50 protein-coding genes and 4 pseudogenes (2 of these 54 only partly in view) are annotated in these 56648 nt (G+C 72.4%); 14 read left to right on the forward strand and 40 right to left on the reverse strand.

The genetic code is table 11. The features are described from left to right. The 6 genes and pseudogenes from secF to ruvC form a co-directional block, all read right to left on the reverse strand. Positions 1–184 carry the start of a protein translocase subunit SecF gene (secF, locus tag ACIQMJ_RS18080; protein WP_499762108.1) on the reverse strand. It extends 1013 nt beyond the left edge of the window, so 184 of the gene's 1197 nt are visible here — the first part of the coding sequence; it begins with the start codon at positions 182–184; the stop codon falls past the left edge of the window. 1 nt (position 185) lies between these two features. Continuing rightward, positions 186–2033, reverse strand: coding sequence for a protein translocase subunit SecD (gene secD, locus ACIQMJ_RS18085; protein ID WP_499762109.1), 1848 nt, complete (start codon positions 2031–2033; stop codon positions 186–188). A gap of 140 nt (positions 2034–2173) precedes the next feature. Beyond that, positions 2174–2539: a preprotein translocase subunit YajC gene (gene yajC / locus ACIQMJ_RS18090; protein WP_499762110.1), complete on the reverse strand. Its 366-nt coding sequence runs from the start codon at positions 2537–2539 to the stop codon at positions 2174–2176. 97 nt (positions 2540–2636) lie between these two features. Next, positions 2637–3689 carry a Holliday junction branch migration DNA helicase RuvB gene (gene ruvB, locus ACIQMJ_RS18095; RefSeq protein WP_499762111.1) on the reverse strand — a complete coding sequence of 351 codons (1053 nt, stop codon included), beginning with the start codon at positions 3687–3689 and terminating at the stop codon, positions 2637–2639. Further along, positions 3686–4276: a Holliday junction branch migration protein RuvA gene (gene ruvA, locus ACIQMJ_RS18100; RefSeq protein ID WP_499762112.1), complete on the reverse strand. Its 591-nt coding sequence runs from the start codon at positions 4274–4276 to the stop codon at positions 3686–3688. Before ruvA ends, ruvB begins: the two co-directional genes overlap by 4 nt. Positions 4277–4575: 299 nt before the next feature. Further along, a pseudogene (gene ruvC, locus ACIQMJ_RS18105) lies at positions 4576–5154 on the reverse strand (crossover junction endodeoxyribonuclease RuvC); the annotation flags it as partial. A gap of 180 nt (positions 5155–5334) precedes the next feature. Here ruvC and ACIQMJ_RS18110 point away from each other — a divergent pair. Then, positions 5335–6858 carry a diguanylate cyclase domain-containing protein gene (locus tag ACIQMJ_RS18110; RefSeq protein ID WP_499762113.1) on the forward strand — a complete coding sequence of 508 codons (1524 nt, stop codon included), beginning with the start codon at positions 5335–5337 and terminating at the stop codon, positions 6856–6858. After that, positions 6855–7319 (forward strand): cupin domain-containing protein, encoded by a 465-nt coding sequence (locus ACIQMJ_RS18115; RefSeq protein WP_499762114.1) that lies wholly within the window; start codon positions 6855–6857, stop codon positions 7317–7319. The genes ACIQMJ_RS18110 and ACIQMJ_RS18115 overlap by 4 nt, the downstream gene beginning before the upstream one ends. Positions 7320–7321: 2 nt before the next feature. On the opposite strand, the gene ACIQMJ_RS18120 is transcribed toward ACIQMJ_RS18115, so the two are convergent. Further along, positions 7322–7837 carry a DinB family protein gene (locus ACIQMJ_RS18120; protein ID WP_499762115.1) on the reverse strand — a complete coding sequence of 172 codons (516 nt, stop codon included), beginning with the start codon at positions 7835–7837 and terminating at the stop codon, positions 7322–7324. 116 nt (positions 7838–7953) lie between these two features. Between ACIQMJ_RS18120 and ACIQMJ_RS18125 the strand changes: the two genes are divergently transcribed. After that, the gene (locus ACIQMJ_RS18125; RefSeq protein WP_499762116.1) at positions 7954–9006 is read left to right on the forward strand and encodes an ATP-dependent DNA ligase; all 1053 of its coding nucleotides are present in this window, start codon (positions 7954–7956) and stop codon (positions 9004–9006) included. Positions 9007–9044: 38 nt separating this feature from the next. Beyond that, positions 9045–10002: pseudogene (locus ACIQMJ_RS18130) on the forward strand (helix-turn-helix transcriptional regulator). Here ACIQMJ_RS18130 and ACIQMJ_RS18135 read toward each other — a convergent pair. From ACIQMJ_RS18135 to ACIQMJ_RS18150, 4 genes are all read right to left on the reverse strand, one after another. Next, positions 9989–10462 (reverse strand): TspO/MBR family protein, encoded by a 474-nt coding sequence (locus ACIQMJ_RS18135; RefSeq protein WP_499762117.1) that lies wholly within the window; start codon positions 10460–10462, stop codon positions 9989–9991. The pseudogene ACIQMJ_RS18130 and the gene ACIQMJ_RS18135 sit on opposite strands and share 14 nt — an antisense overlap. Before the next feature lie 41 nt (positions 10463–10503). Then, positions 10504–10716, reverse strand: coding sequence for a hypothetical protein (locus ACIQMJ_RS18140; RefSeq protein WP_499762118.1), 213 nt, complete (start codon positions 10714–10716; stop codon positions 10504–10506). 105 nt (positions 10717–10821) lie between these two features. Next, entirely contained in the window at positions 10822–11364 is a 543-nt protein-coding gene (locus tag ACIQMJ_RS18145; RefSeq protein ID WP_499762119.1) for a uracil-DNA glycosylase, read from the reverse strand. 138 nt (positions 11365–11502) lie between these two features. Further along, the gene (locus ACIQMJ_RS18150) at positions 11503–12255 is read right to left on the reverse strand and encodes a DUF427 domain-containing protein (protein WP_499762120.1); all 753 of its coding nucleotides are present in this window, start codon (positions 12253–12255) and stop codon (positions 11503–11505) included. 85 nt (positions 12256–12340) lie between these two features. Here ACIQMJ_RS18150 and ACIQMJ_RS18155 point away from each other — a divergent pair, with 85 nt between their 5' ends. Beyond that, the gene (locus ACIQMJ_RS18155; RefSeq protein ID WP_499762121.1) at positions 12341–13000 is read left to right on the forward strand and encodes an HAD family hydrolase; all 660 of its coding nucleotides are present in this window, start codon (positions 12341–12343) and stop codon (positions 12998–13000) included. A 56-nt stretch (positions 13001–13056) separates the two neighbouring features. Here ACIQMJ_RS18155 and ACIQMJ_RS18160 read toward each other — a convergent pair whose 3' ends face one another. Both ACIQMJ_RS18160 and ACIQMJ_RS18165 read right to left on the reverse strand, forming a co-directional pair. After that, a complete protein-coding gene (locus ACIQMJ_RS18160) occupies positions 13057–13590 on the reverse strand; it encodes a DUF305 domain-containing protein (protein WP_499762122.1) in 534 nt (177 codons plus the stop codon). Beyond that, positions 13587–14501 carry a DUF1996 domain-containing protein gene (locus ACIQMJ_RS18165; RefSeq protein WP_499762123.1) on the reverse strand — a complete coding sequence of 305 codons (915 nt, stop codon included), beginning with the start codon at positions 14499–14501 and terminating at the stop codon, positions 13587–13589. Before ACIQMJ_RS18165 ends, ACIQMJ_RS18160 begins: the two co-directional genes overlap by 4 nt. Before the next feature lie 189 nt (positions 14502–14690). On the opposite strand from ACIQMJ_RS18165, the gene ACIQMJ_RS18170 reads away from it, so the two are divergent. Continuing rightward, entirely contained in the window at positions 14691–16826 is a 2136-nt protein-coding gene (locus ACIQMJ_RS18170; RefSeq protein WP_499762124.1) for a discoidin domain-containing protein, read from the forward strand. 292 nt (positions 16827–17118) lie between these two features. Here ACIQMJ_RS18170 and ACIQMJ_RS18175 read toward each other — a convergent pair whose 3' ends face one another. The 6 genes from ACIQMJ_RS18175 to ACIQMJ_RS18200 are packed head-to-tail and all read right to left on the reverse strand — an operon-like array spanning position 17119 to position 24305. Continuing rightward, on the reverse strand, positions 17119–18519 hold the full coding sequence (locus ACIQMJ_RS18175; RefSeq protein ID WP_499762125.1) for a GH1 family beta-glucosidase: 1401 nt from the start codon (positions 18517–18519) through the stop codon (positions 17119–17121). A gap of 41 nt (positions 18520–18560) precedes the next feature. Beyond that, a complete protein-coding gene (locus ACIQMJ_RS18180) occupies positions 18561–19586 on the reverse strand; it encodes an ABC transporter ATP-binding protein (RefSeq protein WP_499762126.1) in 1026 nt (341 codons plus the stop codon). Next, a complete protein-coding gene (locus tag ACIQMJ_RS18185; protein WP_499762127.1) occupies positions 19583–20575 on the reverse strand; it encodes an ABC transporter permease in 993 nt (330 codons plus the stop codon). The genes ACIQMJ_RS18180 and ACIQMJ_RS18185 overlap by 4 nt, the downstream gene beginning before the upstream one ends. A 3-nt stretch (positions 20576–20578) precedes the next feature. Further along, positions 20579–21559 carry an ABC transporter permease gene (locus ACIQMJ_RS18190; protein ID WP_499762128.1) on the reverse strand — a complete coding sequence of 327 codons (981 nt, stop codon included), beginning with the start codon at positions 21557–21559 and terminating at the stop codon, positions 20579–20581. Then, positions 21556–22650 carry an ABC transporter ATP-binding protein gene (locus ACIQMJ_RS18195; protein WP_499762129.1) on the reverse strand — a complete coding sequence of 365 codons (1095 nt, stop codon included), beginning with the start codon at positions 22648–22650 and terminating at the stop codon, positions 21556–21558. Before ACIQMJ_RS18195 ends, ACIQMJ_RS18190 begins: the two co-directional genes overlap by 4 nt. Then, on the reverse strand, positions 22647–24305 hold the full coding sequence (locus ACIQMJ_RS18200) for an ABC transporter substrate-binding protein (RefSeq protein ID WP_499762130.1): 1659 nt from the start codon (positions 24303–24305) through the stop codon (positions 22647–22649). The genes ACIQMJ_RS18195 and ACIQMJ_RS18200 overlap by 4 nt, the downstream gene beginning before the upstream one ends. A gap of 187 nt (positions 24306–24492) precedes the next feature. Between ACIQMJ_RS18200 and ACIQMJ_RS18205 the strand changes: the two genes are divergently transcribed. From ACIQMJ_RS18205 to ACIQMJ_RS18220, 4 genes are all read left to right on the forward strand, one after another. Next, positions 24493–25719: an ROK family transcriptional regulator gene (locus ACIQMJ_RS18205; RefSeq protein ID WP_499762131.1), complete on the forward strand. Its 1227-nt coding sequence runs from the start codon at positions 24493–24495 to the stop codon at positions 25717–25719. A gap of 151 nt (positions 25720–25870) precedes the next feature. Beyond that, the gene (locus ACIQMJ_RS18210; protein ID WP_499762132.1) at positions 25871–28252 is read left to right on the forward strand and encodes a glycoside hydrolase family 3 C-terminal domain-containing protein; all 2382 of its coding nucleotides are present in this window, start codon (positions 25871–25873) and stop codon (positions 28250–28252) included. A 4-nt stretch (positions 28253–28256) separates the two neighbouring features. Beyond that, on the forward strand, positions 28257–29300 hold the full coding sequence (locus tag ACIQMJ_RS18215) for a LacI family DNA-binding transcriptional regulator (protein WP_499762133.1): 1044 nt from the start codon (positions 28257–28259) through the stop codon (positions 29298–29300). Positions 29301–29423: 123 nt separating this feature from the next. Next, entirely contained in the window at positions 29424–31628 is a 2205-nt protein-coding gene (locus ACIQMJ_RS18220; protein WP_499762134.1) for a pectate lyase-like domain-containing protein, read from the forward strand. A gap of 60 nt (positions 31629–31688) precedes the next feature. Here the strand turns inward: ACIQMJ_RS18220 and ACIQMJ_RS18225 are convergent, their stop codons facing one another. Further along, positions 31689–32036, reverse strand: coding sequence for a VOC family protein (locus ACIQMJ_RS18225; protein ID WP_499762135.1), 348 nt, complete (start codon positions 32034–32036; stop codon positions 31689–31691). Positions 32037–32132: 96 nt separating this feature from the next. On the opposite strand from ACIQMJ_RS18225, the gene ACIQMJ_RS18230 reads away from it, so the two are divergent. After that, a complete protein-coding gene (locus ACIQMJ_RS18230; RefSeq protein WP_499762136.1) occupies positions 32133–32912 on the forward strand; it encodes a helix-turn-helix domain-containing protein in 780 nt (259 codons plus the stop codon). Positions 32913–32947: 35 nt separating this feature from the next. Here the strand turns inward: ACIQMJ_RS18230 and ACIQMJ_RS18235 are convergent, their stop codons facing one another. From ACIQMJ_RS18235 to ACIQMJ_RS18245, 3 genes are all read right to left on the reverse strand, one after another. Then, positions 32948–33802 (reverse strand): maleylpyruvate isomerase family mycothiol-dependent enzyme, encoded by an 855-nt coding sequence (locus tag ACIQMJ_RS18235; RefSeq protein WP_499762137.1) that lies wholly within the window; start codon positions 33800–33802, stop codon positions 32948–32950. 54 nt (positions 33803–33856) lie between these two features. Next, positions 33857–34987 (reverse strand): DUF418 domain-containing protein, encoded by a 1131-nt coding sequence (locus ACIQMJ_RS18240; protein WP_499762138.1) that lies wholly within the window; start codon positions 34985–34987, stop codon positions 33857–33859. Positions 34988–35206: 219 nt separating this feature from the next. After that, positions 35207–35431 carry a hypothetical protein gene (locus ACIQMJ_RS18245; RefSeq protein ID WP_499762139.1) on the reverse strand — a complete coding sequence of 75 codons (225 nt, stop codon included), beginning with the start codon at positions 35429–35431 and terminating at the stop codon, positions 35207–35209. A 137-nt stretch (positions 35432–35568) separates the two neighbouring features. On the opposite strand from ACIQMJ_RS18245, the pseudogene ACIQMJ_RS18250 reads away from it, so the two are divergent. Together ACIQMJ_RS18250 and ACIQMJ_RS18255 are read left to right on the forward strand one after the other, a co-directional pair. Then, positions 35569–35616: pseudogene (locus ACIQMJ_RS18250) on the forward strand (hypothetical protein); the annotation flags it as partial. Between the two features lie 85 nt (positions 35617–35701). Beyond that, positions 35702–36034: an ATP-binding cassette domain-containing protein gene (locus tag ACIQMJ_RS18255; RefSeq protein ID WP_499762140.1), complete on the forward strand. Its 333-nt coding sequence runs from the start codon at positions 35702–35704 to the stop codon at positions 36032–36034. A 72-nt stretch (positions 36035–36106) separates the two neighbouring features. On the opposite strand, the gene ACIQMJ_RS18260 is transcribed toward ACIQMJ_RS18255, so the two are convergent. From ACIQMJ_RS18260 to ACIQMJ_RS18315, 12 genes and pseudogenes are all read right to left on the reverse strand, one after another. Next, positions 36107–37318 (reverse strand): TolB-like translocation protein, encoded by a 1212-nt coding sequence (locus ACIQMJ_RS18260; protein ID WP_499762141.1) that lies wholly within the window; start codon positions 37316–37318, stop codon positions 36107–36109. After that, positions 37315–38073: a bestrophin-like domain gene (locus tag ACIQMJ_RS18265; RefSeq protein WP_499762142.1), complete on the reverse strand. Its 759-nt coding sequence runs from the start codon at positions 38071–38073 to the stop codon at positions 37315–37317. Before ACIQMJ_RS18265 ends, ACIQMJ_RS18260 begins: the two co-directional genes overlap by 4 nt. 270 nt (positions 38074–38343) lie before the next feature. Continuing rightward, complete coding sequence (locus ACIQMJ_RS18270) at positions 38344–39435, reverse strand: hypothetical protein (RefSeq protein WP_499762143.1); 1092 nt, start codon at positions 39433–39435, stop codon at positions 38344–38346. Next, positions 39432–39764, reverse strand: coding sequence for a cupredoxin domain-containing protein (locus tag ACIQMJ_RS18275; protein ID WP_499762144.1), 333 nt, complete (start codon positions 39762–39764; stop codon positions 39432–39434). Before ACIQMJ_RS18275 ends, ACIQMJ_RS18270 begins: the two co-directional genes overlap by 4 nt. Then, a complete protein-coding gene (locus ACIQMJ_RS18280) occupies positions 39761–40555 on the reverse strand; it encodes a hypothetical protein (RefSeq protein ID WP_499762145.1) in 795 nt (264 codons plus the stop codon). The genes ACIQMJ_RS18275 and ACIQMJ_RS18280 overlap by 4 nt, the downstream gene beginning before the upstream one ends. Beyond that, positions 40552–41616: a hypothetical protein gene (locus ACIQMJ_RS18285; RefSeq protein WP_499762146.1), complete on the reverse strand. Its 1065-nt coding sequence runs from the start codon at positions 41614–41616 to the stop codon at positions 40552–40554. Before ACIQMJ_RS18285 ends, ACIQMJ_RS18280 begins: the two co-directional genes overlap by 4 nt. A 77-nt stretch (positions 41617–41693) precedes the next feature. Further along, positions 41694–42335, reverse strand: coding sequence for a response regulator transcription factor (locus ACIQMJ_RS18290; RefSeq protein WP_499762147.1), 642 nt, complete (start codon positions 42333–42335; stop codon positions 41694–41696). Beyond that, entirely contained in the window at positions 42323–43855 is a 1533-nt protein-coding gene (locus tag ACIQMJ_RS18295; protein ID WP_499762148.1) for a sensor histidine kinase, read from the reverse strand. Before ACIQMJ_RS18295 ends, ACIQMJ_RS18290 begins: the two co-directional genes overlap by 13 nt. A 37-nt stretch (positions 43856–43892) precedes the next feature. Further along, positions 43893–45194, reverse strand: coding sequence for an FAD-dependent oxidoreductase (locus ACIQMJ_RS18300; RefSeq protein ID WP_499762149.1), 1302 nt, complete (start codon positions 45192–45194; stop codon positions 43893–43895). Positions 45195–45300: 106 nt separating this feature from the next. After that, the gene (locus tag ACIQMJ_RS18305; RefSeq protein ID WP_499762150.1) at positions 45301–48384 is read right to left on the reverse strand and encodes a fibronectin type III domain-containing protein; all 3084 of its coding nucleotides are present in this window, start codon (positions 48382–48384) and stop codon (positions 45301–45303) included. Positions 48385–48710: 326 nt separating this feature from the next. Continuing rightward, positions 48711–49049, reverse strand: a complete 339-nt coding sequence (locus tag ACIQMJ_RS18310; protein ID WP_499762463.1) for a proprotein convertase P-domain-containing protein — start codon at positions 49047–49049, stop codon at positions 48711–48713. 27 nt (positions 49050–49076) lie between these two features. Then, positions 49077–49877: pseudogene (locus ACIQMJ_RS18315) on the reverse strand (S1 family peptidase); the annotation flags it as partial. 221 nt (positions 49878–50098) lie between these two features. On the opposite strand from ACIQMJ_RS18315, the gene ACIQMJ_RS18320 reads away from it, so the two are divergent. After that, positions 50099–50671, forward strand: coding sequence for a TetR/AcrR family transcriptional regulator (locus ACIQMJ_RS18320; RefSeq protein ID WP_499762151.1), 573 nt, complete (start codon positions 50099–50101; stop codon positions 50669–50671). A gap of 187 nt (positions 50672–50858) precedes the next feature. Here ACIQMJ_RS18320 and ACIQMJ_RS18325 read toward each other — a convergent pair whose 3' ends face one another. From ACIQMJ_RS18325 to ACIQMJ_RS18345, 5 genes are all read right to left on the reverse strand, one after another. Further along, the gene (locus tag ACIQMJ_RS18325; RefSeq protein ID WP_499762152.1) at positions 50859–52355 is read right to left on the reverse strand and encodes a trypsin-like serine protease; all 1497 of its coding nucleotides are present in this window, start codon (positions 52353–52355) and stop codon (positions 50859–50861) included. Positions 52356–52437: 82 nt separating this feature from the next. Beyond that, positions 52438–53250 carry a nitroreductase/quinone reductase family protein gene (locus ACIQMJ_RS18330; RefSeq protein ID WP_499762153.1) on the reverse strand — a complete coding sequence of 271 codons (813 nt, stop codon included), beginning with the start codon at positions 53248–53250 and terminating at the stop codon, positions 52438–52440. A gap of 501 nt (positions 53251–53751) precedes the next feature. Then, the gene (locus ACIQMJ_RS18335; RefSeq protein WP_499762154.1) at positions 53752–55059 is read right to left on the reverse strand and encodes an ABC transporter permease; all 1308 of its coding nucleotides are present in this window, start codon (positions 55057–55059) and stop codon (positions 53752–53754) included. Then, on the reverse strand, positions 55059–55796 hold the full coding sequence (locus ACIQMJ_RS18340) for an ABC transporter ATP-binding protein (protein WP_499762155.1): 738 nt from the start codon (positions 55794–55796) through the stop codon (positions 55059–55061). Before ACIQMJ_RS18340 ends, ACIQMJ_RS18335 begins: the two co-directional genes overlap by 1 nt. Next, a protein-coding gene (locus ACIQMJ_RS18345) for an efflux RND transporter periplasmic adaptor subunit (protein WP_499762156.1) crosses the window boundary here: on the reverse strand, positions 55793–56648 show its 3' portion. The gene runs 149 nt beyond the window's last position; 856 of the gene's 1005 nt are visible here — the last part of the coding sequence; its start codon lies off the right edge, out of view; the stop codon is at positions 55793–55795. Before ACIQMJ_RS18345 ends, ACIQMJ_RS18340 begins: the two co-directional genes overlap by 4 nt.

The following is a 56648-nucleotide window of genomic DNA, read 5'->3' on the forward strand; positions in this document are numbered from 1 at the left end:
GCACCCGCGTGCCGCCGGTGAAGTCGATGCCCCGGTTGAAGCCCTTGAACACGATCGACAGGACGCAGATCAGCAGGATGACCCCGAAGATCACGTACCAGCGCTTGCGCTTGCCGACGATGTCGAACGCGCCGTTGCCGACGTAGAGGCGATGGAAGACGCCTGCCTTCTTCGTCCCGGCCACGTCAGACCTCCTTCACAGCGGTGCTCTTCGCACCCGACAGCGCGCGGTCGTCGGCACCGGCTTGGGCGGCGCCACCCAGGCCCGAGAGCTTCGGGCTGGACAGGCGCTTCGACTTGGACACCATGGCGACCAGCGGGTGCGTCACCAGGAAGACCACGATCAGGTCCAGCACGGTCGACATGCCGAGGGTGAACGCGAAGCCCTTCACCTGGCCGACCGCCAGCACGTACAGGATGGCCGAGGCGAGGAAGCTGACCATGTCCGCGGACAGGATGGTGCGCCGGGCGCGGACCCAGGCCCGCGGCACTGCGGACCGGAACGACCGGCCCTCGCGCATCTCGTCCTTCAACCGTTCGAAGAACACCACGAACGAGTCCGCGGTGATACCGATCGCCACGATGAAACCGGCGATGCCGGCGAGGTCGAGGGTGAACCCGATCCAGCGGCCGAGCAGCACCAGCACCGCGTAGACGACCACGGCGGACAGGATCAGCGACAGGATCGTCAGCACGCCGAGCAGGCGGTAGTAGAACAGGCAGTACACGAACACCAGCGCGAGGCCGATGCCGCCCGCGATCAGGCCGGCCTGCAACGAGGCCAGGCCGAGCGTCGCGGACACCGTCTCCGCCTCGGAGGCTTCGAACGACAGCGGCAGCGAGCCGTACTTGAGCACGTTGGCGAGGCTGGTCGCCTCGGCCTGGCTGAACTTGCCGCTGATCTGCGTCGAGCCGCCCAGGATGGGCTCGTTGATGTTCGGCGCGGACACGACCTGGCTGTCCAGCACGACGGCGACCTGCTGCGAGACGTTCGCCGAGGTGAACTTGCCCCACTTGTCGCCGCCCTCGCCCTTGAAGGTGAGGTCGACCACGAAGCCCGCGCCCTGCGGGTCGGTGCCGGACACCGCGTTGTCGATGTCCTCACCGCTCAGGCGCGAGTACAGGCTGAAGTCGTCGTCCTTGACGCTGCCGTCGGTCGGCGGGGTGACCGGGGCCAGCACGTACTTCTCGGTGCGGTCCTGGTCGCAGGTCAGCAGCGGCAGCGCCGGGTCGTCGTTGCCGATCAGCGGGTCGACCGTGGGGCAGGTGAACGCGTTGAGCGCCTGGGACACGGTCTGCGCGTCCAGGGTGGTGAGCTGCGGGTCCTGGCGGCAGGTGCGGGACTCCTCGATGGCCCTGGTCGGGTCGTCGGAGTACTGGCCCTGGAACACCGCGCGGCAGTCGACCTGCGGCTTCTCCTCGGCCGGCGGCGCGGACGGCGTCGTCGCCTCGGCGGGCGGGGTGGTGGTCTCCGGCTGACCCTCGAACGCCGGGGCCGGGCGGCCCTGGGCGGTCGTCGGCGCGACCGAGGCGGTCTCCGACGGCTCCTTGCCCGCGCTCGCGTCCGGCGCGGCCGACCCGGTCGTGGTCGGCGCGGCCGAGCCCGACGGGGACGGCGCGCTGCTCTCGGTCGGGGCGGGCTCCGGCGCGTTGGGCACCGGCGAGCCGATGACCTTGCGGAAGTTCAGCTTCGCCGTCTGGCCGAGGCGCTTGGCGCCCTCGCTGTCGGAGCCCGGGACCGTGATCACCAGGTTGGTGCCGTCCCGGATGACCTCCGGACCGGCCACGCCCAGACCGTTGACGCGCGTCTCGATGAGCGTGCGCGCCTGGTTGAGCGACTCCTCGGAGGGCGTTTTCCCATCAGGAGCTCGGGCGGTCAGCGTGACACGGGTGCCACCCTGGAGGTCGATGCCGAGCTTGGGTGTCGCCTTGCCGTTCCCGGTGAAGAACACCAGGGAGTACAGCGCGACCACGATGAGGACAAATGCGCCCAGGTACTTCGCGGGGCGGATTTGCCCGGCCGGAGGTGCCACGGTCCGTCCGTCTCCTGATAGTTGACAAGGTCAGCGAAGCGGGAGCGTACCCCTGATGGTGTGAGCTGCGCGTCACTGCCTGGAGTCGGCACGTTGACAGTTGCCGGCTCCAGGCCCGGGGGTCCGCTGGTTACTTCGGGTTACTTCTTGGTCTCCTGCTGTGCGCGCTCGACGTCCGCGGTCTCGTCCACGACCTCGACGTCCTCGACGTCGTCGACGACCGCGTCGGTCTCGGTGTCCACGACCACCTTCTCGCGGATGGCCTGGCGCAGCCAAGTGGTGACCACGCCGTCGGCGATCTCGAGGTCGATCGTGTTGTCTTCGTCGTTCACGCCGGCCACCGTCGCGTACAGCCCGGAGGTGGTCATGACCCGGTCACCCGGCTCCAGGGAGTTCAGCAGCGCCTGCTGTTCGGCGACGGCCCGCTTCTGCTTGCGGGCGCTGAGGAACAGCGGCACCGCGAGCAGCACGAGCAGCAGCGGGAACATCAAGGAGGACAGGTCCATCATTCTCCGATCAACCGGACGGGCGAGCGCGATCAGCGCCCGGTACGTCCGAATTTCTGGGGTGCCGCTGCCGATTGTGCCAGGTGAGTTATCCCGATCACCCGGTGGCGTCGTCGAACAGGGATCGCATGGCCTCGCCCGGCGCGTTGGCCGGCGGCTGGAGGCCGAGGTGCAGCCAGGCGGTGGCGGTGGCGACCCGGCCGCGCGGCGTGCGGGCGAGCATGCCCGCGCGCACCAGGTAGGGCTCGCAGACCTCCTCGACCGTGGTCGGCTCCTCACCCACCGCGACGGCCAGCGTGGAGACGCCGACCGGGCCGCCGCCGAACGACCGGACCAACGCGCTTAGGACCGCCCGGTCCAGCCGGTCCAGGCCCAGCTCGTCCACGTCGTAGACCTTCAGGGCGTCCCGGGCGACCTCCAGGGTCACCGCGCCGTCCGCGCGCACCTCTGCGTAGTCCCGAACCCGGCGAAGCAGGCGGTTCGCGATGCGGGGCGTGCCGCGGGACCGGCCCGCGATCTCCCGGCCGCCGTCCTCGCGCAGGTCGACGCCGAGGATGCGGGCCGACCGGCGGACGATCAGCTCCAGCTCCTCGGGGCTGTAGAACTCCATGTGCCCGGTGAAGCCGAACCGGTCGCGCAGCGGGCCGGTGAGCGCGCCGGACCGGGTGGTCGCGCCGACCAGCGTGAACGGGGCGATGTCGAGCGGGATGCTGGTCGCGCCGGGGCCCTTGCCGACGACCACGTCGACCCGGAAGTCCTCCATCGCCAGGTACAGCATCTCCTCGGCGGGGCGGGCCATCCGGTGGATCTCGTCGATGAACAGCACGTCGCCCTCGACCAGGTTCGACAGCATCGCGGCGAGGTCGCCCGCGCGTTCGAGGGCGGGGCCGGAGGTGATGCGCAGCGACGCGCCCAGCTCGGCGGCGATGATCATGGCGAGGCTGGTCTTGCCCAGGCCGGGCGGGCCGGACAGCAGCACGTGGTCGGGCGGCGCGCCGCGCTGCATCGCGCCGCGCAGGACCAGTTCGAGCTGCTCGCGGACCTTCGGCTGGCCGACGAACTCGTGCAGGTCCTTCGGCCGCAGCGTGGTCTCGAGGTCCCGCTCGGTCGGGTCGGGCAGCGGGTTGAGGGTGTCCTCTTCGTAGTTCATCGCTTGCGACCCAGGGTGGCCAGGGAGCGGCGGAGGACTTCGGACGTGCCCAGCGCGCCGTCGGCGGCGAGCACGGCGTCCACGGCCTGCTCGGCCTGCTTGGCCGGGAAGCCGAGGCCGAGCAGGGCTTCCGTGACCTGGGCGCGGACCTGGCCGGTGTCGCCGGTGGCGCTCGGGGCGGGCACGAGCCGGCCGACCTTGTCGCGCAGCTCGATGATGAGCCGTTCCGCGCCCTTGCGGCCGATGCCGGGGACCTGGGTGAGGACGGTGATGTTGCCCTCGGCGAGGGCGGCGCGCAGCTTGTCGGGTTCGAGGACGGCCAGCGTCGCCAGCGCCAGGCGTGGGCCGATACCGGAGACGGTCTGGAGCAGGCCGAACAGCTCGCGGGCCTCGGTGTCGGCGAAGCCGAAGAGGGTCAGGGAGTCCTCGCGCACGACCAGCGCCGTGGCCAGTTGGGTCTCCTCGCCCCGGCGCAGCGTGGCCAGCGTGGCGGGCGTGGCCTGCACGGCGTAACCGACGCCGCCGACCTCGACGACGACGTGGTCGAGCCCGATGGACAGCACCTGCCCGCGCAGCGACGAGATCACTGACCCCTACCTCCGGTCTTCCCAGCTCCGGCCGACTTCGACCGGGTGCCCATCTTGGCCGCCGCCGCCGACGCGGCCTCACCCGGCATGGCCTTGGCCCTCGCCGCGGTCTGCTCAGCGGAGCTCCCGGCCTTCCCCGCCGGGCTGCCGGTGGGCTCGGGGCCGGTCTTCGCATCGGCAACCGACCCGGCCGCCGCGTTCACCCTGGTCTGCGCCGCCGTTCGGGCCGCAGTCGGGGTGGTCGCCGCCGTCGCGGCGGTGGTTGCCTTCGCGGCGGCCGATGCTTTCGCGGTGGTCGCCGCCTTCGCGGTCGACGTTGCCCTCGCGCCGGCCTGGGCCAGCTTCGCGCGGTGCGTTCGGGCGATCTCGGCGGCCCTCGCCTGCGCCTCCTCCAGCCGCGACCGCATGGGCGCGCGCCACAGGTGGCAGATGGCCAGCGCCAGCGCGTCGGCGGCGTCCGCGGGCTTCGGGGCGGTCTTCAGCCCGAGCAGCTTGGTGACCATGGCGGTGACCTGGGCCTTGTCCGCACGACCCGAGCCGGTCACCGCGGCCTTGACCTCGCTCGGCGTGTGGAACACCACCGGCAGCCCCCGCCGCGCGGCCGACAGCGCGACGACGCCGCCCGCCTGCGCCGTGCCCATCGCGGTCCGGACGTTGTGCTGGCTGAAGACCCGCTCGATGGCCACGACATGGGGTTCGTAGTGGTCGAGCCACTGCTCGACGGCGTCGGAGAGCTGGAGCAGCCGCACGGCCAGGTCGGCGTCGGCGGGCGTGCGCACGACGTCCACGGCAACCGGTCGCACGGTGCGACCGGCACCACCGTCGACCACCCCGAACCCGCACCGGGTCAAGCCGGGGTCGACTCCGAACACGCGCACGCTGGTCCCCTCGTCCGCCGGCGAACACCAGTTCGAAACCTTAGAGGGTGGCCCCGGCGAACGGCCCGAGTGACACGCGCACGGTGACCAACAGACACCCCCCGATCGACGCAGCGTCACCGGGTCACTACAGTGGCTCGGTCAGCTGATCGACTCCAGTGGCGGCATGAGCGGGGTGCCATGACCCTGAGGCGGTTCGGCGTCATCTCCGGCGTCGTCTGCGCCCTGGTCGTCGGCACGGTCTGCCTGGTCGTGTCCGGGGTGCTCGACCGGCCCACGTCGGTCGCGATCGACAAGTTCGCCCAGTTGCTCGCCGCGACCGCCGCGATGGTGTCGTACTGGCGGGCGGCACGGCGGCGGCAGGGCGTGGCGCGGCGCTGGCGGCTGTGGATGGTGGCCGCGATGGCGAGCCTGGTGGTGGGGCTGGCCGTGTGGATCTGGGGCCAGGTGTTCCTCGGGGTGTCGCTGCCCTCGTCCACGCTGGCCCCGATCGGCTTCATGCTCGTGCCCGCGCTCACGCTGTGCGCGATCCTCGTGCTGGCCCACGGCGGGTCCGGCAAGCTGCCCGGCCACCGCAGCAAGCTGGTCGTCGCGCTGGACGGGCTGATCGTGGTCGGATCGCTGTTCGTGCTCACGTGGGTGTCGGCGCTGGAGTCCATGGTCCGCGCCTGGGCCACCTCGGGGCCCGGTTTCGCGACCGTGGTGGCGCACCCGGCGGCCTACCTGGTGACGCTGGTCGTGCTGCTGGTCTCGTCGTGGACGCACCGCTCGGTGCGCCAGCTGCCGGTGCTGTTCATCGCGCTGGCGGGCCTGGCCCAGTCGGCGTCGGGCTGGGTGTTCGCGTACCTGGTGAGCAAGGGCGCGACCGCCATCCCGGTGGCCGCCGACATCGGGTTCATGGTGTGCCCGGCGCTGTTCCTCCTCAGCTCGATCGCGCCGAGCAACGCCGCGCGGGAACGGGTCGGGGCGGCCAGGCTGCGCGCGGGCGAGCTGCTGCACCTGCTCGTGCCGTACCTGCCGATGCTGGTCACGGGCCTGTTCATCGTGGTCGGCACGGCGACCGGCGTGCGGCTGAAGCCGGTGGAGATCTACGTCGGCCTGGGCGTGGTGCTGCTGGTCATCGCGCGGCAGCTGCTCACGCTGATCGACAACGTGCGGCTGCTGGACCAGCTGCGCGACAGCCGGGAGCGGCTGCGGCACCAGGCTTACCACGACCCGTTGACGGGGGTGGCGAACCGGGCGCTGTTCCGGGAACGGCTGGACGCGGCGCTGGCCGGGGCGTCACCGGTGGTGGTGCTGTTCATCGACGTGGACGGCTTCAAGGACGTCAACGACAACTACGGCCACGCCGAGGGCGACGCGGTGCTGCGGATCGTGGCGTCGCGGTTGCAGGCGTGCGTGCGACCGCAGGACGTGGTGGCGCGGCTGGGCGGCGACGAGTTCGGCGTGCTGGTCGACGGCTACCCGCAGCCGCCGGAGGAGATCGGGCAGCGGGTGCTGGGCGCGTTGGACGAGCCGCACCGCACCGCGAACGGCTCGCACGTGATCCGCGCGTCGATCGGCATCTCGCACCGCGAGGCGTTCGACCCGTCGTTGACCGCCGACGACCTGATCGGCACGGCGGACGCGGCGATGTACACGGCGAAGCGGCTGGGCAAGGGGATGGTCGTGGTGCACGGAACGGTGGAGGCGGAGCTGTCGTGAACGGGGTGCCCGGGTCGAGCGCCGACGAGGTGATCGCCGAGCTGGGGATGGTCGAGCTGCCCGTCGAGGGCGGGTGGTTCGCGCAGTCGTGGCGCTCGGCCGAGGTGTCCGCGATCTACTACCTGCTGCGGGAGGGCGAGTTCTCCGGCGTGCACAAGCTCGACCACGTCGAGATCTACGCCCACCACCGGGGCGCGCCGCTGCGGATGCTGCTGCTGCACCCGGACGGCGCGGTGACCACGCCCGTGCTCGGCCCCGACGTCACCGCCGGGCAGCGGCCCCAGGTCGTGGTGCCCGCCGGCGTGTGGCAGGCCAGTGAGCCGGACGGCGAGTGGTCGCTGGTCGGCACGGTGGTGGTGCCGCCCTACACCGATGACATCGTCACGTTCGGTGAGGCCGACACCCTCGCGCCGCGCTACCCCTCGCACGCCGACCTGATCCGCCGGCTCTGCCGCCGCTGACCTCAGCCCATCGTCTTCTGGCCGTCGATGGTCTCGCGCAGGATGTCCGCGTGGCCCGCGTGCTGGGACGTCTCGGCGATGAGGTGCAGCACCACGCGGCGGACGGACCGCGACGCGCCCGGCTCGAACCACGGGGCCGCGGGCAGCGGGTAGCTGGTGTCCAGGTCCAGGTCGGCGAGCAGCCGCTCGGTCTTCGCGGCCGTCTCCTCGTAGTCGGCGAGCAGACCTTCGAGGGTCTCGTGCTCCAGCATGCGGAAGCCGTTCTCCCAGTCCGCCGCCACGCTCTCCATCAGCTCCGCGCCACCGACCGCGAAGCGCATCCAGCTCTCCTCCACCGTGCGGACGTGCTTGATGAGGCCGCCGAGCGACAGCGCGCTCGCGGTGGGCGTCTGCCGGGCCTGCTCGTCGCTGAGCCCCTGCACGGTGAAGCGGAGGAACCCGCGGTGCGTGGCCAGGGTGGACAGCAGGTCGGCGAGCTCGGTCGAGGTGGTGGAGGTGGAGGTGCTGGTGGCGCTCATGGTGGGTGCTGCCTTCCGTTTCGGTGTTGGCACCACGCTATGACCAATTGCGGACGGTTCCCGCCCTCAATGCCGATCCACGGTGGAATTCGCTCCCCCGACTTACGCTCGGCGGCGTGGACCTCCCCGTGATGCCACCCGTGCGGCCGATGCTCGCCAAGGCCGTGCACTCGGTGCCGCGCGAGCCCGGCCTCGTCTACGAGCCCAAGTGGGACGGGTTCCGGTGCGTCGTGTTCCGCGACGGCGCCGAGCTGGAGCTCGGCTCCCGCAACGACCGGCCGCTGACCCGGTACTTCCCCGAGGTGGTCGAGGTGCTGCTGGCCGGGCTGCCGCCGCGGTGCGTGGTGGACGGCGAGATCGTCATCGTCACGCCCGAGGGGCTGAGCTTCGACCTGCTCCAGCTGCGGCTGCACCCCGCCGCGTCCCGGGTGCGCAAGCTCGCCGTCGACACGCCGGCCGGGTTCGTCGCGTTCGACCTGCTCGCGCTGGGCGACCGCGACCTGACCGCGACGCCGTTCGGTGAGCGCCGCCGGCTGCTGGAAGGGGCGGTCGAGGACGTGCCGGGGCTGTACCTGACGCCCGCGACCGACGACCCGGACCAGGCCGAGGACTGGTTCACCCGGTTCGAGGGCGCGGGGTTCGACGGCGTGGTGGCCAAGCGCACGGACCTGCCGTACGAGCAGGACAAGCGGGTGATGTGGAAGGTCAAGCACGAGCGCACGGCCGACTGCGTGGTGGCCGGGTTCCGGCCGCACAAGGACGGCGTCGGCGTGGGGTCGCTGCTGCTCGGGCTGTACGACGACGCGGGCGCGCTGCACCACGTCGGCGTGGCCAGCAGCTTCACCGCCGCGCGCCGCCGCGAGCTGCTGGACGAGCTGGCGCCGTACCGGGAGGACGCCCTGGCCGACCACCCGTGGGCGGAGTGGGCCGGGATCGACGCGGCGACGCCGGGCGCGCAGAGCCGGTGGAACCCGACCAAGACGCTGTCGTGGGAGCCGCTGCGACCGGAGCTGGTCGCCGAGGTCCGCTACGAGCACCTCCAGGCACGCCGGTTCCGGCACACGAGCAGGCTGGTCCGCTTCCGCCCGGACCGCGCGCCCGAGTCGTGCACGTACGCCCAGCTCGAAGAGGTCGCGCCGGCGGAGCTCCGGGACCTGTTCGGCGAGTAGGACCGGACCCGTCCCACCCGTCGGGCATGCTGGTCGGCGTGACCGACACCGCGGGCCGGCTGCTGTCCCTGTTGTCGCTGCTCCAGCTGCCCCGCGAGTGGCCGGGCAGCGAGTTGGCGCGGCGGCTGGGGGTCAGCGGGCGCACCGTGCGCCGCGACGTCGACCGGCTGCGGGAGCTGGGGTACCCGGTCGAGGCGACGATGGGCGCCGAGGGCGGCTACCGGCTGGTCGCGGGCACGGCCATGCCGCCGTTGTTGCTGGACGACGACGAGGCCGTGGCGATCGCGGTGGGCTTGCGGACGGCGGCGCGGCAGACCGTGGCGGGCATCGAGGAGGCGTCGGTGCGGGCCATGGCGAAGCTGGAGCAGGTGCTGCCGTCGCGGCTGCGGCGCCGGGTGGGCGCGCTGGGCGCGGCGACCGTGCCGGTGGTGCTGGGCGGACGGGGTGACCGTGGACCCCGAGCACCTGACCGTGCTGGCGGCGGCCATCGCGAACCGGGAGCGGCTGCGGTTCCGGTACTCGGCGGCGGACGGGGCGCACAGCGGGCGGCACGTCGAGCCGCTGCACCTGGTGCCGTCCGGGCGGCGCTGGTACCTGGTGGCGTTCGACCCGGAGCGGGACGACTGGCGGTTCTTCCGCGTCGACCGGATGACGGCGCTGTCCCCCACCGGCGCCCGGTTCGCGCCCCGTGCGCTGCCCGCCGACGACCCGGCGCAGTACCTGGCGGAGCACATGCTCAGCCGCGCGCCGACCTACACGGCGGTGGCGACGGTCCACCTGCCCGCCCGGGACGTGCGCGCCCGGCTCTCCGGCGCGCACGTCGACGCCGTGGACGAGCGGACCTGCCGGGTCAGCGGCTTCACCGACACGGTCGAGTACCTGGCGTTCCACCTGCTGCAACTGGGCTGCGCGTTCGAGGTGCACGAGCCGCCCGAGCTGGTCGGGCACCTGCGCGAGCTGCACGACCGGATCGGCCGGGCGATCAGTTCAGGCTGACGATGCTCGCGTTCAGCGCGGTCGCGAAGCCGACCCACGCCAGGTAGGGCACGAGGAGCAGGGCGGCGGGCCGGTGCTTGCGGCCGAACAGCACGATCAGCGCGATGATCGACACCAGCAGCGCGATGATGTCCACCAGGGCCAGGCCGTACCGGCCGGCGGCGAAGAACAACGGCGTCCAGGCCGCGTTGAGGACGAGCTGCACGGCGAACAGCACCAGCTCGCGGCTCGCGCCGTGCCGCTTCCAGAACAGCCAGCCGGACAGCGCGATCATCACGTACAGCGTCGTCCAGACGGGGCCGAACAGCCAGGACGGCGGCGCCCACGACGGCGTGCGCAGCTGCTCGTACTCGGCCGCGGAGGACACGGCGGACAGGGAGCCGATGACCGCGGTCGCGGCGACGGCCGCCGCGAACACCGCCAGTCCGGCCAGGGGTCGTCGCGTCGCGAGGTGAGCCATGCGTCGAGCCTAGGAACGCCGGCAGCCGTCCGCATGACGGATCAGGCGGCCAACAGCGCCCGACCGTCGTCGGTCAGCCGGGCGGTCCCCGACCGCGACGCGATCAGACCCGCCCGCGCCGACCTCGGTCCGACGAACTGGTCGCAGCAGCACAGGCCGTCGACCAGCAACGTGCCCGCGGCGTACTCGCAGCGGCCCGCCGCGACGGCGCGCAGCACCGCCCGGTCCCTCCCGCTGATGGTCGTGGTGTCCACGGCGGTCTCCTTCCGCGCGTCGGGTCTCCTACCCGTACGACGAAGCGGACCCACCGGGAATCGACACGACCGGGCGGCGGCTCCCGGTGTACCGATTCCGAACGTTCACCCGACCGCCGCGGCGGCCTGCCGGCACGCGTCCACGAGCTGCGGCCACCGGCCCGCCCGGTCGCGGTTGATGTGCAGCGGCGACGGGTGCGGCGCGTTGAACACCTTGAGCTTGTGGCCGCGCCCGGACAGCGTCCAGCCGGTGCCCGCGGGCCTGCCCAGCACCACCACCGCCTTGAGCGCGGTCAGCATCCGCAGCAGCTCCACCAGGTAGGGCACGGCCGCGCGCAGGTCCGCGGGCGACGGCTCGCGGTTGTTCAGGTGCCACGGCACCACGTTCCAGCTCAGGCTGACCCGCCGCGACAGCCCCGCCTCCGCCATCGCGGCGAACACGTTGGCGGCGGTCGGGTCGTCGTTGTCCGGCGAGTTGAAGCCCGAGCCCGACGACGCGGGCCCGGGCGACTCCAGCAGCAGCAGGACCTTCGAGTTCACGCCGCCGCTCGCCGGGTCGAACAGCGGCACGTCGGCCTTGCGCTCGGTGGCGATGCGCTGGGCGAACTCCGTCAACTTCGCCAGGTGGGGCGCCTTGAGCAGAGCCATCTTCCGAGCGACGACCACGGGGTTCCGGTGTGCCCTCGGGGTGGAGGGGAAGACGTCCATGGTTGGCTAGCGTTCCTGTCTTGATCAGGCACTACCATCCGCCGTCCGGGCGGCAACCCCGGCGGGCACACGCGGGCGCTAGGCCACGTGGGTCCGGGGCCGTTGCTCCAGGACGCCGTCGACGTAAGTGTCGACCTTCTCGTTGTAGAACGCGACCAGACCCGCGATCCGCCCGCTCTCCGGCAGCGGCGTGCGGTAGCCCCAGACGACGTTCTCGTGCACCTCGTCGCCCAGCACCACCGACCAGTACTCGGCGGTGCCCTTGTACGGGCAGCTCGTGCGCAGGTCGGTGGGCCGCAGCAGGTCCAGCCGCACGTCGGTCATCGGCAGGTAGTAGCGGGCCGGGAGGCCGGTCTCGAACAGGATCACCGGCCGGTGCGAGTTCGCCACCTCGACGCCGCCCACCTCGACCCGGACGTGCCTGCTGCTCGGCAGCGCGTCGACCCGCGTGTACGGGTCGCGCGGGTGGACGTAGACCGGCTCGTCCTCCTCGAACCACTCGTCCATCGCGTCCCACTCCAGCCGCACCAGGTCCCGCAACGGCTCCAGCGGCGAGTCCGGGTAGCGCAGGCCCGCGCCCGCCGCCGTGGCCGTGCCGGTCTTCACGTCGAACAGCTCGCCGTTGCCCCGACTGGGTGACCTCTTCACCTCTCCGGTGGGCACGAGGGTCGCCCGGACGTCCTCCGCCGGGAAGTAGTACGTGGGGTAGTACGGCTTCTCCCACACCAGCGCCGGCCGTGTGGTGTCCACGACCAGCTCGCCCGCCAGGTAGGCCCGGACCCGCTTGGTCCCGGTCTCCACCCGCACCCGTCCGCGTTCCGCAGCGCTCATGGCTCCGACGCTACGCCCGCACCCGGCGGGTCGGGGGTCGCCGCGTTCCTCCGGTGTTGCCCAGCGGGATCACTATGCTCGGCTGATGGTCGAAGTGGTCGACAACGGGTCCGCGCCGCGGCTGGTCGTCTTCGACCTCGACGGCACGCTGTACCCGCGCGAGCTCTACACCGGGTTGGTGCTGGACGTCATCGGCGCGATGTTCGTCGAGCTGCGGGGCGAGGCGCCCGAGCGCGCCGCGGCCAAGGTGGCGGAGCTGCGCGAGCTGATGCGCACCGAGTGGTCGCGCACGTCGACCACCTCGTTCGTGCTGGCCAACGGGTTCGACGTGGCCGAGTGGCGCGAGTACCGCGAGGCGCACCTGACGATCGCGGACGGGGTCCGCCCCGACGAGCGGGTGGTGCGCGAGCTGGCACGGCTGCGCGCCGTGGTGCCCATCGCGCTGCTCACCAACAACACCGCGGGCGCGGCGGAGGCGATCCTGGACCGGCTCGGCGTCGGCGTGGCCGGCTTCACCGGCGTGGTGAGCGCCGACGACGTGGGCGGGCGGCCGAAGCCCGACCCCGGCGCGTTCCGCGTGCTGCTGGAGCGGTTCGACGTGGACGCGCGCGAGGTCTGGGGCGTCGGGGACCGCTACGACATCGACGTCCGGCCGCTGCGCGAGCTGGGCGGCGCGGGGATCACCGTGGCGGGACCGGCCGACCTGCCCGAGGCGGTCGACTTCCTGCTCGGGCGCGCCGCGTAGCCGGTAGGGCCGCCGCCCGCCGGCCCCCTCCCCCTGCCGTCCTCTCCCCTCTGCCGTCACCGCCCAGGGTCGAACGCGGCCAACCGCGTGCTCTGGTCCGCGCGGGCCGCGGCGATCGAGGCGGCCAGGTCGCGGGTCTCCCGGTCCGCGCCGCTGTCCTGCTCGCCGCGCGCCAGCAGCGCCGACTGGTCCAGGTGCTCGCGCAGCTTGGCGGGCAGGCCGGACGGGTCCATGCGCAGGCCCGCCAGGTCCGCCTCCGAGACCAGGCCCGGCATCTGGTGGCCCGCGTGCACGTTCTCGTCCGGCAGCGCCGCCCGGTCCCGCAACCGCTTGAGCGCGGCCAACTCCTGCCCGTGCGACGCCCTCAGCTCCGCCGCGAACGGCGCCAGGTCGGGCGGCGCGAGGTCCAGGGCGGGCAGGAGCTGTTCGTTCATCGGGATCATCAGCTGGATCCACGCCGTGTCGGTGGCGTTGAAGGGCGACGCCGGCGGCGGCTCCGGGGCGGGTGCGGGCGAGCACGCGGCCAGGACCAGCAGGGTGGCACCCCAGAGCGCCCGCAGGCGCCCCGGGGTGGCCGGTGTCGTCGTCACCGCGGCAGCCGGTAGTCCGGCCCGAGGGCGGCGCCCCGCTGCGGCTTGTACTGGTCGTACCCGCGCGGGTCGCACTGGAGGCCGCCGTTGACGCAGTGGCTGACCAGCGCCTGCAACGTGGGGCCGTCCCACGCGTTCATGAAGTCGTAGTGCCAGGTGTACCCGCGCCCGCTGGACAGCCGCACGCGCGACATGTCACCGGACACCGGGAACGCGATCTTGAACTCCAGCATCGGCACGGGCACCGGGTGGGTGGCCGGGCAGACGAGCGTCGCGCGGTCCGGGTAGGCCATGTGCGACTTGTGGTCCGCCGAGTCGAGGTCGCGCCCGTTCCAGCAGCTCGGGGCCTGGTAGCGGATGTTGAGCTGGGTGCCCGGCGGGCAGTAGGACGGGAAGTCCCAGTTGTGGGCGCTGTTGCCGCACTCCCAGCCCTCGACCGCGCCCGGCGCGGTGCGGAACTGGTCCTGCGTGGCCGCGGGGCTGCCGACCACGAACCGGATCCCGGCCGGGAAGGACCGGACCTCCTGGTACTTGAGGATGCCGGACTTGTAGTAGACGACCTGGGGGAAGTCGGGCACGACGAGCTGGTCGCCGTTGTAGAGCGAGGGGAACCAGTACGCCGACTTGTCGTCCGGGGTCTTGCAGTTGGTCTGCCCGTTCTTCAACGACGCGTTGGTGCTGCTCGCGTTGACGGAGTTGTTGCCCAGGAACGTGTGCATGTGGGACGCGCCCGGCAACCCCGGCGAGACGATCGGGTCGTCGGGCCGGTGCACGGTGACCGAGCAGTTGGCCTGGAACTCGTGGTGGGTGACCAGGTCGTCGGCCTGGGCCGGGTGGGCGGCCACCGCGAGGGTGGACGCGAGGAGGCCGGCCGCTGCCAGGGCGACCGACGCGCGGAACTTCCGGGACATCTTTGTCCTCCTGCCGACGTGCGGGACGTGGCGGCTGGGAGAGCGCTCTCCCACCTGAGGTTGCCCGCTGGGCCGCCACGGTGTCAAGGGGCGGGTCATTGACAGATCCGCAGTCGGTTCGCAACACTTCGAGCCGGGTTGAGAGAGCGCTCTCCCGCACCTCGACCCGACAATCCGGCAGGAGACGCCATGTACCGCCTCCGATCCGCCAGCACGGCGTTGGCCGCCCTTCTGGGGTTCGTTCTGCTGATAGGTCTCGCCGCGGTCCCGGGCACCGCGCACGCCGCGCCCGTGCTGCTCTCCCAGGGCAAGCCGGCCACGGCGTCCTCGGCCGAGGGCGCGGGCACGCCCGCGTCGGCGGCCGTGGACGGCGACGCCGGCACCCGGTGGGCCAGCGCGTGGAGCGACCCGCAGTGGCTGCGGGTGGACCTGGGCGCGACCTCGACCCTCAGCCGCGTCGAGCTCGACTGGGAAGCCGCGTACGCCACCTCGTTCCAGCTCCAGGTCTCCGCCGACGGCAACGCCTGGACCACCGTGCACACCACGACGTCCGGCACGGGCGGCAGGCAGGGCTTCGACGTCACGGGCTCCGGCCGGTACGTCCGCGTGTACGGCACGCAGCGCGCCAACGGCTACGGCTACTCGCTGTGGGAGTTCCGGGTCTACGGCACGCAGGGCACCAACCCCCAGCCCGGCACGGGCGTGCGCGTCACCGGCTCGCAGGGCAACTGGCAGCTCACGGTCGACGGCCAACCGTGGACGGTGAAGGGCCTCACCTGGGGACCACCGGCGGCGGACGCGGCCCGGTACATGCCGGAGCTGAAGTCCATGGGCGTCAACACCCTGCGCACCTGGGGCACCGACGGCTCCACCAAGCCGCTGCTGGACGCCGCCGCGGCCAACGGCATCAGGGTGATGAACGGGTTCTGGTTGCAGCCCGGCGGCGGCCCCGGCTCGGGAGGCTGCGTCGACTACGTCACCGACGCCACCTACAAGACCGGCATGCTGAACACGATCCGGCAGTGGGTGACCACCTACAAGGACCACCCCGGCGTGCTCATGTGGAACGTCGGCAACGAGTCCATCCTGGGCCTGCAGAACTGCTACTCGGGCGCGGAGCTGGAGAACCAGCGGGTCGCGTACGCCAAGTACGTCAACGAAGCCGCGCGCGCCATCCACGCCATCGACACCAACCACCCGGTCACCAACACCGACGCGTGGACCGGCGCGTGGGTCTACCTCAAGGCGCACGCACCCGACCTCGACCTGTACTCGGTCAACTCCTACGGCAACGTGTGCCAGGTGCGGCAGGACTGGATCAACGGCGGCTACACCAAGCCGTACATCCTCACCGAGGCCGGCCCGGCCGGCGAGTGGGAGGTGCCCAACGACGTCAACGGGGTGCCGAGCGAGCCCACGGACGTGCAGAAGCGGGACGGCTACACGCGGGCGTGGAACTGCATCACCGGGCACACCGGGGTGTCGTTCGGCGGCACGCTGTTCCACTACGGCACCGAGTACGACTTCGGCGCGGTGTGGTTCAACCTGACCCCGGCCGGCAAGAAGCGGCTCTCGTTCTACGCGGTGCAGCGGGCGTTCGGCGGCGCGACGCCCGCCAACACCCCGCCCGTGATCACCGCGATGACCCTGCCCACCAGCGTGGCGGCCGGCGCGCGGCTGGACGTCGACGTGGCGGCGAGCGACCCGAACGGCGACCCGATCACCTGGTCGGCCGCGTTCAACAGCAAGTACGTCGACAACAGCGGCGGGCTCGGCTTCACGCCCGTGCAGGTCAACGGCAACCGCCTGACCGTCACCGCGCCGGACCGGCTCGGCGTGTGGAAGGTGTACGTGATGGCCGAGGACGGTCGCGGCAACATCGGCATCGAGACGAAGTCGGTGCGCGTGGTCGCGCCGCAGCCGGCGGGCGTGAACGTGGCGCTGAACAAGCCCGTCACGGCGTCGTCCTACCAGCAGGTGGGCGACGGCGCGCCGTTCCCGCCGACCAACGCGGTGGACGGCAGCGCGGGGTCCCGCTGGGCCACCGACTGGTCCGACCCGCAGTGGCTGCGGGTCGACCTCGGCGCGGTGACGACGTTCCAGCATGTGCAGCTCGTGTGGGAGGGGGCGTACGGGCGGGCGTACGAGATCCAGGTGTCCGATGACGGGACCACGTGGCGCTCGGTGTACGGCACCACGACCGGCAACGGCGGGGTCGACTCGATCGACGTCACGGCGACCGGCCGGTACGTGCGGCTGCACGCCACGCAGCGGGGCACGGGGTGGGGTTACTCGCTCTACGAGCTCGGCGTCTACCGGCGCTGAGGGGGGCGGCGGGGGAGCACGGCTCCCGGCGCCGACGGGGGAAGTCGAAGGGCCGGCGGGAGCACATCCCCCGGCCCTTCGGCCTTCGCACCACCGGGAGCGACCACGGCACACCACCTCGGGCGATGCCGTGATGGCCGCACCGACGGTGACCGGCAAGACCGAAGGGCCGGAGGGAGCACGTCCCCCCGGCCCTTCGGCCGTCGCGCCACCGGGTGCGGCCACTCCGGTGACGGCGCGCGGCCGGTGGGCGCGCCGGAGGAATCCCGCGGCACGCCCACCGGCCGGGCGGTCAGCTGCCGCGGACGCGGCGGATCGTGTCCCGGTACCACAGCGCGCTGCTCTTCAACGTCCGGACCTGGGTGTCGTAGTCCACGTGCACCAGACCGAAGCGCTTGTCGTAGCCGTAGGACCACTCGAAGTTGTCCATCAGCGACCACGCGAAGTAGCCGCGCACGTCCGCCCCCGCCGTGCGGGCCTTGGCCACGGCCGCGATGTGCGACTCCAGGTAGGCGGTGCGGTCGTCGTCGCGCACGAAGCCGGTCTCGTCGGCCTCGTCGTCGAACGCCGCGCCGTTCTCCGTGATCACCATCGGCACGCCGGGGTACTCCTCACCGATCTGCACCAGCAGGTTGGTGAAGCCCTCGGGCACGATCTCCCAGTCCATCGCGGTCACCGGGCGGCCGTAGCGGACCTCCCGGCACACCGGCACGCCGTCGGCGTCGGCCGTGTTGCCGTCCTCGTCCACGCCGGAGAACTTCGAGCTGGAGTAGTAGTTCACGCCCAGCACGTCGATCGGCTGCTTGATGATCTCCAGGTCGCCCGGCTCCTCGGGGATCCGCACCCCGCGCGCGGCCAGGTCCGCCACCACGTCGGCCGGGTAGTGGCCGCGCACCAGCGGGTCGAGGTAGATCCGGCGGGACAGGCCGTCGGCCCGGCGGGCGGCGTCGCGGTCGGCGTCGCTGTCGGTGGCGGGGCTGGCGTGGCTCATGTTGAGCGTGATGCCGAACTCCATCGGCTCGGTGGCCGCCTCGCGCATCCGCTGCGTGGCCAGGCCGTGGCCGAGCAGCAGGTGGTGCACGGCGTGGATGGCCGCCCCGAAGTCCTGCCTGCCCGGCGCCTGCCGGCCCTCGTAGTAGCCGAGCATCGCCGAGCACCACGGCTCGTTGAGCGTGGTCCAGTGGCGCACCCGGTCGGACAGGGCGTCGAACACGAGCATCGAGTAGTCGGCGAACCGGTACGCGGTGTCCCGCACCGGCCAGCCGCCCGCGTCCTCCAGCTCCTGCGGCAGGTCCCAGTGGTACAGCGTGACCCACGGGGTGATGCCCTTGCCCAGCAGCTCGTCCACCAGCCGGTCGTAGAACGCCATGCCGGGCGCGTTGACCGGCCCCTTGCCGCCCGGCTGCACGCGCGGCCAGGCGACGGAGAACCGGTAGGTGTCCACGCCGAGGGATCCGATCAGCGCGACGTCCTCCGGCATGCGGTGGTAGTGGTCGCACGCGACGTCACCGTTGTCGTCGTTGTGCACCATGCCGGGCGTCCGGCAGTAAGTGTCCCAGATGGACGGTCCGCGACCGTCTTCTTCGTACGCCCCCTCGATCTGGTACGCGGAGGTCGCCACGCCCCAGCGGAACGAGGCGGGCAGGGTGTCGATCGCGGGGTCGAGCCCGACGGTCGGCGCCGTGGTGTCCATTGATCTCCTCTGGAGTTCGGATCCCGTTGTCGTGAACGGGGTCAGAGCCCGTCGTCGTGAACGGGGTGCAGCCAGCAGGCCACGGTGCGGTCGGCGGGCACCTCGCGGGCTGCGCGCCCGATGTCGAGGGGCACGCCGAGCACCGGGACCTCCACACCGCAGCGCTCCATCGCGTGCGGACAACGTGGGTGGAAGGAGCAGCCGGGAGGCATCGACCGCAGGTCCGGCGGTGAGCCGGGGATGCCGGTCAGCTCGCGCTTCGGGCCCCGCAGCGCGGGGAACGAGTTGAGCAGGCCGTGGCTGTAGGGGTGCAGCGGGTCGCGGTAGAGGTCGGCGGAGTCCGCCTGCTCCACGATGCGCCCGCCGTACATGATCGCGATCCGGTCGGAGAACTCGACCAGCAGGGACAGGTCGTGGGTGATGAACACGACCGAGAACCCGAGGCGTTCGCGCAGCTCCACGAGCTGGCGCAGGATCTGCCGCTGCACCACCACGTCCAGCGCTGTGGTCGGCTCGTCCATGATGACGACCTTCGGCTCCAGCGCCAGCGCCATGCCGATCATCACGCGCTGCCGCATGCCGCCGGAGAGCTGGTGCGGGTAGCTCTCCAGCCGGTCGGCGGAGATGCCGACCAGGTGCAGCAGCTCGCGGGCCCGCGCCAGCCGGGACGCGCTGCTGCTGCGCGGGTCGTGCGCCTTGATCACGTCGGTGAGCTGGGCGGAGATCCGGTGCACCGGGTTGAGCGAGTTCATCGCGCCCTGGAACACGATCGCGGTCTCGGCCCAGCGGAACCGCCGCAGCGCGGCGTGGTCCATCCGGAGCACGTCGACCGGGTCGCCGCCGTCGGGGTGGTAGAGCACCTCGCCGCCCGAGATCACGCCCGGTGGCGGGAGGAGCCTGGTCAGGCCGTAGGCCAGGGTCGACTTGCCGCTGCCGCTCTCCCCCGCCAGGCCGAGGACTTCGCCCCGGTAGAGGGTGAGGTCCACGTCGCGGACGGCGCGCACGGCGTCGTCGCCCAGGCCGTAGTCCACGTTCAGGCCGCGGACCTCCAGCACCGCGTCGGTCACGGCGTCTCCCTTCGCTCGGACCCGGGCTTCGTCGCGAGCACCGGCGTGAAGCCGACCCGCATCCGGACCGTGTGGCCGTCGGCGGTCTTGACGCTGGTCTTGCCGCCGCCGCGCAGCCGCGGGCTGACGAACTCGTCGATGCCGAAGTTCACCAGCGACAGCGCGGTGCCCAGCAGCGCGATGGCCAGGCCCGCGGGCACGAACCACCACCACGCGCCCTGCGCCAGCGCCTGCTGGCTCTGCGCCCAGTACAGGACGGTGCCCCAGTTCCAGTCGCCGCCCGCGCCGACGCCGATGAACGCCAGCGTGATCTCCAGGGTCACCGCGAAGATGACCGTGCCGACGAACCCGGAGGCGATGACCGCGGTGAGGTTGGGCAGGATCTCGAACAGGATGATCCGCCAGGTCTTCTCGCCGGTCGCCCGCGCGGCCTCCACGTAGTCGCGGCCGCGCAACGAGAGCGTTTGCGCCCGCAGCACGCGCGCGCCCCACGCCCACGACGTGAAGCCGATGAGCAGCGCGATGGTGAGCGTGCTCGTCTCCGGCAGCGTCGACGTGATGATGATCATCAACGGCAGCGCGGGGAGCACCAGGAACACGTTCGACAGCGCGGAGAGCACCTCGCTGCCCGCGCCCGACAGGTAGCCGGAGGTGACGCCGACCAGGACGGACAGGATCGTCGCCACCAGGCCCGCGACGAAGCCGACCACGATGACGCTGCGCGTGCCGACCACGACCTGGCTGAAGATGTCCTGACCCAGGTGGGTCGTGCCGAACCAGTGCGCGGCCGACGGGCCCTGGAGCAGGTCGTTGCTGCGCCCCGACGGGTCGTAGGGCGCGAGCCACGGCCCGACGACGGCGAGCAGGGCGAAGAAGCCCAGGATGGCCAGGCCGGTGGTGGCCTTGGGGTTGGCCACGAACCGCAGCCTGCGGCGCTTCACCGGCGCCGCGGCCGGGGTGGCCGTCCCGGTGGTGGGAACCACGGTCACTGCTCAGCCCTCCCGTCGGGTGCGCGGGTCGAGCGCGAGGTAGGCCACGTCGGCGAGGAAGTTCGCCAGCAGCACGGACAGCGTGATGATCAGGAAGATGCCCTGCATGAGCGGGTAGTCCTTGGCGCCGACGGCCTGGAACAGCTGCAGGCCCAGTCCCGGGTAGGAGAACACGATCTCCACCAGCAGCGTGCCGCCGACGATGAAGCCGAGCGACAGCGCGAACCCGGAGACGTTGGGCAGCAACGCGTTGCGCGCCGCGTAGGACACCATCACCCGGCGGTCGGACAGGCCCTTGGCGTGCGCGACGGTCACGTAGTCCTCGGAGGCCACCGTGACCATCATGTTGCGCATGGACAGGATCCAGCCCGCCATGGACGAGATCAGGATGGTGAACGCGGGCAGGATGCCGTGCCGCAGCACGCTGCCGATGAACTCCAGGTCCGGGTTCGGCACCAGGCCGTTGTCGTAGGCGCCGGAGGCCGGGAAGAAGCTGTCCGGGCCGGTCAGCAGCGCGATCGCGATCAGGCCGAGCCAGAAGTACGGGATGGACGACACGAACGTGGTCACCGGGATCAGCGCGTCGGCCCACGAGCCGCGCCGCCAGCCGATGCCCGTGCCCAGGGCGGTGCCGATGAGGAAGCCGAGCACGGTCGTGATGCCGACCAGGCCCATCGTCCACGGCAGGCCGTCGCCGATGACCTGCGACACCGGGGACGGGAAGTAGGTGAACGACAGGCCGAGGTCGCCGCTGAGCAACTGGCCCAGGTAGGTGAAGTACTGCTCGACCAGGCTCGCGTCCTTGTCCAGCCCGAACAGCACGTACAGCGACTGCACGGCGTCGCTGGTCATCTGGCCGCGCGACCGGGTGATCAGCGCCTGCACCGGGTCGCCGGGGATGGCGCGCGGGATGAAGAAGTTGATGGTGATCGCAGCCCACGCGGTGAACAGGTAGAACGCGATCCGCTTGAGGAGGTAGCTCACGGCCCCTCCCCGTGCGTCACGTCGGCGACGCGGAGCTTGACCTTGTCGGCGTCGGACAGGTCCTCGCCGTAGAGCCAGCACGCGGCGAAGTGCCCGTCGCCGTCGCCGATGGCGAACCGGGGCGGCACCTCCTCCGCGCACACCTTCATCGCGTGGGGGCAGCGCGGGTTGAACCGGCAGCCCCGGGGCGGGTTGATCAGCGACGGCGGCTCGCCGGTGCCACCGTCCTTCTCCTGCACGGCGGGCCGGTCGGGGTCCGGCGCGGAGTCGATCAGCAGCTGGGTGTACGGGTGCGCGGGCCGCTGGGTGACGGTCTCGCTGTCGCCGCCCTCGACCACCCGCCCGGCGTACATCACGAACGTCTCGTCGGCGAAGTAGCGGGCCGAGGCGATGTCGTGGGTGATGTAGAGGATCGCCAGGTGCAGGCGTTCCTTGAGGTCGCGCAGCAGGTTCAGCACGCCGAGCCGGATGGAGACGTCCAGCATGGACACCGGCTCGTCGGCCAGCAGCGCCTCGGGGTCCGCGCCCAGGGCGCGCGCGATGGCCACGCGCTGCCGCTGGCCGCCGGACAGCTCGTGGGGGAACTTGTCCACGTACCGCTCGGGCGGGGTGAGCTGCACGCGGGTGAGCAGGGCGGACAGCGCCTCCTCCAGCTCCTGCGGCGTCCGGCCCGCGTTGCCGTGGATCTTCAACGCGCGGGTCAGGTGGTAGCGCACGGTGTGCACGGGGTTCAGCGAGGCGAACGGGTCCTGGAAGATCATCTGGACGCGCTTGCTGTACGCCCGGAAGCGCTTGCCGCCCTTGGTCCGCACGGGCTCGCCGTGCAGCCGGATGGTCCCGGCGGTCTGGGGGTAGAGCTGCGCCAGCAACCGGGCCACCGTCGACTTGCCCGAACCGGACTCGCCGACCAGCGCGGTGACCCGGCCGCGGTGCAGCCGGAGCGTCACGTCCTCGACCGCGCGCACCGAGCGCGTGGTCCTCGACAGCAGCTCTCGCCCGCGCTTGCGGACCGGGAAGTGCTTGGTCAGGCCATCGGCCTCCAGGACCACCTCAGTGGTCCCGGAGGCCGACGGTGCGGTGCTCGTCGTCATGCGGCCGGCTTCAGGTGCAGGACGACGTCGAGCGCGTTCTCCAGCGTGGGCTGGAGCGGCGCGTACTGGTTGGACTGGTCCGGCCAGCCCACCCAGTTCTTGGTGCTGTACTGGCCGCCCGCGTTCGCCGCGGAGGTGATGGCGACCGGCATGTCCCGCACGAAGATCTGCTGGAGCTTGTGCAGGGCCGCGTTGCGGGCGGTGTCGTCGGCGGCGTTGGCGTACTCGTTGAGCAGCGCCGTGGCCTCGGGGTTCTCGTAACGGCCGTAGTTGCCGTTGATGCCGCCCTCGCCGATCGGCTTGAACAGCGCGCCGTTCATGATGTTCTCGTAGATGTCGTACGGCGTCGGGCCGTTGTTGGTCCAGTGCAGCGCGGCCTGGAAGTCACCGGTGTCCAGCGCCTTGCTCCAGGCGTCGGCGTTCGGCAGGTCGACCGTGGCCTCGATGCCGATCTTGGACACGTTGTCCTTGATGATCTCCAGGTTCGTCACGTAGTCCGACCAGCCGGACGGCACGGTCATCTTCAGCGTGACGGGCCGGCCCGACGGGTCCTTCAGCTTGTCGCCGTCGAAGGTGAAGCCGGCCGAGGTCAGCTCCTTCTTCGCGGCGTCGACGTCGACGGTGACGATCTTGCCCTGGAACTCGGGCGCGATGTAGGAGTCGCCGGCGGGCGTCGGGATGCCGGTGATGTTGTCGACCTTCGGGTAGAAGTACCCCGCCTCACCCTGCATGAAGATGTCGTCGCGGTTGATCACCGTGTTGACCGCGCGGCGCAGGGCCGGGTTGTCCCACGGCGCGACCTTCGTGTTGAACCACAGGCCGTGGATGCCGAGCACCGGCGGGAAGTAGAGCTTGTAGTGCTCGGGGTCCTTGGAGGTGTAGACGGCCTCGTAGTTCGGGATGAACACGAAGCTCCACTCGGCCGCGCCGGTCGCCAGCGCGGTGGTCTGCGCGTTGTTGTCGCTGTAGGAGGTGTACCGGACCTCCTTGACCTTCGGCAGCTCCTGCCAGTACGAGTCGCGCACGGTCAGCGTGACGGTCTGCGGCGTGAACGACTTGAGCGTGTACGGGCCGCTGCCGACCGGGGTCTTGACCGCGTCCGTGCTCGGGTTGGCGATCGTGGACCAGACGTGCTTGGGCACGATCAGCTGCTCGAGGATCTTCTTCTGGTTGACGAACTGCGACTTGGGGAAGCCGACCTCGACCTTGTTGCCGGACGACGAGACCACGTCGTAGGGGACGGAGTCGACGTTCAGGCCGGGGTTCTTCTTCAGCAGCTCGAAGGTGAACGCCACGTCCTCGGCGGTCAGCGGCTTGCCGTCGGACCACGTCGCGCCGTCGCGGATGGTCAGGCTCAACTTGTGGTAGTTGTCCGACCACTCCCACTCCGTGGCCAGCCACGGCTTGGGCTTCTCCGCCGGCTTGGTCTCGTTGACCATCGCCAGCGGCTCGAAGATCAGCCGCCGGTAGCCCAGCGAGCTGGCCGCGGACGTGTTGAGGAACGGGTTGTTGTTCTCGGTCTGCGGGCCGTTCGGCATGCCCACGTTCAGCACGCCTTCGTTCGTGCTGTTCGCACCGGGGTTCGAGGTGGAACAGGCGGCCGAGAACAGCAGTGCAGCCGCGACGGCGAGGGCGGACGTTCGCCTGAGTCGCATGGGTTCTCCTTGTCGGGCGGGGGAGGGGCGAGCGCTCGTGAGTGCGGGCCGCGCGTGCCATCGCGGCTGGGACGCCCGGAGGCGTCCTCGTGTCGTTGCAGACTCAACCCCGGTGAGCCAAGTCACGTCAATCACGAACAGGTTACAAACTTAGGCTAATTTTAAGTCGCAAACTAAGGTCCTCGGTGTGGCACCGAAGCGCACCACCGTCCGCGACCTGCGTCGGCAGAACCGGTCGACGCTGCTGTCGACGCTGTTCTTCGACGGTCCCCTGAGCCGGCACGAGCTGTCCCGGCTGTCCGGGCTGTCGGCGGCCACGGTGTCCAACGTGACCGGCGAGCTGGTCGACGACGGGCTCGTGGTGGAGGCAGGGTCGGTGGACTCCGACGGCGGCCGGCCGCGGGTGCTGCTGCGGGTCAACCCGGCGTTCGGGCACGTCGTCGGCGTGGACGTCGGCGAGACCGGCATCAAGGTCGAGCTGTTCGACCTGTCGCTGACCCAGCTGGCCGCCCGCGACCACGCCCTGTCGTCGTCCTCGCCCGCCGTCGTCGCCTCGCTGATCGCCTCGTCCGTGCGGGACGTCGTCGCGTCGGCGGGCGTCGCGGCGTCCACCGTGCTCGGCGTGGGCATCGGCGTGCCCGGGACGGTCGAGCAGGGCACGACCGCGGTCGTGCACGCGCCCACCATCGGGTGGGACGGCGTGCGGCTGGAGGAGCTGGTCGCCTCGGCGTCGGAGTCCGCCTGGCCGCTGTACGTGGAGAACGGCGCGAAGACGCAGGGCCAGGCGGAGATGTGGTTCGGCGCCGGGCGCGGGGCCAGGCACGTGGTGATAGTGCTCATCGGGTCCGGTGTCGGCGCGGCGGTGGTGACCGACGGCGGCGTGTACCGGGGCGCGACCAGCTCGGCCGGCGAGTGGGGGCACACGACCATCGTCTACGGCGGTCGCCCGTGCCGGTGCGGGGCGCTCGGGTGCCTGGAAGCCTACGTCGGCGCGGAGGGCATCCTCGACCGGTACCGCAAGGCCCGGGGCCGCGAGCTGCCCGCGGGCGACGAGCAGTCGACCGTGGCCGCGCTGATCGACTCCGCGTCCCGGTCGAAGACGGCCGCGCGCGTGCTGGAGGAGACCGCCGGATTCCTGGGCGCGGGCATCGCGAACCTGGTGAACCTGTTCAACCCGGAGCGGATCGTGCTCGGCGGGTGGGCCGGGCTGGCGCTGGGCGCGCACCAGCTGGACCGGATCGTCGCGGCCACCCGCGCGCACGCGCTGCGCCACCCGTACGAGCAGATCTCCATCGAGCTGGGCCGGCTCGGCCCGGACGCGGTCGCCGTCGGCGCCGCCACCCTCCCCGTCGCCGCTCTCCTGGACCGCGCCGCCGACCCCCGCAAGCAGGCACCCCGCGCCGACATCGCCTGACCTGAACGTAGGACTCACGCGTGAGTCCTACGTTCAGGTCGCGCGTGTCGAACACTCAGGACGGGCGAGTTCAACGTTCGGGTGGTTGACAGCACGGGTGGCCGGGGCCGAGGCTGGGCGGGAGAGCGCTCTCCGAGGCAAGGGGTCAGGTGTGGGCGAGCCGGAGTTGGGGTTGCTGGTCGGCAAGGTGGACGTGGCGCGCAAGGTTCGGCTGCTGACCGGCGCCACGGTCTGGCGGACGCACGACGAGCCGGACGTCGGGCTGCGGTCGATCGTGGTGTCGGACGGGCCGATCGGGGTGCGCGGCCAGGGCTGGGACGAGCGCAGCACGTCGCTGGCCCTGCCCTCCCCCACCGCGCTGGCCGCCACCTGGGACGTCGACCTGGTGCGCCGCCTGGGCGTGCTGCTGGCCGCCGAGGCGCGGCGCAAGGGCGTGGACGTGCTGCTCGCGCCCACGCTCAACCTGCACCGGACGCCGTTCGCCGGGCGGCACTTCGAGTGCTTCTCCGAGGACCCCGTGCTCACCGGGCGCATCGGCGCGGCCTACATCACCGGCGTGCAGAGCGGGGGTGTCGCGGCCACCGCCAAGCACTACGTGGCCAACGACTCCGAGACCGAGCGCATGACCCTGAACGTTGACGTGGACGACCGCACGCTGCACGAGGTCTACTTGGCCCCGTTCGAGGCCGCCGTCCGCGCCGGCGTGTGGGTGGTGATGTCGGCCTACAACGGCGTCAACGGCACCACCATGTCGGAGAGCCCGCTGCTGGAGGAGCCGCTGAAGGGCTCCTGGGGCTTCGACGGCCTGGTGGTGTCGGACTGGGGCGCGATCCGGTCCACCGCGGCGTCCGCGAACGCCGCCCAGGACCTGGCCATGCCCGGCCCGGAGAGCCCGTGGAACGACCTGGCCGCCGCCGTCGGGAACGGCGAGGTGCCCGAGAGCGCGCTGGACCTGAAGGTCGAACGGCTGCTGCGGCTGGCCTCCCGGGTCGGCGCGCTCAACGGCGCCACGCCGGTGAAACCCGAGGTCACCGCACCGCACGAGCTGCTGCGGGAAGCCGTCGCGGCGAGCACCGTGCTGCTGCGCAACGACGGCGCCCTTCCGCTGTCCCCCGGCGTGAAGGTCGCCGTCCTCGGCCCCAACGCCGCCACCGCCCGCATCCAGGGCGGCGGCAGCGCGGGCGTCTACCCCGAGTCGGTCGTCTCCTTCGTGGACGGCCTGGCGGAGGTCGCCGAGGTCGTGCACGCGGCCGGCGTCCGGCTCCAGGACCGGCCCGCGCCCCTGACCACCGCCAACGCCCGCCACCCGCACCACGGCGAGCCCGGCGTGCTGGTCCGCGTGCTCGACGCCGACGGCGCGGAGCTCACCGCCGAGCACCGGTTCCTCGGCCGCGTCCTGGAGGTGCCGCTGGTCGACGGCGCGCGCACCGTCGAGGTGCACGGCCGGCTGATCCCGGACGTCACCGGCGACTGGACGATCTCGGTGGCGGGCTTCGGCCGCCTCACGCTCGACGTCGACGGCGAGCGGCTGATCGACGAGGACGTGCCGCTGGACACCGACGACCCGGCCGTCATCCACCTGACCCCGCCGTCCCGGCAGGCGTCCGCGCACCTGGCAGCGGGCACGGCGGTGGACCTCGTCGCACGCCGCGAGCTGCGCGAGCACACCGGCACGGCGACCGTCCTCGCCGCCGACCCGCCCCGGCTCAGCGACGCCGACGAGCTGGCCCGCGCCGTCGGGCTGGCCCGCGTCAGCGACGTCGCGGTGGTGGTCGTCGGCACCACGGGCGAGATCGAGAGCGAGGGCTTCGACCGCACGACGCTGGCCCTGCCCGGACGCCAGGACGAGCTGGTGCGGGCGGTCCGGGCGGTGAACGAGCGGACCGTGGTCGTGGTCAACTCCGGCGGGCCGGTCGAGCTGCCGTGGCGCGACGAGGTGGCCGCGGTGCTGCTGACGTGGTTCCCGGGCCAGGAGGCCGGGCACGGGCTGGCCGACGTGCTGTTCGGCGTCCGCGAGCCGGGCGGCAGGCTGCCGACGACGTGGGCCGCGCGCGGGTGCGACCTGCCCGTGTCGAACGTCGTGCCGGAGGGCGGCGTGCTGCGGTACGACGAGGGCCTGCACATCGGCTACCGCGCGTGGCACCGGTCCGACGCGCGCCCGGCCTACTGGTTCGGCCACGGCCTCGGCTACACGACCTGGGCGTACGAGGAGGTCACGGCCACCGAGGAAGGCGTCCGGGTGCGCGTGCGCAACACCGGCGAGCGGGCCGGGCGCGAGGTCGTGCAGGTGTACGTCACGCGGCCGGGCAGCGCCGTCGAACGGCCCGAGCGCTGGCTGGGTGGCTGGGCCGCGGTCACCGCCGGGCCGGGCGAGGCGGTCGAGGTCGACGTCGAGGTGCCGGCGCGGGCCTACCAGCACTGGACGGCGGACGGGTGGGTCACCGAGCCCGGGACGTTCACGCTGCTGGTGGGGCCGTCGGCGGGCGACACGCCCCTGATCCTGGGAGAGCGCTCTCCGCGCGTGGCAGAATGACGGCATGAGCAGATCGCCGACGGCCCCGCCGACGTTGGAAGACGTGGCGCGGGTCGCCGGCGTGTCCCGCGCGACGGTCTCCCGGGTCATCAACGGCACCCGCAACGTCGACCGCCGCATCCAGGAGGTCGTGCGCGCGGCCATCGACCAGACCGGGTACGCGCCCAACCGGGCGGCCCGGTCGCTGGTGACCAAGCGGTCCGGCACGATCGCGCTGGTCGTCTCGGGGGCGGGTGACCCGGGCGAGGAGGACGCGTTCGCGACCCGGGTGTTCTCCGACCCGTTCTTCGGCCGGGTGGCCAGCGGGGTGCTGGGCTTCCTGCGCACGCGCGGCGTGCACCCGGTGCTGATGGTCGCCGACACCGAGGCCGCCCGCGAGGACGTGCTGTCGTTCCTGCGGCAGGGCAGCGCGGACGGCGCGCTGCTCGTCTCCACGCACGCCGAGGACCCGCTGCCCGCCCGGCTGGTGCAGGCCGAGCTGCCCGCGGTGCTGTTCGCGCGGCCCGCCCGCCCGGTGCCGATCAGCTACGTCGACCTCGACCACCAGGCGGGCGCGAAGCTCGCCGCCGACCACCTGGTGCGCCGCGGCTGCACGCAGGTCGCCACGATCAGCGGGCCGCTGGACGTGCCCGCGTCGCAGGACCGGCTGACCGGGTTCCGCGACGCCATGGCGCGGCACGGCTTCCCGTACGTCCCGATCGCCGAGGGCGGTTTCACCTCGGGCAGCGGCGAGGCCGCGATGGAACGGCTGCTGGCCGAGCACCCGACGCTGGACGGCGTGTTCGCGGCGAACGACCTCATGGCGCAGGGCGCGTTGCTGGTGCTGCAGAAGCACGGCCGGCGCGTGCCGGACGAGGTGGCGCTGGTGGGCTTCGACGACAGCGGCCCGGCCCTGTCGTGCCGACCGCGGTTGACCACGGTCCGGCAGCCGGTGGAGGACATGGCGGCCGGGATGTCCCGGTTGCTGCTCGACCACGTCGAGGAACCGGGACTGCGCCCGAAGTCCGTCATCTTCGAGCCCTCGCTGGTGGTGCGCGAGTCCGCGTGAACCGTCGTTGACGGACTCGCGACATCGGCGTTACGCTCCGAGAGAGCGCTCTCTCAGCGCCTCCGGTGCCACGGAGGCACGGCTCCGGGCCTTCTCGCGCCCCTTACCTCGTCAGGTAGGACAATGAGCTCTCCCCGTTCCCTGTCACGGGTCCTGACCGCCGCGCTGGCACTCGGCCTGGCCGCGGTGCTCAGCCCCGTGATCACCCAGTCCGCGCAGGCCGCCGAGTGCGGCACGACCAACGCCGCGCTGAACCGGCCGGTGACCGCCTCGTCCGTCGAGAACGGCGGCACCCCTGCCGCCGCCGCCGTCGACGGCAACACCGGCACCCGCTGGTCCAGCGCGTTCGCCGACCCGCAGTGGGTGCAGGTGGACCTGGGCTCCACGCAGCAGGTCTGCCGCGTCACGCTGACCTGGGAGGCCGCGTACGGCCGGGCGTTCCAGGTGCAGCTGTCCGACAACGCGTCCACTTGGAACGCCGTCTACTCCACCACCACCGGCACCGGCGGCACGCAGGCCCTGACCGTCACGGGCTCCGGCCGTTACCTGCGGGTGTACGGCACGGCGCGCGCCACCGGCTACGGATACTCACTGTGGGAGCTGGCAGTCAACACCGAGACCTCCGGCGGCGTGGTGATCCCGCCGACCGACCCGCGCAACCCGGACTTCGGTCCCAACGTGCTCGTCTACGGCCCCGGCTACGACCGGGCCGCGATGCAGGCGCGGCTGGACCAGATCTCCGCCCAGATGAAGACCAACCAGTTCGGTTCCGAGCGGTACGCCGTGCTGTACAAGCCGGGCGTGTACGACGCCGACGTCAACCTCCGCTTCTACACCCAGGTCGCCGGTCTGGGCCTGCGGCCCGACGACGTGCGGCTCAACGGCCACGTGCGCGTCGAGGCGGACTGGTTGCAGCAGGGCGACAACCCGAACAACCTCGGCAACGCCACGCAGAACTTCTGGCGGCAGGCCGAGAACCTGTTCGTCAACCTGCCCGCGGGCCAGATCGAGCGGTGGGCCGTGTCGCAGGCCGCGTCGTACCGGCGCATGCACCTGTCCGGCCAGGTCCAGCTGTGGAACGGCGGCGACGGCTGGGCGTCCGGCGGCCTGATCGTGGACAGCAAGATCGACGGCGTCACCGTGTCCGGCTCGCAGCAGCAGTTCCTGACCCGCAACAGCAACCTCGCGGGCGGCTGGAACGGTTCGGTGTGGAACATGGTGTTCGTCGGCTCGCCCGGCTCGCCCGCGCAGCACTTCCCGAACCCGTCGCACACCACCGTCGACACCACGCCGGTCGTGCGCGAGAAGCCGTTCCTGCACTTCGAGAACGGCGAGTACAAGGTGTTCGTCCCGGCGCTGCGGCACAACTCGCGCGGCACCAGCTGGGAGGCGGGCGCGCCCGCCGGCCAGTCGATCTCGCTGGCGGACTTCTTCATCGTCAAGCCGGGCACGCCGGTCGCCACGACCAACGCGGCGCTGGCGCAGGGCAAGCACCTGCTGCTGACGCCCGGTGTGCACCGCCTCACCGACACCATCAACGTGACGCGGCCGAACACCGTGGTGCTGGGCCTGGGCCTGGCGACGCTGTCCCCCGACACGGGCAAGGCCGCGATGGCGGTGTCCGATGTGGACGGCGTGAAGCTGGCCGGGTTCCTGGTCGACGCGGGCGTGCAGAACTCCCCCGTGCTGCTCCAGCTCGGCCCGGCGAGCTCGTCGGTCTCGCACGCGACCAACCCGACCTCGATGCACGACGTGTACCTGCGCGTCGGCGGTCCGCAGGCGGGCAAGGCGACCGTGTCGCTGGAGATCAACAGTGACGACGTGATCGTGGACCACACGTGGGTGTGGCGCGCCGACCACGGCACCGGCCCGACCGGCTGGACCGCCAACACCGGCCGCAACGGCGTCGTCGTCAACGGCGACAACGTGACCGCGTACGGGTTGTTCGTCGAGCACTACCAGCAGTACAACACCGTCTGGAACGGCAACGGCGGCCGCACGTACTTCTACCAGAACGAGCTGCCGTACGACCCGCCGAACCAGGCCGCGTGGATGAACGGCTCCCAGCTCGGCTGGGCCGGGTACAAGGTGGCCGACCACGTCACCACGCACGAGGCTTGGGGCCTGGGCGTGTACTCGTTCAACCAGGCCGACCCGAGCATCCACACGGCCAACGGCTTCGAGGTGCCCAACCGGTCGGGAGTGCGGCTGCACGACCTGGTGACGGTGTCGCTCGGCGGTGTCGGCACGATCGACAACGTGGTGAACGGCACCGGCGGCGCGGCGAACACGGCCACGCAGCAGCGTTACGTCGTCAACTACCCGTGACCGGGTGAGCGGTCGAACCGCCCCGCCGAGGCTCGCGCCCTCGGCGGGGCGGTTCGCGTTTCAGCCGGTGGTGAGGCAGAACGGGTGGCCCTCGGGGTCGGTGAGGACGGTCCAGTCGTCCCCGCCGGGCTGGAAGTCCGGCTTGCGCGCGCCGAGGTCGAGCAGGGTGGCGACGGCCGCGGCGACGTCCGGCACGGCGAAGTCGACGTGCGCGTGCTTGCGGTCGTCGGGCCAGCTCGGTCCGTGGTAGTCGGCGATGCGCTGGAAGCCCAGCCGCACCGGGCCGCCGTCACCGATGACGACGAAATCGTCGTCGGCGTAGGTCTGCTCCCAGCCGGTGGCTGTGGTGTAGAACCCGGCGAGCTCGGCCGGGTCGGCGCTGTCGAGGATGATCGTGCTCAGGCGCATGGTCGTTCCCTCCTGGGTGGTGTGGGTACGAGCTTCCCGGTCCCGGCGGAGCCCGTATTGAACTTTTTTGTCGTGCCGCCGGCGTAGGTTGCGGGTGTGCTCACCGCGGTCCCGCTCGCCGCGTCGGCCGATTTCACGGTCGACGCCGTGTCCTGCTCGGCTTCGCACGCGTCGTGGTCGGAGGCGGAGGCGGCGTGCGGGCACGTGATCGTGCTCGTGCGGCGCGGCTCGTTCCGGCGGCGGGCGCGGGACGGGGTGTTCGAGGCGGGGCCGGGCACGGCGTACCTGCAGGAGCCGGGTGAGCCGGCGGAGTTCGCGCACCCCGCGGGCGGGGACGTGTGCACGGCGGTGTGGGTGCGGCCGGCGTTGTGGCGGTCGGTGGTGGGCGAGGACCGGCCGGCGCGGACGGCGTTCTACGTGGACGCGGCGGTGGACCTGGCGCACCGCCGCGTGGTGTCCGGCCGTGACGTCGGGTTCGACGTGGCGGAGGGCCTGGTGCGGCTGCTGGCCGCCGCCGCGACCCGCGCCTCGGACCGCCCGCTGCCGGGCGCGGAGGACCGGGCCGTGGTGGCGGCGGCGCGGGCGGCGGTGCTGGCCGACACGCCCGAGTCGGCCGGGCTGGTGCCGCTGGCGCAGTCGCTGGGCGTGTCCCCGTTCCGCCTGAGCCGCGCGTTCAGCCGGGAGGTCGGCGTCTCGCTGACGAGGTTCCGCAACCAGGTGCGGGTGGGGCGCGCGGTGCGGCGGTTGGAGGCGGGCGAGGACGACCTGGCGGGGTTGGCGGCGGACCTGGGTTTCGCGGACCAGGCCCACATGACCCGCACGGTCCGCGAGCACGTGGGCCACACGCCCACGGCGTTGCGCCGGCTGCTCGCCTGACCGATCCGCTGCCTGTCGCGGGACCGGTCCCGAGGTCAGCCGGAGAGCGGCACGGAGTTCGTCGGCAGGCGGACGGTGCGCAGGAAGGCGGGCAGCAGCCACGGGCGGCGGCCGGTGACGCGCAGTGTGCCGGTCAGGGCGGCGCGGGCGCGGCTGACCCGGCCGAACAGCACCAGGTTCAGCGTGGCCGGGTCGAAGGTCAGGCGCACGTCCACCGGGTCGCCCGGCTCGCCGACCGAGACCCGGCCGCGGTGCAGGACGAGCGTGACCGGGGTCGTGTGGCGGGAGCGGAAGGCGACGGCGATGCGGCGGTCGCCGGGCGGTTGGCCGTCGAGGACGCCGCCCACGTCGTTGCGCATCATCCCGACGATGAACAGCTCGAAGAACAGCGCGGCCTCCCGCGGCGGGACGGCCCAGGGCGCGCCGACGCCGCGGGCGATGTCCCAGCCGTGGATCAGCAGCTCGTTGACCAGGTGCGCCAGCACGCCGGCCACCGGCACCCGGGACGCGCCCAGCCACGGCACGGTCCGCTCGGGGTCCGCGCCGTCGGTCACGTCGAGGACCTCGGCCACCAGGGACCGCAGCATCGCGGCCAGCGCGGCGGGGTCGCGCTCGGTGAAGCGGCGCAGCGCCAGGTCGTTCAGCTCGGCGACGGTCTCCACGGTGACGGTGGGGATGCGGGCGGCCAGGGCCGGGTCGGCCACCTCGCCGCCGTCCGGTGCCAGCAGCGTGGTGTAGATCGAGGCGATGGCGACGACGTGCGCCGCCGTGTCGGCCACCGTCCAGTCCGGGGTGGCCAGGGCGCTCGGATCGGACGCGGCGACGAGGTCGGCGAACCGCCCGGTCACGTCGGACAGCACGTCCCGCACGACAGGCCACTGCTCGGACACCACGGCACCCCCAAGTCCGCCGCCGGGACGATAACAGTGTTTCGGTGGTGTCCGCTACCGCGGCGCGACCCGGCGTTGCGGTGCCCGGTAGGCCCGGTCCCACAACGCCTCCACGGGGCCGCGCGCGAACCTCCGCATCCACCACGACGCGCCGACCAGCAACAGGGCCGCGACCAGCAGCCACACGCCCGCGGTGAACCACGGGCCGAGGTGGCCCCACCGGTGGGCCAGGCCCAGGCCCCACTGGTAGCACAGCGCGGACGCGATCACGTTCTGCCCGACGTAGCAGCTCAACGCCGACCGGCCGACGGCGGTGAGACCGCGGCGCAGCGGCCCCGCCTCGGCCCGCATCCGGTTCACCAGCGCGGTGATCGCGCCGAGCAGGCCGAACGCGACCAGCGGCGCGCACACGTACCGGTCGACGGCGAACCAGTCCCGTCCGGCGAGCGTGGTGGCGACGTTCAGCGGTACGCCGACGCCGAGGCCCCACACCACGAGCCGCCGCTGGATCCGGCTCCCCCGCGCGGAGTCCTCCAACGCGCCCGCCTGGAACAGCCGCACGCCGGCCAGGAACAGCAGGGTGCTCAGCGGCAGCACCAGGAACCCCTCGGCGCGGAACACCCCGAAGTGCTCGACGCGCGCCTGCACACCGCTCCACCAGCTGTCCGTGGTGAGCACGAACCCCGGCTCGCCGACGGTCGCGCCGCCGCTGAGCATCCCGAAGGTGATCAGCCCGACCAGCGCCAGGTTCAGCGCCCCCGCCGCGACCATCCAGCCGACCTGCACCCGTCCGCCGCGCCCCACCAGGAAGGCGACCAGCACGGACACCACCGCGTAGAACATCAGCACGTCGAACTCGAAGACCAGCACGTAGTGCAGCAGGCCCTCGAACAGCAGCAGCGCCGAGCGCCACAGGTACCAGCCGGGCCACCGCCGACCCCGCCGCACGGCGGAGCGGTGCTGGATCGCCAGGCCGATGCCGAACATGATCGACAGCAGGCCCAGGAACTTCCCGTTGGTGATCATCTGGAGCAGCGCGGTCACCGGGTCACCCGCTCCGGCCCCGAAGCCGGCCAGGAAACCCATCACCCCCTGCGGGTCCGTGAAGACCCACACGTTCGTCCCGAACGTCCCCAGGATCGCCACCCCGCGCAGCACGTCCAGCGCCGCGATTCGCCCACCCATGTGCCCTCCCCTCACCTGCTCGCGCCACCGAACGTAGGACGAGCGGAGGTGCGCGAGCGTCGGCGGAAGGTGTCCGGTGGTGTCCCACCTTCGGACGATGGCGTCGGCCGAACGGATGACGCGGCGGACGCGCAAGGTGAGGCGGCAGATCACGAGTCCATACCGTGCGGAGTTGGCCACACGAACGTAACCCGGCGCGCTCGGCCCGCAACACGCGGTTCACAGCTTCTCGGTTCCACCTGCTCGAAAGGAGCTGCCGGTGCGTTCCCAGAGCTTCCAGCCCAAAACCGTCCAGCGCGGAACCGTCCAGCGCGGCTTGATCGCCTTCCTGCTGCCCGCCCTGCTCGCGACGGCCTGCGTCGACGAGCCCGGCGGCGGCGCGGGCGCTTCCGGTGACGAGATCAAGGTCGGCATCCTGCACTCGTCGAGCGGCACCATGGCCATCAGCGAGGTGACCGTGCGCGACGCGGAGCTGCCGCGTGACCGGGGCGGGATCGCCGGCTCCGCCGGCGTTGCTGGAGGTGCGCGGGCTGCGCGTGGTGTTCGACGGGTTCACGGCGGTCGACGGGCTGGACCTCACCGTGGACGAGGGCGAACTGCGGTTCCTGATCGGGCCGAACGGCGCGGGCAAGACCACGGTGATCGACGTCGTGACCGGGCTGACCAAGCCGGCGGCGGGCAGCGTGCGGCGAGGCGCTGGACGTCTTCCCGGCGTTGCGGGGCCTGCTCAAGCGGCCGGCCGGGTTGCTGTCCGGCGGGCAGCGGCAGCAGCTCGCGATCGCCCGCGCGTTGGTCACCCGGCCCAGGCTGCTCGTGCTGGACGAGCCGACGGAAGGCGTGCAGCCGTCGGTGATCGACGAGATCGAGGCTGCGATCGAGCGGCTGCACCGGGAGGCCGGGCTGACCGTGCTGCTGGTGGAGCAGTACCTGGACTTCGCGGTGCGGCTGGCCGACAGCTTCGTGGAGTTGGACGCGGGCGAGGTCGTCCGCGCCGGGGCCGCCGCGGAGCTGCACGACGAGGAGGTGCGCCGGATGCTGGCCGTCTGACCGGGGCCGCCGCGGGACTGCACGAGGGGACGGCACGCCGGATGCCGACCGCCTGACCGGACCCGCTCGCGGTCACCGACGCCGGCCGGCTGCCTGACGGGCGAGCGCGCCCGCGGCCAGGATCAGGATCATCGCGGTCAGGCCCCAGCGGCGCTGGTCGCGGACGGTGTTGTCCGCCGGCGCCATCGTCTCCACCTGCCGGTCCGGCGCGTCGATGTCGGCTGGTGGCGGGGGCGGGGGCGGCGGAGGAGGCGGTGCCGGGGGCGGGGTGCTCGGCGGCGGCGTGGTCAGCCGCGGCGGGGGCGGGATGTTCGGCGGCGGCACGGCGGGCGCCGGGCGGACCGTCGTGGTGGTCGTGCTCGTGGTCGTGGTTGTGGTCGTCGTTCGGGCGACGGTTGTGGTTGTGGTTGTCGGTTGTGGTGGTGGGGTCGTGGTTGTCGTTGTGGTCGGCGGGACGGTGGTTGTTGTTGTCGTGGTTGTGGTGGGCGGCGTGGTGGTCGTCGTCGGCTTGGTGGTGGTGGTGGTCGTCGTCGTCGTGGGGGTCGTCGTGGTCGTGGGCGTGGGAATGGTGGACAGGCAGCCCGACGAGTCGATGGTGTTCAGCGGCTTGCGTGACGAGATCTCCGTGACCACGCCGGAGCCGTCCAGCGCCACCCGCCACAACGTGCTGCGGCCGCGGTGGTTGTTCTGCGTGGCGTAGAGCGATCCGTCCGGCGACAGCGTCACCGCGCCGTAGCCGCTCCCCCCGGGCAGCAGGCCCGCCCCGGGCACGGGCTTGGTCCGGCCGGTGTCCGGGTCGATGGTCACCACCACGCCGTGGCCGTGGTCGGTGGCGACGCCGTAGAGCAGGCCGTCGTCGGGGTTGAGGTCGAAGTCGTCGACCGTGGTGGCCAGCGGCCACAGCCACGTCTCGTCCAGGACGTGCCCGAACGTGGGGCTGCCGCGGCGGATGTCGACCGCGAGCAGCCGCGGCCCGGCGCGCACGACCAGCCGCTCGTCCACCACCACGCCCGCCGTCGCGTGCCCCAGTCCGGGCGTCGGCCGCGACGGCGCGCCGACCACCCGACCGGTCCGGTCCAGGGCGACCAGCCTGTCCTGCTGGTCCACGCCGTACACGAGGTTCTGGCCGGCGGAGAAGCCGATGGCGTTCAGCCGCACGTCGAGCGTGGTGAGCGACGTCGTCTCGCCGGACGGGAACCGCACCTGGAAGACGGACGAGGGGCCGTGGGCCCCCGCCTCCACCTGGATGACGGTGCACACGACCTGCGCGAGCGCGTCGATCATCCGAACCGCTCCACCGCGGCCTCGAACGCCTCCGGCGTCACCCCGGCGCCGCCGCCGAACGGGTTCTGCAACTGGTAGGTCGCGTACAGCAGCAGGGTGATGGTCGCGGCGAAGGTCGCCACGATGAGCACGTGCGTGCGGATGCGCGGCCCGCCGAACAGCAGCGGCAGGCCGACGGCCAGGACGCTGCCCGCGATCAGCACGAACCACACCACCGAGCTGATGCCGCCGCCCACCGCGTTCAGCCGCGCCTGCCGGGCCTCGTAGACCTGCCAGAGCTGGTTCGCGGCCTCGGTCTTGCGGTCGACCTGCCACTCGTCGCCCGCGGGCGCGTCGGCCACGACCTGGCGCAGCCGGTCGAGCTCCGACCAGCCGCTGGACTGGAACTCGCCACCGGACACCATGCCCGGCCACTCGTCGTCGATGACCGTGACGGCGTACTGCCGGGCCAGGTCGCGCACCTGGCGGCCGACGTCGGGGGACAGCGCGTCGCTCGCCCACGTGGCGGCCGTGAGGCTGTCCGCCTCGCGGTAGGCGGCGTCACTCGCCTGGTTGACGCCGTCGAACAGGGCGATGAGCACGAACGCCAGCAGGACCGCGTGCAGGCCGGCCACGATCGTGAAGACCTGGCCCGCGGCCTCGTTGTTGGCCGAGCGGCCCTCCAGCTCGCCGTACTTGCGGATCAGGTAGGCCATGACGGCGGCCACGACCGCCGCGCCGGCGACCCACAGCAGACCTGTGAGGTAAATGCTCATCGACACCCTTTCGCCACCCGGAATGAATTCCACAGATCCGCCGATTTCACTCACCCGCAAGCTAGTGATCGACCCGATCCGGTGAGAAGAACGTTCATCCGGGTGCCAAGAAAGGCCAGTCTGTCAGGTGATCTACCCACCTCGCATCACCATACTCCCGACCGGCAACCCGCCGGAATGCGGAGAATTCCATCCTATCGAGCTAATTACCTAGCCCGATCGTGTTGTTTATGTCACGACAGACGGTCGCGGGTTCGGGAAAAGGGCCGGTCAGCCCGCGAACAGCAGCGCGAGGCCGCCCGAGGTGTAACCGACCATGAGCACCAACAACGGCACCTGGCCCGTCAGGTGCCTGCTCGGCGGCAGCAGCCGCAACGCGCGGTCGTGCGCGGCCACCACGGCCAGCAGGTGCCCGGCGAGCACCGCGCCGACCTGCACCGACGCCACCAGGACGGGTGAGGCCGGGGCGTCGCTCGGGATGAACCCCGTGACCCCGAACAGCAGTGCGACGGCCCGCTGGCCCTCCACGGCGAGCAGCGAGAAGTAGTGCGCCACAACGTACCCGGCGACGATGGGCACCATCGAGTGTGCGAGCTGACCGCCGAACGACCGGCACGCCGCCAGGTAGCTGCCCGCGACCAGCGCCACCGCCGCCACCAGGCCGGCGGTGTCCGGCACGGACAGGCGTTCCCAGGTCGGGCTGGAGCCGAGGCTGTCGAACGCGGTCGAGCCGAGCAGCACCGCCACCACGGCGACCAGGCCGGGCCGCACGGGCGTGGCGACGAGCGCGCGGAACGGGTTGCCGCGCAACGGCGACAGCCGGCCCAGCAGGGTGGAGAAGACCTCGAACGCGTCGGCCCGCTCGAACCACGTGCCGCCGAACACGACCCCGCCCGCCACGTTCACCACCGCGTGCGCCACCAGGAACCACGGGAGCGCGTCCGGCGACACCAGCTCCACCCACGTGAACGCGAGCAGGCCCAGCGCGGCGGGCCAGTGGCCCAGCCGTTCCGGGTACGCGCGGCCGAGCGTGACGCGGGCGGCCAGGCGCAGCGGGTTGAGCACCCGCCACACCGGGCCGAGCAGCACCGACAGCACCGCGACGCCGACCCACAGCAGCACGAACACCAGGTGCGGCCAAGCCTGCGCGGGCACCAGCACCAGCCCGACCGCGACCAGCAGCCGCACGGGCCACCAGTCGCGGTCGGGCCCCGGTTCGACGGCGGTGAACCGGGGCTTCGTCCACAGCAGACCCAGTGCCAGGAACGACGCCAGCAGCGCCACGGCCGCGCCTTGCAGCACGAGGTCCAGCGGCAGCGGCAGGTCGTGCCGCGCGCCGACCCCGTGGGCGAGGACCGTCACCGCACCACCAGTTGCACGAGCAGCGTGTCCGGGTGCGCTTCGACGTCGAACGTGCCGGTCCGGTCCACGGTGAACCTGAGCAGCGCCGGCTTCCCGCTCTCCGCCTTGGCCAGCACGTCGACGCCGTGCACGTGCACGTCCACCGGTTCCTCGCTGGTGACGGTGAGCTCGACGGCCTGCCCTCGCACGGCCTCCACCCGCTGCGGCGACGGCTGGTCCACCGAGAGCCGGAGCACCAGCGGTTCGGCGGGCGGCGCGGCGGGCTCGGCCGTCGACGAGCAGCCCGTGAGCACGAGCAGCGCGAGCAGCAGGGCGTGAACGATCCTCATGTGGTCGGTCCAGTCCTTCTCAGGTAGTCGAATCCGCCCGCGGCCAGGCCGAGGCCGCCGCCGAGCGTGAGTGCCACGAGCAGCCGGTCCACGTCGGCCGGACCGGCGAACGGCAGCTGGGAGAACCGGAAGCTGTCGAAGTCCGGGATGCCCGCCACCACCAGCATCGCGCCGACGACGGCCGCCACGAACGCCGTCGCGGGCCTGCGCCGGACCGCGGCCACCGCGGCGACCACCGTCAACGGCCACGCGACGAGCCCCACACCGCTCGCGCCGAGCAGCAGCGGCACGAACGGCTGCCCCGTGACCACGAGCGTCGACCCGACCGCGTGCCAGACGTGCCCCGCCGTCACCACGACCACGCCGAGCGCGAGCAGCACGCGCCGCCGCCCCAGGAAGTAGCCGCCGACGGCGAGCGCCAGCGTGATCAGCAGCCACCACAGGGGGTTCGGGCCGGGGATGACGTCCACCCGGCCCTTGACGGCCGACGTGCCGAGCGGGATCTCCCACCGCGACGAGGTGGTGCGCTCGTCGCGGAAGCGGTAGGTCTCGCCCGGCGCGATCACGTGCCCGGTGGGGTCGGCACCGCCGACCGTGACCGGCGCGCTGCCACCGTTGTGGATCTCCAGCTCGGTGCCGTGGTTGACCATCGTGGCGGTCACGCCGGGCAGTGGCGGGTCGATCCCGGTGACCCGGCTCAGGTGGTCCTGCGGCGTGAGGCCGCCGGCGTGCGCCTGGGCCGGGCCCGCGGTGGCGAGCAGCAGCACGAGGGCCAGGAGCAGCGCCCTCACCGGCGGGCGGTCGGCACGAGCACCACCGCCATCAGCAGGCCGTGCAGCGCGGCCATGACCGGCGCCCCCGTCCACATCTCGGTGACGCTGGGCGTCGTGCCCCGGTCGATGATGGCCGCCGCGAAGTACACCGCCCACGTGACGAACGACGCCGCCGTCGCGAAGAGCCGGTACTGCGCGAGCCGGTCCTCCGCCGGGTTCAGCTTCAGCAGCAGCACGTCGATCAGGACACCGGAGACGATGAACCCGACCGCGATCGCCGTGTTGGTGTAGTTGGCCACGGCGGTGCTGAGCAGCATCACCACGAACGCCAGCAGCGTGGCCGCGCCGAACGGCAACCGGATCCGGCGCACGGCCAGCAGCAGCGGCAGGATCATGATCAGGTTGGTGAACATGATCGACGCCGCCAGCTCGACCGCCCGGCCCGACCCGCCCTGGCCCTTGTCGAAGGTGAACGCCTTGATCACCTGCTCGCTGGTGAACACCGTCGCGTCGGCGTACCCGGCGAACAGCAGCACCAGCGAGGTGGCGAACGCCAGCGCCAGCCCGGCGGGCAGCCACTGCACCAGCGACGGGCTCACCACGCCCCGGTCGCTCCACAGCGTGCGCAGCGGCGTCGTGAGGATCACGATCATCGACGCGATCAGCACCAGGTGCGTCGGGCTGAACAGGATGTCGATGCCCTGCTCGATGCCGATGAACGTGTGCCACAGGTAGTCGCCGACACCGGCCACTGCGAACGCCGGCAGCGCGAGCACCGCCGGCCCGTAGCCGATCGGCACCGCGTCCAGGCCGCGCAGCCCCTGCTGGTAGTTGCGCCACAGCACCCACAGGATCCACGCGCCCGTCGCCGCGAAGCCCGAGTAGAACACCGCGTGCCACGGCGTGAAGAACGACTCCAGCTCGGGCACGTTCGAGTGCGCCCAGGCGTCGAGGAACAACCCGATCGAGAACCACGTGCCGAGCAGCACCGTGATCAGGTCCGTCCGGTACCCGGCCCGCGGCCGCCGTCCCGTGACCGCTTCCCCCGCCGGTACCGCTGTGTCCTGCCCCGTTTTCATGACCGCCAGCGTGCCCGCGCGACCGGCCGCCCCGGAATCGTGCCACCCCCACCTCGTGGTGCGGTTAACCGCACCTCTCAGGCGTTGAGGTAGCGCAGGACGGCCAGCACGCGGCGGTGGTCGTGGGGGCTCGCGGACAGGTTCAGCTTGGTGAAGATGCTGGTGCAGTGCTTCTCCACGGTCCGCTCGGCGATGAACAGCCGCTGCGCGATGGCCTGGTTGGTGCGCCCTTCCGCCATCAGCGCGAGCACGGCCCGTTCCCGCTCGGTCAGCCGGTCGTCGCTGTCGTCGCGCCGCCGCACCAGCAGCCTGCTCACCACGTCCGGGTCGAACGCCGAGCCGCCCGAGCCGACGCGCCGGATCGCGGCGGTGAACTCCGCCAGGTCCGACACCCGGTCCTTGAGCAGGTAGCCGACGCCGTCCGCGCCCGCGTCCAGCAGCTCGGTCGCGTAGCTGACCCGCACGTACTGCGACAGCACGAGGACACCGGTCGCCGGGTACTGCCGCCGCAGCGCCACCGCCGCCCGCAACCCCTCGTCGGTGTGCGTCGGCGGCATCCGGATGTCCACGATGGCCACGTCCGGCCGGTGCCCGTCCACCGCGGCCACCAGCGACGGCGCGTCCTCCACCGCCGCCACCACCTCGAACGCGGCCTCGGCGAGCAGCCGCGCCAACCCCTCGCGCAGCAACGTCGAGTCCTCCGCGATCACGACCCGCACGGCAGCACCACCCGCAACCTCGTGCCCGTCCCCGCCGCGCTGACCACCCGCATCGTCCCCCCGTTCGCTTCGACCCGTTCGCCCAGGCCCCGCAGCCCCGAGCCGAGCACCGGGTCCGCTCCCCCGCGCCCGTCGTCGTCGACCTCCACGACCAGCCGCCCGTCCCGGCCGCTGATCGCGACCCTGGTCCGGGACGCCTCGGCGTGCTTGGTGACGTTCGCCAGCGCCTCGGCCACCACGTAGTACGCGGTCGTCTCCACCAGCGGCGGCACGATATCGGGCAGGTCCAGGGTCAGGTCCACCCGCGGCTCGGCCAACGCGGTCAGCTCGCGCACCGCGCCGTGCAGGCCCCGCTCGGCCAGCACCGGCGGGTGGATGCCGTGGCACACCGCGCGCACGTCGTCGATGGTGGCCAGCACCGCCTGCTTGGCCTCGGTGGCGAGCGCCCGCGCGCGGTCCGGCGGCACGGTCTCGGCCAGCCCCAGCGTCATCACCGCGGACAGCAGCCGCTGCTGGACGCCGTCGTGCAGGTCACGCTCCAGCCGCCGGCGACCGTCCTCGGCGGCCCGCAGCACCTTCGCCCGCGACTCGGCGAGCTGCCGCACCTTGGCGCGCAGCTCGGCGGTGAGCCGTTCGTTCTCCAGCGCCAGGCCGACGGCGGCGCACGCGGCGTCCACGAGTTCCAGGTCCAGCACGGGGTCGTGCAGCAGCACGGCGACCGGCACGCCGCCCCGGTCGACCCTGGTGTGCACGGAGTCCAGCGTGACCGGCCGCCCGTCCACGTCCACGTACCGATCCTGCTCGGCCACCCAGTACGCCACCCGCACGCTCGGGTCGTGCAGCGTGGCGGCCAGCGCCTCCTGCACGCCGTCGCGCCTGCTGTCGCCGCTGAGCCGCACGACCAGGTCGGCCACCTCGCCGCGGTCCATCCGGCGGCGCAGCAACCCGGCCAGGTACGCGAACGGGATGCCGCTCAACGCCAGCATCAGCACCACCAGCGGCGGTTGCAGGCCCGCGCGTTCCACCGGCTCCCACACCACGAACGCGATGATCGCCACCGCCGCCGCGCCGAGCATCGCGGTCAGCGTGCGCCGCTGCGCCATGCTGCTGACCCGCCAGCGGTGCAGTTGCAGGCCCAGCATGGAGATGCCGACGAACGCGGTCATGGGCGTCTCGGCGTCCACGATCGCGGCGGCCCACGGCTGGCGCTCGAACTCGAACGCCACGCCCAGCGCCAGCGTCTCGGCGTACCCGGCGGCCACCACCAGCCGGCGCGGCGTGGTGCGCAGCCTGCCGGTGGGGAACGCCAGCAGCGCGTGCCCGAGCACGGCCGGCCAGACCTTGCAGGCCAGCAGGAACAGGAACGACCCGTCGTCGTCGACCGTGTAGTCGAGCAGCCAGCCCACGCCGACGAGCACGAACAGCGGCCCGATCCGGTTGCGCGGCTGCGCCCGGCGGCCGATCACCCCCGCGGTCACGTAGACGGCGCTCACCGCGAGCATCGCGGACGGCAGCAGCATGGTGCCCAAGGTAGCCGTTCGGGCCGCGCCGCCGGGGCTAGTCGCGGCGGCCCGGCCCGCCGACCAGGACGCGGGCGAGCACGGTCGGCCGCAGGATCGACGTGGGCGGCTGGAGGAGCCCGATGGTGCGGATGAACGCGGTGGCGGCCACGGGGTCGTGCGCGGCGACGCGTTGCAGCCGGGCCACGTACCGGTTGAGCGCCCGGGTGGACGGCGACCGGTGGCCGGGGATCTCGGGCAGCGCCAGGTCGCCGAGCGCGTTGAGCTGCCACACCGGGTCGATGATCCGGGCCGCCTCGCGGAAGAACCGCCGCGCCAGGTCGCCGTCGCCGTCCCGCAGGCACCGGCGCAGCGCCTCGCTCTCCAGCGCCGCGACGGTCATGCCCTGGCCGTAGATCGGGTTGAAGCTGCACAGCGCGTCACCGAAGACCAGCAGGCCGGGCGGGAACCGCCGCAACCGCTCGTAGCGGCGGCGCAGGCTGGCGGGAAACCGGTGGGAGCGGATCCCGGTGAGCGGTTCGGACGCGGCGACGGCCTCGTGCACGTCCGGCGGCGCGGACCGCTCGAGGAACGCCAGGAAACCCGGCTCGTCGGTCGGCGGGTGGTCGCCCGCCATGCCGACCTGGGTGACCATCCACCGGCCGTGCTCCTGCGCGGCGAACGCGAACCCGGTTGGCCGCCCCGGCACCGGGCCGACCAGCACCAGCTTGTCGGGGAACGGCGTCACCGGGCGCACGAGCCTGCTCGCGTAGACCATGTCGACGTCGATGCGGTCCTCGGCGGGCGTGGGCAGCCCTTCGGCTGCCAGCCACGACCGCGCCCGCCCGGTCCGGCCCATCGCGTCGACCACCAGGTCGGCGCGCAGCACCTCGGCCACGCCGTCGCGGGTGACCTCGACGCCGGTCACCCGGCCGCCCTCGAACACCGGGCCGGCCACGGCGCGGTTCGGCACCAGCCGCACGCCGGGCAGGTCGGCGAGCCGGGCGCGGATCGCGCCCTCCAGCACCGGCCGGGTCGCCTGGAGGTCCGACGCGCCGGTGTCCACGCCGACCATGCGGTGCCCGGCCAGCACGAACCGGGAGTCGAGGGTGAAGCGCACCGGGATCGCGCCGTCGGCGACCAGCTCGTCGGTCAGGCCGGGGAACATCCCGTCCATCGCCCGCGTGCCGCGCACCAGGATGGTGTGGAAGTGCCGGGCCTGGGGCACGCCCCGCCGGTGGCCGGCGTGCGCCGGCAGCGGGTCGCGGTCGACCACGGTGACCCGGTCGTACACGCCGACCAGCGCGCGGGCCGCCAGCAGCCCGCCGATGCTCGCGCCCAGCACCACCGCATGCGTCATCCGGCAACTGTGGCAGCGCCGGCCGGTCGGGGGCTTCTTCCGCTGTGCGCACCTGGCGGCCCCGCCCGGACGAGCCGGACGGGGCCGCGGGGTCGGGCGTCGGGCGTCAGCGCTGCGGGCGCGGCGACAGCGCCACCTGGATGGTGTTGCCCGGACCCGACGTCAGCCCGCTGATCAGCCCGGTGAGCGGGCCGCAGCCGGTCAGCGCGGGCAGGGTGTAGACGCCGGTCGCGGTGCCGCCGGCGAGCGGGTCGAACCCGGGCCGGGACTCCAGCGGGATCGACGCGGGCGTCCTGGTCCGGCAGTCGGCGCTGGTGCTCACCGGGATGCCGAGCACGGAGACGTGCGGCAGCTTCACCGTCACGCTCGACGTCGACTTGAGCACGCCGCCCGCCAGCGTGCCGGTGGTCTTGGCCGCTTGCACGAACTCGATCCTCGCCTTGACCGGCACGAAGCCGAAGACCCGGAACTGGCCGGTGGTGGGGTTGAGGGTGAGGTCGGCCTGGAACGCGCCCGTGGAGAGGTCGAGCGCGGCGGCGATGCCGCCGGTGAGGGCGACGGTGCCGTTGGCGGCCTTGATCTTCGTGGTGCCGGTCAGGCCGTAGCCGTACTCGACGACCGGCGGCCCCTGGTCCGCCTTGGTGCGGACCTTCAGGGCGGCGCTCGCGTCGGACGTGTTGCCGGCCGCGTCCTTGGCGACGACGGTGAACGTGTACTCGGTGTCCGGCTGGAGACCGCCGACCGTGACCGTGGCGGCGGTGGTCGTGGCGGCGGACGTGCCGCCGGTGAACACCTCGTAGCCGATCACGCCGACGTCGTCGGTCGAGGCGTCCCAGGCGAGCGTGACGCTGTTCGGGGTCTGGGCGGTGGAGCGCAGCACGCTCGGTGCGGTCGGTGCCCGGGTGTCGGGCGCGTTCTCGGTGCGGGCGGTCACCGCGGCACTGGCCGCCGACCGGTTGCCCGCCGCGTCCTTCGCCACCACCGTGAAGGAGTACTCGGTGCCGGGCGCGAGACCGCCGACCGTCGCGCTCGTGCCCTCCACAGTGGACGCGAGCGTGGAGCCGTTGTAGACGTCGTAACCCGTCACGCCGACGTTGTCCGCGGAGGCGGTCCAGCCCAGGCTGACGCTGGACTGCGTGACGCCGGAGACCGCGAGACCCGCCGGTGCGCTCGGGCCTTCGGTGTCGGGTGCGGTCTCGGTGCGGGCGGTGACCGCGGCACTGGCCGCCGACCGGTTGCCCGCCGCATCCCTCGCCACCACCGTGAAGGAGTACTCGGTATCGGGCGCGAGACCGCCGACCGTCGCGCTCGTGCCCTCCACAGTGGACGCGAGCGTGGAGCCGTTGTAGACGTCGTAACCCGTCACGCCGACGTTGTCCGCGGAGGCGTCCCAGGCCAGGCCGATGCTCGACGCGGACGCACCGGTGGTGCGCGGGTTGGCCGGGGCGCTCGGGCCTTCGGAGTCGGGCGCTTCGGGCGTGCGGACGGTGAGCGGGTCGCTGTGGCCCGACTCGTTGCCCGCGGCGTCCACGGCCCGGACGGTGAACGCGTACTCGGTGTTCGGGCTCAGGCCGTCGACGGTGGCGCTGGTGCCTTCCACGGTGGTCGCGGGCGTGCCGCCGTTGAACACCTCGTAACGCGTGACGCCGACGTTGTCGCTCGCCGCCGCCCACTCCAGCGAGACGCTGGTCGGCGTCGCACCGGTGGAGGCGAGGTTGCCCGGCGCGGTCGGGGCCTGGGTGTCCGGCGCGGCCTTGGTGCGGGCCGTGACCGCCGAGCCGGCCGACGAGCGGTTGCCCGCCGCGTCCCTCGCCACCACCGTGAAGCTGTACTCGGTGTCGGGCGCGAGGCCGCCGACCGTGGCGGAGGTGCCCTCGACGCTGGTCACGAGGGTGTTCCCGGCGTAGACGTCGTAGCCGGTGACACCCACGTTGTCGGTGGCCGCCGCCCACGTCAGGGCCACGCTGGTCGGTGTGGTGTCGCCGGCGGTCAGGCCGGTCGGGGTGGCGGGCGCTTCGGTGTCCTGCGCCGGGGTGACGGTGAACGTGTGCAGCACGGTGCGCTGGGCCGGGTCGACCGGCGTGCAGTCCGCGACGAACGTGCCCAGGCCGGTGTCGCTGCCGTCGGCCTTCTTCGGGGTCATGGTGAGCACGAGGTCGTGCACGGACAGCGTCGCCGTGCCCGGCTCGTCGAACCGCAGCGCCGGCGCGGTGCCGGCGGCGTTGATGACCAGGTCGCCGCTGACCGGGATCGGCTGGGTGGGCACGGTCGTCGGCACGGCCACGGCCTGGTGGTTGCCCGGCGACCGGACCAGCGACGTCGCCACCGCCGTGCCCTGGATGGTCTCCGCGCCGACCAGCCGCAGGCCCTGGGTCGCGGTCGGTCCGGCGTTCGACACGGCGGAGATGCCGATCTGCGGCGTGAACTCGCCGACGCCGATCTCCGCGGGCAGGTCCGCGTCGATGTCCACGGTGACGTTCTGGTTGCCGATCAGCGGGAACGGGCAGGTGTAGACCTGGCGCAGCGGCGGCGTGCCGCCCGTGCCCGCCGGCGTCTCCGGCGTGACGGCCGAGCCGGTGACGGTGTAGGTCTGCAACACCGTGTCCTGGCCCGGCGTCGGCGTGCAGTCCGCGACGAACGTGCCCAGGTCGGTCGGCGTGCCGTCGGCCCGCAGCGGCGTCATCTCCAGCACCAGGTCGGTCACCTCGACGGTGGCCGTGCCGGGCTGGTCGAAGCGCAGGCCGGGCGCGGAACCGACGGCGTTGAGCACCAGGTCGTGGCCGACCGCCGGGATCGGCTGGTTCGGCACGTCGGTGGCGACCTGCACGGTGAGCGCGCCCTGGTCGCCGGGCGCGGTGACCTTCGAGGTGGCGCGGGCCGTGCCGCGAATGGTCTCCGCGCCGACCAGCCGCAGGCCCTGGGTGGCGGTCGGGCCCGCGTTGGACACGGCGGTGATGTCGAGCTTCGGGGTGAACCGGCCCGCGGCGACCGTGCCGGGCTGGGTGGTCGTGATGTCGACCGTGACGGTCTGGTCGCCGATCAGGGGGAACGGGCAGCTGTAGGTCTGGGTGAGGTCGCCCTGCGCGGCCGAGCCGGTGCCCGTGCCGAGCACGAGCCCCCCGACGACCGCGGTCGCGGTGACCACCGCGCCGAGCCCGGTCAGCCCGCGGGCTGGTCTGCTGTGTCTCACGGAAACGTCCTCCCTGACGCCGAGCGCGCACGCCGGCAGAATGAGGGGCAGGGGTGAAATGGTGCGCAGACGTGCTGCCTGGGGAAATTAACCACGGCGCAACACTTGCGCAAGACCGTCGAATGCTCATTTTCAGCCAGGGCCGGAAATTATCACTTTTCGACAAGTACCCCGCCGTCTACCTGCACGAACGAGACACAGGAAGGATACAGAAAACTATTTGGCACCCGCGTGCGCGGTGCCCGGAGTGTTTTTGGCACGGATATGACAAACCGCGCGCCGAGAGCTCGGCGCGCGGTCGTCGGGTGGTGCGGTGTGCGATTGTGTCAGAAGGTGAGCCGCCAGGCGTCGACGTAGCCGGTGTCCTGGCTGTAGACGTCCTGCACCTTGAGCCGCCACGTGCCGTTCGCGACCTCCGAGGAGGCGTTCACGGTGTAGGTGGTGACCACGTTGGGCGTGCTGGAGCCGCTGGAGCTCTTCATCCGGTACGTGGAGCCGTCCGGCGCGACGAGGTCGATCACCAGGTCACCGCTGTAGGTGTGCTTGATGTCGACGCCGACCTTCAGCGTGGACGGCGCGTTGCCCGCGATGCCGGTGACGGTGACGTTGCTGTAGACCGCCGCGCCCGCGTCCGGGATGGACACGTTGTCGAGGTTCTCGAACACCTTGCCGGGCGGCTGGGGCGTGCCGCCGAGGTCGGCCGCCGCCTGGTTGATGGCCGCGGCGAACGTGCTGACCTCGGTGTAGACGCCGGGGTTGTCCGCTCGCGCGCACCCGTTGCCGTGGCTGACGATGCCCACCTGGACCCACGCGCCGTTGTTGTCGCGGCGGAACATCGGGCCGCCCGAGTCGCCCTGGCACGTGTCGACGCCGCCCGCGAGCTTGCCCGCGCACAGCTCGGCGGCCGGGATCAGGTCCGCGTAGTAGGGGTCCGAGTTCTTGCACGTGGTGTCGTCGATGTAGTCGACGTTCGCCTTGAGCAGGTAGCGCGACTGGCCGCCGCCCTCCCGCGTGGCGCCCCAGCCGGCCACCGTGAACACGCCGGTGTTGTAGGCCGCCGTGGTGGCGATGGGCAGCAGGGCCGCGCCGGTGATCGGGCTCGCCAGCTTGATGATCGCCCAGTCGCCGCCGGTGGCCGTGTCGTAGGTGGGCGAGCGGTGCACGTAGGTCGAGGTGCGGGTGACGCGGGTGCTGTCCTGGAGGTCCACCACGCCGTAGGTGGCGGTGATGGAGGTGTTGTTGCCGGTGCGGCTGACGCAGTGCGCCGCGGTCAGCACCAGCTGGTCGGTCAGCATCGCACCGCCGCAGCCCATGGACAGGCGGACCATCCAGGGGAACTCGCCCTTGGCGGCCTGGGTGCCGCCGACGACCATCGGCGTCGGCGTGCCGGCGTCCGGTGGGGGCGGAGCGGCGATGGCCTGGCCCGCGAACGCGGCCAGGACGGTGAGGACGCCCGCGCCCAGGGCAAGCGTCCTTCTCAGTGTGTCGCGCACGGTTGATCCTTCCCGCGCCCGGCCGGGGTCGTGCTCGCAGGGTGGCCGGACGTCGAGATCGCAGGGAACTACCCAGCCGGCCCCTCAGCCGGCGACTCATCGTCCGTGGTGGACGATCCGCTCACAATCCGTCGATCGACGGGACTTCGTCCGGCGGTCCGCGCTGGCCCACCCCTGGTCGCCGACTTGACTTCCACGGGTGTGAGTGGTTGATTACACTCATGCCAGCCGCGCCGAGCGAACGCCGCCTGTCGACCGCCGAGGAACGCCGGGAGACCGTCCTGCGCACCGCCCTCGGCGCGTTCGCCGCGCGCGGCTACTACGGCACCACCACCGGCGAGGTCGCCAAGTCGGCCGGGATCTCCCAGGCTTACGTCTACCGGCTGTTCCCGGACAAGGAGGCGTTGTTCCTCGCCGTGGCGGAGCACTGCTTCGCGCGGATCAGGGAGAGCCTGGCGGACGGGGTCGCGGCGGCGAGGGGCAGCACGCCGGAGGCGGTCCTGGGCGCCATGGGCGAAGCCTACGCCCGGCTGATCGCGGAGGAGGGCACGCTCCTGCTGGTCCAGATGCACGCCCAGTGCGCGGCGATCTCGGAACCGGCCGTGCGCGAGGTCGTCCAGCGCGGGTACGCGCGGACGGTCGAGTACGTGCGCAGCGTGTCCGGGGGTAGCGAGGAGCAGGTGCAGGAGTTCTTCGCCAAGGGCATGTTGTGCCACCTGGTGATGGCGGTGGACGCCGACCACGTCGACGCGCCGTGGGCGAAGACGCTGGCCAAGGGCATCCGCCACTACTGACCCGACGTTGTCGTGGCGGGCCGTCGGGCGGCGGCCCCTTTCTTCGGCGGAAAGAGTGAGTGATCAACCATTCATAGGTCGTTCTCGTGCCTCACAGCAACGGCTCGTGGCGCGCCGCGCGTGGCAAGCGCACCCGAGGCGGGCCCGCCCCCGTGGCGGGGAGGCGGGCCCGGACGGGCAGGACGGCTCAGCCGTTCGGCGTGGTGATCACCGAGAACGTCGACCGCATGCTCGCGTAACTGCGGTGGATGTCCTGGAGGATCGTGTCGATCGGCACGTAGTTGTTCAGCTCACCGGCGTAGCAGACACCCGAGCGGGACTGCTGGCTGCCCTCCAGGATTCCCAGTGCCGTGTGGTCGACCTGGCTGAAGAGCGGGCCGCCGCTGTCGCCCGGGCGGGCGCACAGGTCGGTGTTGATGCCCACGTCGGTGGACAGGACGCGGCCGCAGCGGGTGCCCACCAGGTAGCCCGCGCCGGCGCCGCTGTCGACGGCGCCCGGGTAGTCGGTCGCGCTGGAGCCGGAGCCCGAGGCGCACACCACCCAGCCGGCCTTGACCTCGGCCAACGCGTGCGTGCCGGTGATGTACTCGTCCACCGACCTGGCCTGCTCGCCGCACGGCGTGTCGGCGTTGCTGTCCGCCCCGCCGTTGCGGCAGTACTTCAGCACGCGGTTGCGGCCCGTGTGGTTCTCCAGCCACGCCTGCCGGGTCGGGGTGTCGACGTACAGCACGGCCGCGTAGTCGTACGGGTACGAATTCCGCTCGATCCCGTGCTGCTGCAACACCGGCACGCCGTTGTGCTGCGTCGGCGTGTTGTTCGTCTTGGTCGCCATGCAGTGCCCCGCGGTGAGGACCCAAGCCTTGCCCGGGTGGCCGCCCCCGGTGGAGCGCAGGTTGAACCCGGCCGTGCACCCGCCCCACGTGCCGTTGTCCCGCTTCATGTCCAACCGCAGACCGCCGCGCATCGGCCCGTAGCCGACGCAGGAGAGCGGGTGGCACGCACCCTGGTCGGGGTAGGTGGCCGACATCGGGGTCGGCTTCGGCAGGACCTTCGCCCGCACGGCCACGCCCGGTTCGTCGGCCACGGCACGCCGAGCCGCGTCGGCTTCAGCCGTCACGGCCGCGTCGGCTTCCCCCGTCGCGGAGGCGCGGCCGACCGCGGCCTTCTCCCGCGCGACCCACGAGCGCTCCCACACGACCACTTCGTTGTCGCGCTCGTTGACCGCCGGCAGGAACACCGCGTCCGGACCGGCACCCACCTTCGCGGCAATCCGGTCCTTGGCCGCCGTCAGGTCGGCCAACGAGTGCCGCACGGGCTGCGTGCGCACCCGCGCCCGGTCGGGCACGGCCGCCAGGTGGCGGTCGGCGGCGGCCGGGTCGGTCATGGCCACCACCAGCTCGCCGGAGTCCTGGTCGAGCCACATGCCGCCGTACTGGGCCGCGTTCTCCGCGCGCAGCGCGCGGTCCAAGCCGACGGCCGCGTTCTGCAGTTCGAGCCGGCGCAGCGCCTCCCGTTCGCTGACGCCGTAGCTGTCGACGAGGTACCGCACGGACTCCGCGACCGCCGCCGGGTTCAGCGTGGTCGGTGCCGACGGCGCGGCGGTGGCTCCCCCGGTCGCGCTCAGCGTGGTCGCCGCGACGACCAGCGAGGCGAACAGGGCCCCCAAGCCCCTTGCTCTACCCACGGACATCTCCTTGCTCGGTGGTTGGAAAACATGGGCATTCAACCCGATGTGGACGGTCGGCCGGGTGAAGGCCCCTGGGCGTTCAGGCGTCGAGGAAGGGGATCAGCTGCTCTTCCTCGTAGGTCAGGTGCGCTTCCAGCTGGTCGACCAACCGGTCCACGTCGGTGCGCAGCGTCGCCGCGTCACCGGTTTCGACGGTCTGCTGGAGTCGCGCCAGCAGGTCTGCGATGTGCTCGTGCTCCTCGGCGAGGCGGTCGAGCGTCGGCGCGAGTTCCGGGAAGCGCTCGCGCAGCACGGGGAACGTGCCCTTGTCCTCGGACGTGTGGTGGAACCGCAGTCCCTGGCACGCGGTCAGGCAGTTGACCTTGAGCTGGGCTCCCACGATCGGCTTGGACGAGGCCACCTCGCGGCGGATGGTGGCCAGTTCCCGGCGGAACGCGTCGTGCACGAGCTTCAGCGCGGCGCCCCAGCTGGAGGCGTTCGGCGGGCCGCCGGAGATCTGGGTCAACGCGATCACGGGGATCTGCCGGGTCGTCTTGGCCTGGTACTCGGCCCAGCCGGGGTCGGACTCGACGGCCCGCGCCCACAGCCGGTCCCGCTCCTCGCCTTCCAGGACGGTGGCCTCCGCCTGGTAGGTGAAAACGCCGTCCTCGACCTGGACGACCGGGTCGGCGACGAGGTTGTGGAACCAGTCGGGGTGGCGGGGCGCGCCGCCGGCGGACGCGATGACCACGATCCGGTCGCCGTCGGGCAGGTAGCCGACGGGGTTGGTGTGGCGGGCGCCGGTCCGGGCGCCGGTGGTGGTCAGCAGGATGAGCCTGCCTCCTTCGAACGGGCCGCCGACGCGACCTGCGTTGGCGCGGAACTCGTCGATGACCTGCTGGTTGAAATCCATCTGCGGTGTTTCTCCTGATTTTGGGCATGACCGGATCACCACGGGTGAATGACGCCGTGGTTTTCGGTGGAGGTTCTGTGGAGGCGCGCGGGCACACGGGTGCGCGCGGGTGCGGTGAAGTGGGAGAACAGGGGTGCGGGTGCGTCACGCCGAACGGCGCGGAAACCCGGTGGACCCCGGTGTGCGGCGGGCCTCTGGCCCACCCGGCGGTCAAACCTGAGCCGGGTGACTCTCTCGCTCGTGGCCCATGGCCGACCCGGCAGTCACGTCGCGGAGCTTATCCCGGGAATGCGCGGTCGGGCAACCGCGATCATTGTGCGGCGACCGGTGACGCGCCCGGCTTCTATTCCTGTTGTTGTTCGTCGTGCATTGGCGTCGGAGCTGACCGACCGCGGGGCGGAACCGCTGTGGCCGCACGGCTGCCCGGTCGCGTCCAGCACCGCGACCGGGCCGCACCGACGAGCGAAGGTGCGCGCCGGTGGACCGCCGCGTCGTGACGGGTCAGGCGCGCATGACCGTGGCGATCGGGATGCGCGCGGCCCGCAGCGCCGGGACGAGGCCGCCGAGGATGCCGGCGACCAGGCCCGCGATGATCCCGGCCACGCCCGCCTGCCACGGGAACGCGGTGCCCTCCAGCGCCGGGAACCGCGAGCCGAACAGGGTGAGCGCGAGCTGCAGCCCGACCACGCCCGCGCCGATGGCCAGCGCCGCGGTCAGCAGGCCGGTCAGCAGCGTCTCGGCCAGCACGATGCCCGCGAGCAGCAGGCGGGGCGTGCCGACGGCGCGGCGCAGCGCGAACTCCTCGATGCGCTCGCCGACCGTGGCCAGGCCGACGTTGAGGATGCCCGCGACGCCGATCAGCAGCACCAGCGCCGCCATGCCCAGGAAGATCCAGCGCATCAGCGCCAGTTCGGTGGACATGCGCTTCAACGTCTCCACGGTGGTGACGTGGATCTGGTCCTCGGGGGTGCCGGCCGCGACCAGCCTGGCCCGCAGGGCGTGCTCGACCTCGACCGCGTCCGGCGTCATGAGCACCTGGAGGCCGGCGCGGCCCGAGGTGGTGTCGTTCATGCTCGTGACCGGCATCCAGTTGCTGAGCTCGTCGGCTCGCACGTAGGCGGTGGGCTGGTAGCCGCCGTCGTCCACCACGCCGACGATCCGCGGCGTGGGGTTGGCCGTCGCGCCGTCGACCCTCATCTCGGCGGGCACGTGGTGGCGGGTGAAGGCTTTCGCGGCCTGTTCGTTGAGCACGAGCCGGGGCGCGAGGGACGGCGTGCCGCCGAAGTCCAGCCACTGGCCCTGCGACGGGCGGAACGGACGGAACCGGCGGATGTCGCCGGTGAGGCCGACGAGTTGCAGTTCGACGGCCTGCCCCCGGGGTGCGGCGGCGTCGGGGTCCTCCAGGGCGTAGCAGCCGTTGGCGTCGCAGGACATGGGCGGGCCGCCGTAGCCGGGCTGGTCGATCGGGCCGCCGCCCTCGTTGATCGGCTTCACGCCGGGTTCGCCGATGATGGCCCGCGCGGTGGTCATGGCCACCGCGTCGGCCCGGCCTTCCAGCACCTCCAGCGCCAGGGGCACGGCCTGGCCCTCCGGCGGCAGGTACATCTGCCGGGTGCCGTCCTTGCCCTGGGACAGCTCGACGTCGGCGAGCATGGCCCGGTTCGCGATCTCCGCGCCCGCCTGCACCACCACCACGGCCAGCACGCCGAGGAAGAGGCTGACCATGGACAGGAACGTGCGCAGCTTGCGGGCCCGGATGCCCTGGCCACCGATGATCAGCGACGCCCGGAGCCGGCCCGACAGCCTCATCACGCGACCACCCGCTGCCCGGCCGGGCGCAGCAGGCCGTCGGACAGGTGCAGCACCCGGCCCATCTTCGCCGCGTGGTCGTGGTCGTGGGTGACGAGCACGAGGCCGCAGCCGACCTCGGTGGCCTGGCGCAGCACTTCCACGACCAGGTTGCCGGTCTCGGTGTCGAGCGCGCCGGTCGGCTCGTCGGCCAGCAGGATCCGCGGCTCGCGCACCAGGGCGCGGGCGATGGCGACGCGTTGCTGCTCGCCGCCGGACAGGCGGGGCGGTTTGTGCTTGGCCAGGTGGCCGATGCCGACGCGGTCCAGCGCCGCGAGCACCTTCGCCCGGCGCTTGCGGCGCGGCAGCCAGCCCTGGCCGTTGACCAGGGCCATGGCCACGTTCTGCGCGGCGGTGAGGTGCTTGAGCAGGAAGAAGCGCTGGAACACGAAGCCGAACTCGGCGCTGCGCAGCGCGGCGGCCTTGCGCTCGGGGATGCGGGTGATGTCGCGGTCGCCGAGCAGGTACTGCCCGCCGTCGGGCCGGTCGAACAGGCCGATCAGGCTGAGCAGCGTGCTCTTGCCGGAGCCGGAGCGGCCGAGGATGGCGACGCTGTCGCCCGCGTGCACGGTCAGGTCGACGCCCGCGAGGATGGTGCGCGGCTCGTCCTGGCCCTTGAGGGTCTTGGTGACGCCGGTGAGGCGCAGCAGCGGCGGCGCAGCCACCGGCGGCGGCACGAGCGGGGGTGGCGTGGTCACTTGCCGGCTCCCGGCTCGACCTGGCCCGCGGCCTCGCCCGGCGGCAGGTTCGGTCCGGGCACGGCGAGCGTCTCCTCGCCGGTCAGCCCGGACTTGATCTCGACCACCTTGCCGTCGGTGAGGCCGAGCACGACGTCGGTGGTCCGCTTGGCGCCGTCGGGGCCGACCACGTCGACCTTGCCCTTGCCGTGGCCGCCCGCGACCGCTTCGACCGGCACGACCAGCGCGCCCCGCACCGACTCGGTGACCAGTTCGAGGGTGGCGGCGGCGCCGTTGACCATCTTGACGTCGGCGGGCGCGGTGCACACCAGGCGCAGGCCGGTGGGTTCGGAGGAGGTGTCGGGCTGTTGCGGCTGCTGCTGCCGGGGCTGCGGCGCGGGGTTGTTCGCGCCGGTGGCGTCGGTGTCGGGTTCCGGCGCGGGCGGCGGGGCGGGGACGGTGCCCGGCGGCAGGGCCGCGATCGTGCCGAGCATGGCGCACGGGAACGGGCCGGGGCCGTTCTTGATCTGCGCCTGCACGACGCCCTGCGCGGCCTCGGAGATCCGGTAGGCTTGCTCGCCGCTGATCTCGGCGACGATGCCGTAGCCCGCGTACTTCGCCGACGCGATCGGCATGCCCGCGGTGACCTTGGTGCGGTCGTCGACGAGGCGCCCGCCGAACGTGGCGCCGGCGGGCACGTCGACGTTGTTCGGCTTGCCGTCCAGCCAGACCGTGGCGACGCGGGTCGGCTTGGTCGGCGTGCCGGTCGGTTCGGGCACGGACCAGTAGCGCACCTCGCCCGCTACCGGCGCGACGATGCCGAACAGCGGGTTCATGGTGACCTTGCCGGTCAGGGCGACCTTGTCGGTCAGG

The sequence above is a fragment of the Actinosynnema sp. NPDC091369 genome (assembly GCF_044757065.1).
GTDB lineage: Bacteria > Actinomycetota > Actinomycetes > Mycobacteriales > Pseudonocardiaceae > Actinosynnema.

Excerpts from the sequence above, each read along its gene's own strand:
- yajC (WP_499762110.1), bottom strand. The coding sequence starts at position 2,539 with ATGGACCTGTCCTCCTTGATGTTCCCGCTGCTGCTCGTGCTGCTCGCG.
- ruvB (WP_499762111.1), bottom strand. The coding sequence starts at position 3,689 with ATGAACTACGAAGAGGACACCCTCAACCCGCTGCCCGACCCGACCGAG.
- ACIQMJ_RS18110 (WP_499762113.1), top strand. The coding sequence starts at position 5,335 with ATGACCCTGAGGCGGTTCGGCGTCATCTCCGGCGTCGTCTGCGCCCTG.
- ACIQMJ_RS18120 (WP_499762115.1), bottom strand. The coding sequence starts at position 7,837 with ATGAGCGCCACCAGCACCTCCACCTCCACCACCTCGACCGAGCTCGCC.
- ACIQMJ_RS18135 (WP_499762117.1), bottom strand. The coding sequence starts at position 10,462 with ATGGCTCACCTCGCGACGCGACGACCCCTGGCCGGACTGGCGGTGTTC.
- ACIQMJ_RS18145 (WP_499762119.1), bottom strand. The coding sequence starts at position 11,364 with ATGGCTCTGCTCAAGGCGCCCCACCTGGCGAAGTTGACGGAGTTCGCC.
- ACIQMJ_RS18150 (WP_499762120.1), bottom strand. The coding sequence starts at position 12,255 with ATGAGCGCTGCGGAACGCGGACGGGTGCGGGTGGAGACCGGGACCAAG.
- ACIQMJ_RS18155 (WP_499762121.1), top strand. The coding sequence starts at position 12,341 with ATGGTCGAAGTGGTCGACAACGGGTCCGCGCCGCGGCTGGTCGTCTTC.
- ACIQMJ_RS18165 (WP_499762123.1), bottom strand. The coding sequence starts at position 14,501 with ATGTCCCGGAAGTTCCGCGCGTCGGTCGCCCTGGCAGCGGCCGGCCTC.
- ACIQMJ_RS18170 (WP_499762124.1), top strand. The coding sequence starts at position 14,691 with ATGTACCGCCTCCGATCCGCCAGCACGGCGTTGGCCGCCCTTCTGGGG.
- ACIQMJ_RS18175 (WP_499762125.1), bottom strand. The coding sequence starts at position 18,519 with ATGGACACCACGGCGCCGACCGTCGGGCTCGACCCCGCGATCGACACC.
- ACIQMJ_RS18195 (WP_499762129.1), bottom strand. The coding sequence starts at position 22,650 with ATGACGACGAGCACCGCACCGTCGGCCTCCGGGACCACTGAGGTGGTC.
- ACIQMJ_RS18200 (WP_499762130.1), bottom strand. The coding sequence starts at position 24,305 with ATGCGACTCAGGCGAACGTCCGCCCTCGCCGTCGCGGCTGCACTGCTG.
- ACIQMJ_RS18215 (WP_499762133.1), top strand. The coding sequence starts at position 28,257 with ATGAGCAGATCGCCGACGGCCCCGCCGACGTTGGAAGACGTGGCGCGG.
- ACIQMJ_RS18220 (WP_499762134.1), top strand. The coding sequence starts at position 29,424 with ATGAGCTCTCCCCGTTCCCTGTCACGGGTCCTGACCGCCGCGCTGGCA.
- ACIQMJ_RS18225 (WP_499762135.1), bottom strand. The coding sequence starts at position 32,036 with ATGCGCCTGAGCACGATCATCCTCGACAGCGCCGACCCGGCCGAGCTC.
- ACIQMJ_RS18240 (WP_499762138.1), bottom strand. The coding sequence starts at position 34,987 with ATGGGTGGGCGAATCGCGGCGCTGGACGTGCTGCGCGGGGTGGCGATC.
- ACIQMJ_RS18245 (WP_499762139.1), bottom strand. The coding sequence starts at position 35,431 with ATGGCCATGGTGCCGCTCGACGAGTGCAGGATGCCGACCTTGATCTCG.
- ACIQMJ_RS18260 (WP_499762141.1), bottom strand. The coding sequence starts at position 37,318 with ATGATCGACGCGCTCGCGCAGGTCGTGTGCACCGTCATCCAGGTGGAG.
- ACIQMJ_RS18265 (WP_499762142.1), bottom strand. The coding sequence starts at position 38,073 with ATGAGCATTTACCTCACAGGTCTGCTGTGGGTCGCCGGCGCGGCGGTC.
- ACIQMJ_RS18275 (WP_499762144.1), bottom strand. The coding sequence starts at position 39,764 with ATGAGGATCGTTCACGCCCTGCTGCTCGCGCTGCTCGTGCTCACGGGC.
- ACIQMJ_RS18285 (WP_499762146.1), bottom strand. The coding sequence starts at position 41,616 with ATGAAAACGGGGCAGGACACAGCGGTACCGGCGGGGGAAGCGGTCACG.
- ACIQMJ_RS18295 (WP_499762148.1), bottom strand. The coding sequence starts at position 43,855 with ATGCTGCTGCCGTCCGCGATGCTCGCGGTGAGCGCCGTCTACGTGACC.
- ACIQMJ_RS18300 (WP_499762149.1), bottom strand. The coding sequence starts at position 45,194 with ATGACGCATGCGGTGGTGCTGGGCGCGAGCATCGGCGGGCTGCTGGCG.
- ACIQMJ_RS18320 (WP_499762151.1), top strand. The coding sequence starts at position 50,099 with ATGCCAGCCGCGCCGAGCGAACGCCGCCTGTCGACCGCCGAGGAACGC.
- ACIQMJ_RS18330 (WP_499762153.1), bottom strand. The coding sequence starts at position 53,250 with ATGGATTTCAACCAGCAGGTCATCGACGAGTTCCGCGCCAACGCAGGT.
- ACIQMJ_RS18335 (WP_499762154.1), bottom strand. The coding sequence starts at position 55,059 with ATGAGGCTGTCGGGCCGGCTCCGGGCGTCGCTGATCATCGGTGGCCAG.